Source organism: Paenochrobactrum glaciei (assembly GCF_039522165.1).
In the GTDB taxonomy this organism is placed as follows: domain Bacteria; phylum Pseudomonadota; class Alphaproteobacteria; order Rhizobiales; family Rhizobiaceae; genus Paenochrobactrum; species Paenochrobactrum glaciei.
Genome location: NZ_BAAADE010000001.1, coordinates 1,266,738 through 1,323,303, shown reverse-complemented (window position 1 = coordinate 1,323,303; position 56,566 = coordinate 1,266,738). Strand labels below are relative to the sequence as shown.

General features: G+C 50.6%; 59 protein-coding genes and 1 tRNA gene (2 of these 60 only partly in view). 33 read left to right on the top strand and 27 right to left on the bottom strand.

Annotation, left to right across the window (positions count from 1 at the left end; all coding sequences use genetic code 11):
- The 7 genes from ABDZ76_RS06225 to ABDZ76_RS06195 form a co-directional block, all read left to right on the top strand.
- A protein-coding gene (locus ABDZ76_RS06225; RefSeq protein WP_343802786.1) for an ABC transporter substrate-binding protein crosses the window boundary here: on the top strand, positions 1-997 show its 3' portion. 482 nt of this gene lie to the left of the window's left edge; the window shows 997 of its 1,479 coding nt (coding positions 483-1,479); its start codon lies off the left edge, out of view; the stop codon is at positions 995-997.
- Positions 998-1,133: 136 nt separating this feature from the next.
- A complete protein-coding gene (locus tag ABDZ76_RS06220; protein ID WP_343802783.1) occupies positions 1,134-2,084 on the top strand; it encodes an ABC transporter permease in 951 nt (316 codons plus the stop codon).
- Positions 2,084-2,950: an ABC transporter permease gene (locus ABDZ76_RS06215; RefSeq protein WP_343802780.1), complete on the top strand. Its 867-nt coding sequence runs from the start codon at positions 2,084-2,086 to the stop codon at positions 2,948-2,950. Before ABDZ76_RS06220 ends, ABDZ76_RS06215 begins: the two co-directional genes overlap by 1 nt.
- Positions 2,947-3,969, top strand: a complete 1,023-nt coding sequence (locus ABDZ76_RS06210; protein WP_343802777.1) for an ABC transporter ATP-binding protein — start codon at positions 2,947-2,949, stop codon at positions 3,967-3,969. Before ABDZ76_RS06215 ends, ABDZ76_RS06210 begins: the two co-directional genes overlap by 4 nt.
- Positions 3,966-4,940: an ABC transporter ATP-binding protein gene (locus ABDZ76_RS06205; protein WP_343802774.1), complete on the top strand. Its 975-nt coding sequence runs from the start codon at positions 3,966-3,968 to the stop codon at positions 4,938-4,940. Before ABDZ76_RS06210 ends, ABDZ76_RS06205 begins: the two co-directional genes overlap by 4 nt.
- Before the next feature lie 30 nt (positions 4,941-4,970).
- On the top strand, positions 4,971-6,359 hold the full coding sequence (locus ABDZ76_RS06200) for an amidase (RefSeq protein ID WP_343802771.1): 1,389 nt from the start codon (positions 4,971-4,973) through the stop codon (positions 6,357-6,359).
- Positions 6,360-6,376: 17 nt separating this feature from the next.
- Positions 6,377-7,201, top strand: a complete 825-nt coding sequence (locus ABDZ76_RS06195; protein WP_343802769.1) for a creatininase family protein — start codon at positions 6,377-6,379, stop codon at positions 7,199-7,201.
- A 132-nt stretch (positions 7,202-7,333) separates the two neighbouring features.
- Here the strand turns inward: ABDZ76_RS06195 and ABDZ76_RS06190 are convergent.
- From ABDZ76_RS06190 to secA, 4 genes are all read right to left on the bottom strand, one after another.
- A tRNA-Leu gene (locus ABDZ76_RS06190) sits at positions 7,334-7,418 on the bottom strand.
- Between the two features lie 264 nt (positions 7,419-7,682).
- Positions 7,683-9,296 carry a phosphoethanolamine transferase gene (locus ABDZ76_RS06185; RefSeq protein ID WP_343802766.1) on the bottom strand — a complete coding sequence of 538 codons (1,614 nt, stop codon included), beginning with the start codon at positions 9,294-9,296 and terminating at the stop codon, positions 7,683-7,685.
- A gap of 93 nt (positions 9,297-9,389) precedes the next feature.
- On the bottom strand, positions 9,390-10,673 hold the full coding sequence (locus tag ABDZ76_RS06180; RefSeq protein ID WP_343802763.1) for a GNAT family N-acetyltransferase: 1,284 nt from the start codon (positions 10,671-10,673) through the stop codon (positions 9,390-9,392).
- A gap of 210 nt (positions 10,674-10,883) precedes the next feature.
- Positions 10,884-13,610: a preprotein translocase subunit SecA gene (secA, locus tag ABDZ76_RS06175; protein WP_343802760.1), complete on the bottom strand. Its 2,727-nt coding sequence runs from the start codon at positions 13,608-13,610 to the stop codon at positions 10,884-10,886.
- A gap of 300 nt (positions 13,611-13,910) precedes the next feature.
- Here secA and ABDZ76_RS06170 point away from each other — a divergent pair, with 300 nt between their 5' ends.
- From ABDZ76_RS06170 to ABDZ76_RS06150, 5 genes are all read left to right on the top strand, one after another.
- The gene (locus ABDZ76_RS06170) at positions 13,911-14,834 is read left to right on the top strand and encodes a peptidylprolyl isomerase (RefSeq protein WP_374844598.1); all 924 of its coding nucleotides are present in this window, start codon (positions 13,911-13,913) and stop codon (positions 14,832-14,834) included.
- Positions 14,835-15,049: 215 nt separating this feature from the next.
- Complete coding sequence (gene argJ / locus ABDZ76_RS06165; RefSeq protein WP_343802757.1) at positions 15,050-16,291, top strand: bifunctional glutamate N-acetyltransferase/amino-acid acetyltransferase ArgJ; 1,242 nt, start codon at positions 15,050-15,052, stop codon at positions 16,289-16,291.
- A gap of 61 nt (positions 16,292-16,352) precedes the next feature.
- The gene (locus ABDZ76_RS06160; protein WP_343802754.1) at positions 16,353-17,138 is read left to right on the top strand and encodes a GNAT family N-acetyltransferase; all 786 of its coding nucleotides are present in this window, start codon (positions 16,353-16,355) and stop codon (positions 17,136-17,138) included.
- A 51-nt stretch (positions 17,139-17,189) separates the two neighbouring features.
- Positions 17,190-17,606 carry an 8-oxo-dGTP diphosphatase MutT gene (gene mutT / locus ABDZ76_RS06155; RefSeq protein ID WP_343802751.1) on the top strand — a complete coding sequence of 139 codons (417 nt, stop codon included), beginning with the start codon at positions 17,190-17,192 and terminating at the stop codon, positions 17,604-17,606.
- Between the two features lie 108 nt (positions 17,607-17,714).
- Positions 17,715-17,945, top strand: a complete 231-nt coding sequence (locus ABDZ76_RS06150) for a hypothetical protein (protein WP_343802748.1) — start codon at positions 17,715-17,717, stop codon at positions 17,943-17,945.
- 104 nt (positions 17,946-18,049) lie between these two features.
- On the opposite strand, the gene ABDZ76_RS06145 is transcribed toward ABDZ76_RS06150, so the two are convergent.
- Positions 18,050-18,955, bottom strand: a complete 906-nt coding sequence (locus tag ABDZ76_RS06145; RefSeq protein ID WP_343802745.1) for a class I SAM-dependent methyltransferase — start codon at positions 18,953-18,955, stop codon at positions 18,050-18,052.
- Between the two features lie 81 nt (positions 18,956-19,036).
- Here ABDZ76_RS06145 and ABDZ76_RS06140 point away from each other — a divergent pair, with 81 nt between their 5' ends.
- From ABDZ76_RS06140 to cysK, 5 genes are all read left to right on the top strand, one after another.
- Complete coding sequence (locus tag ABDZ76_RS06140) at positions 19,037-19,843, top strand: ComF family protein (protein ID WP_343802742.1); 807 nt, start codon at positions 19,037-19,039, stop codon at positions 19,841-19,843.
- 75 nt (positions 19,844-19,918) lie between these two features.
- Complete coding sequence (gene grxC, locus ABDZ76_RS06135) at positions 19,919-20,182, top strand: glutaredoxin 3 (RefSeq protein ID WP_343802738.1); 264 nt, start codon at positions 19,919-19,921, stop codon at positions 20,180-20,182.
- A gap of 11 nt (positions 20,183-20,193) precedes the next feature.
- A complete protein-coding gene (locus ABDZ76_RS06130) occupies positions 20,194-21,030 on the top strand; it encodes a carbon-nitrogen hydrolase family protein (RefSeq protein ID WP_343802735.1) in 837 nt (278 codons plus the stop codon).
- An 18-nt stretch (positions 21,031-21,048) separates the two neighbouring features.
- Positions 21,049-21,474, top strand: coding sequence for a DUF1178 family protein (locus tag ABDZ76_RS06125; RefSeq protein ID WP_184221739.1), 426 nt, complete (start codon positions 21,049-21,051; stop codon positions 21,472-21,474).
- A gap of 236 nt (positions 21,475-21,710) precedes the next feature.
- Positions 21,711-22,709, top strand: coding sequence for a cysteine synthase A (gene cysK, locus ABDZ76_RS06120; RefSeq protein WP_343802730.1), 999 nt, complete (start codon positions 21,711-21,713; stop codon positions 22,707-22,709).
- Between the two features lie 84 nt (positions 22,710-22,793).
- On the opposite strand, the gene ABDZ76_RS06115 is transcribed toward cysK, so the two are convergent.
- The 7 genes from ABDZ76_RS06115 to ABDZ76_RS06085 form a co-directional block, all read right to left on the bottom strand.
- Positions 22,794-22,922 carry a hypothetical protein gene (locus tag ABDZ76_RS06115; protein ID WP_343802727.1) on the bottom strand — a complete coding sequence of 43 codons (129 nt, stop codon included), beginning with the start codon at positions 22,920-22,922 and terminating at the stop codon, positions 22,794-22,796.
- A gap of 238 nt (positions 22,923-23,160) precedes the next feature.
- On the bottom strand, positions 23,161-24,036 hold the full coding sequence (locus ABDZ76_RS06110; protein ID WP_343802724.1) for a 3-hydroxybutyryl-CoA dehydrogenase: 876 nt from the start codon (positions 24,034-24,036) through the stop codon (positions 23,161-23,163).
- Positions 24,037-24,130: 94 nt separating this feature from the next.
- A complete protein-coding gene (locus ABDZ76_RS06105) occupies positions 24,131-25,060 on the bottom strand; it encodes an electron transfer flavoprotein subunit alpha/FixB family protein (RefSeq protein ID WP_343802721.1) in 930 nt (309 codons plus the stop codon).
- A gap of 24 nt (positions 25,061-25,084) precedes the next feature.
- Positions 25,085-25,834 (bottom strand): electron transfer flavoprotein subunit beta/FixA family protein, encoded by a 750-nt coding sequence (locus tag ABDZ76_RS06100; RefSeq protein ID WP_343802718.1) that lies wholly within the window; start codon positions 25,832-25,834, stop codon positions 25,085-25,087.
- 235 nt (positions 25,835-26,069) lie between these two features.
- Positions 26,070-26,648, bottom strand: coding sequence for a cob(I)yrinic acid a,c-diamide adenosyltransferase (locus ABDZ76_RS06095; RefSeq protein WP_184221730.1), 579 nt, complete (start codon positions 26,646-26,648; stop codon positions 26,070-26,072).
- Positions 26,649-26,651: 3 nt separating this feature from the next.
- Positions 26,652-26,849: a twin transmembrane helix small protein gene (locus ABDZ76_RS06090; RefSeq protein WP_184221728.1), complete on the bottom strand. Its 198-nt coding sequence runs from the start codon at positions 26,847-26,849 to the stop codon at positions 26,652-26,654.
- 33 nt (positions 26,850-26,882) lie between these two features.
- Positions 26,883-27,722, bottom strand: coding sequence for an SDR family oxidoreductase (locus ABDZ76_RS06085; RefSeq protein ID WP_343803163.1), 840 nt, complete (start codon positions 27,720-27,722; stop codon positions 26,883-26,885).
- 158 nt (positions 27,723-27,880) lie between these two features.
- On the opposite strand from ABDZ76_RS06085, the gene ABDZ76_RS06080 reads away from it, so the two are divergent.
- Positions 27,881-28,744: a YihY/virulence factor BrkB family protein gene (locus tag ABDZ76_RS06080; protein WP_343802709.1), complete on the top strand. Its 864-nt coding sequence runs from the start codon at positions 27,881-27,883 to the stop codon at positions 28,742-28,744.
- A 35-nt stretch (positions 28,745-28,779) separates the two neighbouring features.
- On the opposite strand, the gene ABDZ76_RS06075 is transcribed toward ABDZ76_RS06080, so the two are convergent.
- Positions 28,780-29,646, bottom strand: coding sequence for a DMT family transporter (locus ABDZ76_RS06075; protein ID WP_343802706.1), 867 nt, complete (start codon positions 29,644-29,646; stop codon positions 28,780-28,782).
- Positions 29,647-29,787: 141 nt separating this feature from the next.
- Here ABDZ76_RS06075 and ABDZ76_RS06070 point away from each other — a divergent pair, with 141 nt between their 5' ends.
- On the top strand, positions 29,788-30,270 hold the full coding sequence (locus tag ABDZ76_RS06070; RefSeq protein WP_343802703.1) for a YaiI/YqxD family protein: 483 nt from the start codon (positions 29,788-29,790) through the stop codon (positions 30,268-30,270).
- An 11-nt stretch (positions 30,271-30,281) separates the two neighbouring features.
- Here ABDZ76_RS06070 and tlpA read toward each other — a convergent pair whose 3' ends face one another.
- Positions 30,282-30,953 (bottom strand): thiol:disulfide interchange protein TlpA, encoded by a 672-nt coding sequence (gene tlpA, locus ABDZ76_RS06065; RefSeq protein ID WP_343802700.1) that lies wholly within the window; start codon positions 30,951-30,953, stop codon positions 30,282-30,284.
- A gap of 64 nt (positions 30,954-31,017) precedes the next feature.
- Between tlpA and argH the strand changes: the two genes are divergently transcribed.
- From argH to ABDZ76_RS06045, 4 genes are all read left to right on the top strand, one after another.
- Entirely contained in the window at positions 31,018-32,418 is a 1,401-nt protein-coding gene (gene argH / locus ABDZ76_RS06060) for an argininosuccinate lyase (RefSeq protein ID WP_343802697.1), read from the top strand.
- An 80-nt stretch (positions 32,419-32,498) separates the two neighbouring features.
- Positions 32,499-32,690 (top strand): LPS translocon maturation chaperone LptM, encoded by a 192-nt coding sequence (gene lptM, locus ABDZ76_RS06055; protein ID WP_343802694.1) that lies wholly within the window; start codon positions 32,499-32,501, stop codon positions 32,688-32,690.
- A gap of 36 nt (positions 32,691-32,726) precedes the next feature.
- Positions 32,727-33,992: a diaminopimelate decarboxylase gene (gene lysA / locus ABDZ76_RS06050; protein ID WP_343802691.1), complete on the top strand. Its 1,266-nt coding sequence runs from the start codon at positions 32,727-32,729 to the stop codon at positions 33,990-33,992.
- Positions 33,993-34,187: 195 nt separating this feature from the next.
- A complete protein-coding gene (locus ABDZ76_RS06045; RefSeq protein ID WP_343802688.1) occupies positions 34,188-36,743 on the top strand; it encodes a TIGR02302 family protein in 2,556 nt (851 codons plus the stop codon).
- A 189-nt stretch (positions 36,744-36,932) separates the two neighbouring features.
- Here ABDZ76_RS06045 and hpt read toward each other — a convergent pair whose 3' ends face one another.
- Positions 36,933-37,472, bottom strand: a complete 540-nt coding sequence (gene hpt, locus ABDZ76_RS06040; protein ID WP_343802685.1) for a hypoxanthine phosphoribosyltransferase — start codon at positions 37,470-37,472, stop codon at positions 36,933-36,935.
- Between the two features lie 364 nt (positions 37,473-37,836).
- Here hpt and ftsE point away from each other — a divergent pair, with 364 nt between their 5' ends.
- The 5 genes from ftsE (at position 37,837) to ppa (ending at position 41,863) form a co-directional block, all read left to right on the top strand.
- Positions 37,837-38,496: a cell division ATP-binding protein FtsE gene (ftsE, locus tag ABDZ76_RS06035; protein ID WP_343802682.1), complete on the top strand. Its 660-nt coding sequence runs from the start codon at positions 37,837-37,839 to the stop codon at positions 38,494-38,496.
- Positions 38,489-39,487, top strand: a complete 999-nt coding sequence (locus ABDZ76_RS06030; protein WP_343802679.1) for a cell division protein FtsX — start codon at positions 38,489-38,491, stop codon at positions 39,485-39,487. Before ftsE ends, ABDZ76_RS06030 begins: the two co-directional genes overlap by 8 nt.
- A 136-nt stretch (positions 39,488-39,623) precedes the next feature.
- Positions 39,624-40,226: a YdcF family protein gene (locus tag ABDZ76_RS06025; protein ID WP_374844596.1), complete on the top strand. Its 603-nt coding sequence runs from the start codon at positions 39,624-39,626 to the stop codon at positions 40,224-40,226.
- A 152-nt stretch (positions 40,227-40,378) separates the two neighbouring features.
- The gene (locus ABDZ76_RS06020) at positions 40,379-41,179 is read left to right on the top strand and encodes a lysophospholipid acyltransferase family protein (RefSeq protein ID WP_343802676.1); all 801 of its coding nucleotides are present in this window, start codon (positions 40,379-40,381) and stop codon (positions 41,177-41,179) included.
- Positions 41,180-41,332: 153 nt separating this feature from the next.
- On the top strand, positions 41,333-41,863 hold the full coding sequence (gene ppa / locus ABDZ76_RS06015; RefSeq protein WP_343802673.1) for an inorganic diphosphatase: 531 nt from the start codon (positions 41,333-41,335) through the stop codon (positions 41,861-41,863).
- Positions 41,864-41,937: 74 nt separating this feature from the next.
- On the opposite strand, the gene ABDZ76_RS06010 is transcribed toward ppa, so the two are convergent.
- The 3 genes from ABDZ76_RS06010 to ABDZ76_RS06000 form a co-directional block, all read right to left on the bottom strand.
- The gene (locus tag ABDZ76_RS06010) at positions 41,938-42,276 is read right to left on the bottom strand and encodes an ACR/YggU family protein (RefSeq protein WP_343802670.1); all 339 of its coding nucleotides are present in this window, start codon (positions 42,274-42,276) and stop codon (positions 41,938-41,940) included.
- Positions 42,246-42,536 carry a YggT family protein gene (locus tag ABDZ76_RS06005; protein WP_343802667.1) on the bottom strand — a complete coding sequence of 97 codons (291 nt, stop codon included), beginning with the start codon at positions 42,534-42,536 and terminating at the stop codon, positions 42,246-42,248. Before ABDZ76_RS06005 ends, ABDZ76_RS06010 begins: the two co-directional genes overlap by 31 nt.
- A gap of 130 nt (positions 42,537-42,666) precedes the next feature.
- Positions 42,667-43,197 carry a gamma-glutamylcyclotransferase gene (locus ABDZ76_RS06000; protein WP_343802664.1) on the bottom strand — a complete coding sequence of 177 codons (531 nt, stop codon included), beginning with the start codon at positions 43,195-43,197 and terminating at the stop codon, positions 42,667-42,669.
- 130 nt (positions 43,198-43,327) lie between these two features.
- Between ABDZ76_RS06000 and ABDZ76_RS05995 the strand changes: the two genes are divergently transcribed.
- Positions 43,328-44,350 carry a DUF2125 domain-containing protein gene (locus ABDZ76_RS05995; RefSeq protein WP_374844600.1) on the top strand — a complete coding sequence of 341 codons (1,023 nt, stop codon included), beginning with the start codon at positions 43,328-43,330 and terminating at the stop codon, positions 44,348-44,350.
- 74 nt (positions 44,351-44,424) lie between these two features.
- Here the strand turns inward: ABDZ76_RS05995 and ABDZ76_RS05990 are convergent, their stop codons facing one another.
- From ABDZ76_RS05990 to tsaD, 9 genes are all read right to left on the bottom strand, one after another.
- Positions 44,425-45,363 carry a prephenate/arogenate dehydrogenase family protein gene (locus ABDZ76_RS05990; RefSeq protein ID WP_343802658.1) on the bottom strand — a complete coding sequence of 313 codons (939 nt, stop codon included), beginning with the start codon at positions 45,361-45,363 and terminating at the stop codon, positions 44,425-44,427.
- A 1-nt stretch (position 45,364) separates the two neighbouring features.
- A complete protein-coding gene (gene hisC, locus ABDZ76_RS05985; RefSeq protein WP_343803160.1) occupies positions 45,365-46,474 on the bottom strand; it encodes a histidinol-phosphate transaminase in 1,110 nt (369 codons plus the stop codon).
- 209 nt (positions 46,475-46,683) lie between these two features.
- On the bottom strand, positions 46,684-47,139 hold the full coding sequence (locus ABDZ76_RS05980; RefSeq protein ID WP_343802655.1) for a Crp/Fnr family transcriptional regulator: 456 nt from the start codon (positions 47,137-47,139) through the stop codon (positions 46,684-46,686).
- A gap of 34 nt (positions 47,140-47,173) precedes the next feature.
- A complete protein-coding gene (locus tag ABDZ76_RS05975) occupies positions 47,174-47,857 on the bottom strand; it encodes a response regulator transcription factor (RefSeq protein WP_343802652.1) in 684 nt (227 codons plus the stop codon).
- A gap of 281 nt (positions 47,858-48,138) precedes the next feature.
- Entirely contained in the window at positions 48,139-48,834 is a 696-nt protein-coding gene (locus tag ABDZ76_RS05970) for a class I SAM-dependent methyltransferase (RefSeq protein ID WP_343802649.1), read from the bottom strand.
- A gap of 3 nt (positions 48,835-48,837) precedes the next feature.
- On the bottom strand, positions 48,838-49,269 hold the full coding sequence (locus tag ABDZ76_RS05965; protein WP_343802646.1) for an EVE domain-containing protein: 432 nt from the start codon (positions 49,267-49,269) through the stop codon (positions 48,838-48,840).
- A gap of 36 nt (positions 49,270-49,305) precedes the next feature.
- The gene (locus ABDZ76_RS05960; protein ID WP_343802643.1) at positions 49,306-49,596 is read right to left on the bottom strand and encodes a YciI-like protein; all 291 of its coding nucleotides are present in this window, start codon (positions 49,594-49,596) and stop codon (positions 49,306-49,308) included.
- 15 nt (positions 49,597-49,611) lie between these two features.
- On the bottom strand, positions 49,612-50,598 hold the full coding sequence (locus ABDZ76_RS05955; protein ID WP_343802640.1) for an NAD(P)H-dependent glycerol-3-phosphate dehydrogenase: 987 nt from the start codon (positions 50,596-50,598) through the stop codon (positions 49,612-49,614).
- A complete protein-coding gene (gene tsaD, locus ABDZ76_RS05950) occupies positions 50,595-51,689 on the bottom strand; it encodes a tRNA (adenosine(37)-N6)-threonylcarbamoyltransferase complex transferase subunit TsaD (RefSeq protein ID WP_343802637.1) in 1,095 nt (364 codons plus the stop codon). The genes ABDZ76_RS05955 and tsaD overlap by 4 nt, the downstream gene beginning before the upstream one ends.
- 108 nt (positions 51,690-51,797) lie before the next feature.
- On the opposite strand from tsaD, the gene hemC reads away from it, so the two are divergent.
- The 4 genes from hemC to ABDZ76_RS05930 form a co-directional block, all read left to right on the top strand.
- Entirely contained in the window at positions 51,798-52,724 is a 927-nt protein-coding gene (gene hemC, locus ABDZ76_RS05945; RefSeq protein WP_343802634.1) for a hydroxymethylbilane synthase, read from the top strand.
- Between the two features lie 17 nt (positions 52,725-52,741).
- The gene (locus ABDZ76_RS05940) at positions 52,742-53,479 is read left to right on the top strand and encodes a uroporphyrinogen-III synthase (protein WP_343802631.1); all 738 of its coding nucleotides are present in this window, start codon (positions 52,742-52,744) and stop codon (positions 53,477-53,479) included.
- 100 nt (positions 53,480-53,579) lie between these two features.
- Positions 53,580-55,034, top strand: a complete 1,455-nt coding sequence (locus ABDZ76_RS05935; protein WP_343802628.1) for a COG4223 family protein — start codon at positions 53,580-53,582, stop codon at positions 55,032-55,034.
- An 11-nt stretch (positions 55,035-55,045) separates the two neighbouring features.
- Positions 55,046-56,566, top strand: the 5' portion of a protein-coding gene (locus ABDZ76_RS05930) for a heme biosynthesis protein HemY (protein WP_343802625.1). 90 nt of this gene lie beyond the right edge of the window; 1,521 of the gene's 1,611 nt are visible here — the first part of the coding sequence; its start codon is at positions 55,046-55,048; the stop codon falls past the right edge of the window.

The window sequence follows — 56,566 nt, the reverse complement described above, 5'->3', positions numbered from 1 at the left end:
GGTGATGATTGGCAAGCAGTCGGCTGAAAACAACAAGACCACACCGATTGGCACAGGTCCTTTCAAATTCAAGCGCTGGGTACAAGGTGACCGCGTTGAAATTGAAAAAAATGCTGATTACTGGGGCACACCTGCCAAGCTTGAAGGCGTCACCTTCCGCTTCATCAGCGATCCGTCTGCGGCAGCTGCTGCGGTGATGGCTGGCGACATTGATCTCTTTGCAGAATTTCAGGCACCGGAACTGCTCAACCGCTTCAAGAGCGATGAAAATCTGCATGTGGAAGTAGGCAGCACCGCCGGTAAAGTGGTGATGTCACTCAACAATGCCCGCGCGCCTTTTGACAATGTCAAATTCCGTCAGGCATTGGCGCATGCGATTGACCGCACCGCCTTTATCGATGCTGTATCATCGGGTTATGGCACCGCCATTGGTTCCCATTCCACACCGGCCGAACCAGGCTATGTCGATCTGACCGATGTCTATCCATATGATGTCGCCAAGGCAAAAGAACTGCTTAAAGAAGCAGGTGTTCAAGAGGGTACAAGCTTTACCATCACTCTGCCGCCTCCGGCCTATTCCCGCCGCGGTGGCGAAATCATTGCAGCCATGCTCGCCGAAATCGGTTTGCAGGTTAATCTGGTTCCGATGGAATTTGCCCAGTGGCTCGATCAGGTTTTCAAACGTGCCGATTATGAAGCAACCATTATCGGTCACACTGAAGCACGCGACCTGGATATTTACGCCCGCGATACATACTACTTCAACTATAAAAATCCGGAATATAGCGCTCTCTACAAGACCTATACGGAAACAACAGATGAAGCCAAGCAGCTGGAATTATTAGGCCAGTTGCAGCGTAAACTCGCGGAAGACGAGCCAAATGTGTTCCTCTATGCACTGCCGAAAATCGGTGTCTGGAACAAGAAAGTACAAGGCGTCTGGAAAAATCTGCCACTGCCGGCAAATGACCTGACTGCCGCTTACTGGGCTGATTAAAAGCATTTCCAGCAAAAGTGTGAAACGGTTTTGCGTCGGATAATGCGATAAACAAAAACTTAGAGCATAGTAAAAATTACCCCTCCCGCCTTTTAAAATACAAAGGCGGGAGGGATTAAAAAACGGGAGACAAAATTTGCTGAGTTATATTTCTGGACGTTTTGTCTCATTAATACTCACGACCCTTGCTGCCTCAGTGATCGTTTTTTTGCTGATGCAGGTTTTGCCGGGCGATCCGGCAGCCGTTATGCTTGGCATTAATGCGCAGCCTGAAACACTGGCAGCGCTGCAAAAGCAACTCGGCCTCGATGCGCCTTTATGGTCGCGTTACCTCACATGGATTTCCGGTTTTGTTGTCGGCGATTTTGGTGTCAGCTACACTTATTCCGTGCCGATCAGCGAATTATTGGGCCCGCGTGTTCTGGTCACATTACCGCTTGCCGTTCTGGCAATGGGCATTTCTGTGATTCTAGCCATTCCGCTCGGTGTTATCGCCGCCTCCAAACGCGGCAAGGCTTTTGATGTCGCCGGTATGGGCGTTGCACAAGTGGGTGTGGCTATTCCTAATTTCTGGCTCGGCCTGTTGCTGATTTTGCTCTTTGCTTTGCAGCTTGGCTGGTTTCCGGCTTCCGGCTTTGGCGGCTGGGAAGATGGTTTATGGAAGGGGTTACGCTCGCTCATTTTGCCTGCTGTTGCGCTTGCCTTGCCGCTTGCTGCCATTCTGGCGCGCGTCACCCGCTCGGCTGTCATTGAAACCTTGGGCGAAGACTTCATCCGCACGGCACGCGCCAAAGGGCTGACACGCAGTCAAGCGCTTTGGAAACACGCCGTTCCCAATGCGCTGATCCCAGTTGTCACCATCATCGGCTTGCAGTTTTCATTTCTTCTGGCAGGTACCATCATTATCGAAAATGTTTTCAATCTGCCGGGCGTTGGCCGGTTGATTTTCCAATCCATCGCGCAGCGCGATCTCATCACCGTACAGTCTCTGGTCACGCTTTTGGCGGCCAGTGTGATTACCGTCAACTTTCTGGTTGATCTGGCTTACGGCTTCCTTGATCCTCGTCTTTCGACAGGAGGTCACTGATGAGCGACGTGACCGTAAACCAATCCAAAATCAGCAAAGTACTTTCCGGCATTGGCTTAAGCCGCAGCCTGATGATCGGCTGCATCGTCACCGGCCTGCTGATTGCAATGGCACTGATTTCTTATGTCTGGACGCCGTTTTCACCAACCGGCCTCAACATTAAAGACAAGTTGCAAGGGCCAGGCAGTGTCCATTGGTTCGGCACCGATGCCTTTGGCCGCGATGTCTTTTCGATGATTATGGTGGGAGCGCGTAATTCCATCGCTGTTTCCATCATTGCCGTTGCGGTAGGTGCCGGTATCGGAATTCCGCTTGGCTCCTATGCTGCCGCACGCGGCGGCATGATCGATGGTTTCGTTATGCGTTCAACCGATCTGGCCTTTGCGTTTCCGTCTCTGTTAACTGCCGTCATCATCACCGCCATTTTTGGCCCTGGTGCGGTTAATGCGATGATCGCTATCGGTATTTTCAACATTCCGGTTTTTGCGCGTGTCACGCGTGGCGCTTCATTGGGCTTGTGGAAGCGTGAATATGTCATGGCCGCACGCTGTGCAGGGCGCGGCGATATTGCCATTACGCTGGATCACGTTTTGCCCAATATCGGCCATGTACTGATTGTGCAGGCCACCATTCAGTTTGCGCTCGCGATCGTTGCGGAAGCCGGACTTTCTTATGTCGGTCTTGGCACACAGCCGCCAATGCCGAGCTGGGGCAAAATGCTGAATGATGCCCAGACTTATATTTACGATGCGCCGTGGCTTGCAATTTTCCCCGGCCTTGCCATTACATTTGCGGTTCTCGGCCTCAATATGCTTGGTGACGGCCTGCGCGATACGCTTGATCCGCGCGTCAGGAGGCAAAGATGAGCCTGCTCGAAATTAACCAGATGAATGTGAGCCTGCCTATCGGCTCACGTCAGGTCAATATTCTCCACGACATCACCATGACGCTCAATCGCGGCGACCGTTTAGGCATCGTTGGCGAAAGCGGCTCCGGAAAATCCATTACCGCTTTGGCGGTGATGGGCTTGCTGCCCGACCGTATGCAGGTCAACGGCACCTTGCGCTTTGACGGGCAAGACCTCACCACTATGTCGGAAAATGAGCGCTGCACAATGCGTGGTCGCCGTGCTGCCATGATTTTCCAAGAGCCGATGACCGCCCTTAATCCGGTAAAGTCCATTGGTGCACAAATCACCGAAGGCCGCCGCCTCCATATGGGCGAAAACCGCGCAGACGCAGAAGCTAAAGCGCGCCGGTTGCTTGACCGCGTTGGTTTACCGGCCCCGCGTTTCAGCCTTGATCTTTATCCGCATCAGCTTTCCGGCGGTCAGCGCCAACGCGTAATGATTGCGATGGCGATTGCCTGTGAACCGGATTTGTTGATTGCAGACGAGCCGACAACTGCGCTGGATGTGACCGTACAGGCACAAATTCTTGATCTGCTTGATGATCTGGTTGATGAAACCGGCACTGCCTTGATGCTGATTACCCATGATCTGGGTGTGGTGTCTGAAATGACCGACAAGCTCGCCGTGATGTATGCCGGACGGATTGTCGAAACCGGCGACACGCAAGAAGTTTTCAAGCGTATGGCGCATCCTTATGCACGCGGTCTTTTTGCTGCCTCGCCACATGGGGCAGCTTTAACCACCAAAGATGGCACACGCAGCCGTCAGCGTCTGGCCGCCATTCCCGGTGTCGTACCTGATCCATTACACCGCAAACAAAACTGCACTTTTGCCGATCGCTGCTCATTTGTTGAAGCGAAATGCCGCGAAACCCTGCCGCCTTTGCTTGCCTTTAACGGCTCTAATGAAGCAACATCTTCTGTTGCCCATAAAGTTGCATGTTTTTTCCCACGTAAAGATGAGGTCGTGGCATGAGTAAACCACTGCTTCAGGTCAAAGATGTCGTGCGCGAATATCCGATGCCGCGCCATTCGATCTTTTCAGCACCCAAACATTTACGCGTTTTGCACGGTGTCAGCATTGAGCTCAATGAGCGCGAAAGCTTAGGCATCGTCGGTGAAAGCGGCTCCGGCAAATCCACTCTTGCCCGTGCTGTGATGGGGTTGGAACCACCACAATCAGGTCAGGTAATCATTCAGGATCAGGATATTTATGCGCTTGACCGCACTGCCATGCGCCAAGCACGCAAACAGTTTCAGGCGATCTTCCAAGATCCTTATGGTTCGCTTGATCCGCGCCACACCGTACAGCGCATTATTTCAGAACCGATCAATTCGCTGGAAGGCAATATCTCGGCGGCTGAGCGCAAAGCGCGAGTGCAAGAGGTTCTGGAAGCCGTTGGCCTGCCTCCTGCATCAGCGGACAAATATCCGCATGAGTTTTCCGGTGGTCAGCGCCAGCGTATCGCGATTGCGCGTGCGCTCATTACCCGCCCTGCCCTGATCGTGGCCGATGAGCCGGTTTCCGCGCTCGACGTTTCCATTCAGGCGCAAGTGCTCAATCTGATGATGGATTTGCAGGATAAATTCGGCCTGTCTTATCTCTTCATCAGCCATGATCTGGGCGTTGTACGGGTGATTACCGACCGCGTCGCCGTGATGCATCTGGGGCGTATCGTCGAAGAAGGCCCAACCAATACGGTCTTTGACAATCCGCGCCATCCTTATACACAAGCGCTTGTTAATGCGGTGCCGAAACCATTTTCGGGTCGGCGCAAAAGATCGAAGCCAGCAGGTGAGCATGTGGTTGCTGTCCACACGGAATCCACCGGTCAGGGATGCGCTTATGCACCCGCCTGCCCGATGGCTCAGGCGATCTGCCTGCAACAAGCCCCGACACAAAAATCAATCCAGCAAGGCTGGTATGCCCGTTGCCATTTTGCCTGACATTTACATCCATGTTTTTGAGGAGAAACCATGACAAATCTTGCTGATCTGTCCGCTGTTGAACTTGTTACGGCCTATAAATCCAAAGACCTTTCTCCTGTCGATGTTACAGAAGCGGTTATCACCCGTATTGAGGCTTATGAGCCGTCTTTGCACGCGATGTGGGCATTTGACCCGTCAGCTGCGCGTGAAGCAGCCAAACAGTCTGAAGCCCGCTGGATGCAAGGTGCACCTGCCGGTGCCATTGACGGTGTACCGCTGACGATCAAAGAAAATATCGCCACCCAAGGCACCGCCGTACCGCTTGGTTGTGCTGCTTCTGATATGACACCAGCCGCCAAAGATGCACCTGCTGCTGCCCGCACCCGCGAAGCCGGTGGTGTTATTTTGGGTAAAACCACCATGCCGGATTTAGGCATGTTGTCTTCCGGCCTTTCCAGCTTCCATGAGCTCGCCCGCAACCCTTGGAACCTTGATACCAATCCGGGTGGCTCCAGTGCCGGTGCCGGTTCTGCTGCTGCTGCCGGTTATGGCCCATTGCATATCGGCACAGATATTGGCGGCTCCATCCGTCTTCCTGCCGGCTGGTGCGGTGTGGTTGGCTTGAAGCCGTCTTTTGGCCGCATCCCGATTGATCCAGCTTTCTTAGGCCGTGTTGCAGGCCCAATGACCCGCACCGTGGCTGACAATGCGCTTTATATGTCTGTGCTATCTTTGCCAGACCGTCGTGACGGTATGAGCCTGCCTTATCAGGATCTGCCTTGGATGGATCTGAACATCGATCTTAGGGCCAAAAAAATCGGCCTTTGGCTGGATGCAGGTTTTGGTGAGCCGGTACAGCCGCAGGTTAAAGCAGCTGTTGAAGCGGCAGCCAAGCTTTTTGCCGATGCAGGTGCCATTGTCGAACCGATTGAGCCGTTTCTCAATCGCACCATGATTGATGGTCTTGACCGTTTCTGGCGCGCACGCTCTTGGAATGATGTTTCGAAAATGAGCCGCGAAAATCAGGAAAAAATTCTGCCCTATATTTTCGCATGGACAGAAACCGCCAAAAATCTGGACGGTATGGATGTCTATACCGGCTTTGCGCAGATGGATGCGATGCGTCATGCCTGCCTGAAAGCTTCAGAGCATTTCGATTTCATCATCTCGCCAACCGCACCGATGCCAACCTATCCGGCACATTGGGCATCCCCTGTTAATGATCCGCAAAAACCGTTCGAGCATATTGCTTTCACAGTGGCGATGAACATGTCGGAGCAGCCAGCGATTTCGGTCAATTGTGGCTACACCACTGATGGCCTGCCAATCGGCTTGCAAATTTTCGGACAGCGCTTTGATGATCTGGGCGTACTTCGCATGGCGAAAGCCTATGAAGATATGCGTCCGTCACAAAAACCTTGGCCAACAATCGCCTAAACATGGGGAACATAAACATGTCGATTGAAGTTGAATGGGCGCGGATGACCGCCCCTGATCTGCGCAGCATCGCCGAGCGCGGCAATGCGCTGGCTATTCTGCCGGTGGGCTCGCTGGAACAGCACGGGCCCCATCTGCCGGTGATTACCGATACAGCCAGTGCCAGTGCCGCCTCTATCCGTGCCGCCAAACTGGTGGCAGAAGATGTGCCGGTTGCAGTATTGCCCGGCCTCTGGCTTGGTATGAGCGAGCATCACCTGCCTTTTGGCGGCACCATCACCGTTGATTATCAGGCTTATGAAGCCATGTTGCGCGGTATCGTCAAATCACTGAAAGCCTTGGGCTTTGCACGCCTGTTGATTGTTAACGGTCATGGCGGCAATGTCGATCCGCTGGCCGTGGCGGTGCGTGAATTGGCTGTTACTTATGATCTGCCGATTGTTGCCACCACGCCGTGGTTTCTGGCACCGCAAGAAACCGCTGCCATTTTTGAATCCGACACAGCACCAAAACATGCCTGTGAAGGTGAAACATCTGTAATGATGGCGATTGCCGGTGATTGCGTGAAGGCTGACAAGCTGGATGAAGCCATGCAGCAGGCACCGGAGCCTGTGCATGCGCCGGACGGTTTCTCGCGCTTTTATTCTTTCTCGGAACGTGCGCCGATCACTGGCACATGGGGTGACCCGCGTCTGGCAAGTGCTGAAAAAGGCGAACGCTTCCTGCGCGTGCAAGCAAAAGCACTGGCTGATGCGATTAAAAATTCTGCTCTGTGGTCACGTCCAGATCCTGTCTGGCGCGCCAATCGCGGGCTGGAAACTACAGCTGGCAAAGCTGACTAAATATCTTGAAAGGCGGCTCAATAGGCCGCCTTTTTCATATAGCCGACTTGCTGATAAAATTTTGCAGGCAGCACAAAGCACGACACAAAACAGCGTGTTTAATATATAAGGTAATTTGCTTTGAAAGAGAAATGGTGCGGGTGGTCGGAATCGAACCGACACTCCTTTCGGAACTGGATTTTGAATCCAGCGCGTCTACCAGTTCCACCACACCCGCACATTTATAAACTACCGAGGGTACGTCCTGTAACCAGAACGGGGAACTAATGTTCGGTAGCGGTTCGGGATATAACGGCTTCGTCTCTTAAGGTCAATCACAACTGACAAAACTTCATGCACTAAAATGATTTTTTTCAAGATTTATGAGCGCTTAAACCTTTCACACCCTGTTTGCTTTTGAAAAACACTCCATTGATGCAGCAACAGAGCGGTAAATTCGTCAAAAGAATCATAAACCGCTCCGTATGTTCTAGTCTTTTGTCTATTTCCGGCAGGCTGCGAAACGATCAAGTGAGCGGTCATAGACCGATGTTTTCACATTCATCATGCCCAGCACTGTATGGAAAAGATTATCATGCGATGACTCCTCAGCGGTGCTGGCACGCAAACATGACAAATCCGTACCCGTCACAGCCTGATAATCAGGCGAGAACCACGTGATGAACGGAATATGCGTCTGCGTATCAGGTGCGATAAAATAAGGAGCCGCATGCAGATAAAGACCGCTCTCGCCCAATGATTCGCCATGGTCGGACATATAAATCATTGAAGAAACAAAATTGTCCTCATTGGCTTTGAGAATATCAATGATCTGCGACAAAATCTTATCCGTATAGAGAATGGTATTGTCGTAAGCATTGACGATCTGGCTATCTTCACATTCTGAGAATTCCGCGGTGCGGCACTCCGGTTTGAACCGCGCCATTTCCGGCGGATAGCGCATATAATAAGCAGGGCCATGACTGCCTGTCATATGCAGAACCAGCGTTGTGTTGCCATCAAAATCTTTCAGATGATCCCGCAGATAATCTGATAAAATCTGATCAAGACATTCACCGCCGTCACAATATTTCGGATCATTCGAATTTTGCAGATCAATCAGTTTCGAGCGATCAGCAACACCTTTATCACCGGTATTATTTTCCCACCACTCCACCTTCACACCGGCATATTGCAAAACGTCAAGCAGGTTTTCCGAGCCCTTAAATTTAGCGCTGGAATAATCTGTGCGCGGAAAAGGCGAGAACATGCAAGGCACCGAAACAGAGGTTTCAGTGCCGCAGCTGGTCGTATTGGTAAAGGCAATCACATCGCGCTTTTTCAGCTCAGGGTTGGTTTCACGATTATAACCATTAAGACTGAAATTTTGCGCGCGTGCCGTTTCCCCCACCACCACAACAGTCAGCAGTTTTTTGCCCTCAGGCAGCGCTACGGTTTCTTGAGCAGCGTCCTGCCCCAATGGCTGCATAACAATCTGGCGCTCGGTATAATGCCGGACGAAATAATCAACCGTACTTGCAACCGGCTTATAAGGCACCAGACGCGCCACAATATCATTGCGATGCATACGATACATTGACGAATAAGCACCGAAATCCGAACCGATCAGAATGAGAAAACCAACCACACAGCCGATAATGACCACAGTATTGACCATGATTTTTTTCAAAATCGGCCGATGGATAACCCGCACCCACGCAATCAGGAGAGAAGGCACCACACCGTAAATCAGCATATGGGTGATAAAGCCCGTCGTCAGAAGATTGCGCGATTCACCAGCCGTGGTGGTTAAGGTCGCCTCGACCACATTGCGGGTGATGATAGTGCCAAATGTTTCACCGAAATAAGAACCACCCGCCGCAATCATCACCATCAAGATGAGAAAGGGCTTGATGACATAATGCGCAGAAAACAGAACCAGAATGGCGATATGCAGCAGCAATAAAGCCACCGCCATCACAGCCACCTTCATCAGCTGACCGTCAAAATACTGTAAAATAAGCGTCCAAAAGCTCTTGTTGGTGCAAAAAAGCAGGTAGAGAGCGGTCAACACACACAGCAGGCCGCTGGAAATCGAAGGGCGGGCTAAACGCATAAATTGTGCTTTCTGAATATAAGCAATATTCAGATTTTCTGGCCTGAATTTAAGCTTTTTTTATGTCCGGCCGATCCAGCGGCGATAGCAGCATTATTCAGATTTAAAACGGCGGGTCAACTGACGTATAATTTGCTTTAAAGCGCTGCTTTGATTGCGAAACCTGACCTTAGTCGTTGCCATTTCAACTAAACGCTGCGCATCTTTGTGCAAGCCGATGATCAATGTTTCTTGCGACTCCAGCACATTAAACATCGCTTCAACCAAGGGCTGCTCAGCCTGCGTACAGGCATCCAGCCGCTTAATATTCCCATCCGCCAGAACATGTCTGATCACCTGCCCCAGCAACAAACTGTCCGGTGTAAATGAGCGCAAGCCCTCAGCAAAGGCAGTCTTCCACAGCCACGCATCACCGTTTTCGATGAATATAATCGCAGCCGCAATGGTTTTATCATTGAGTTCCAGCGAGTGAAGCTGCACCGCACCGCGCTCTGCCAGATTGTTGACCGCTTCACGGGCAAAAGCCTCGCGGTAACGGTCACCGACAATTTTCGTCTTTTGCTTGGTGCGCTCGGTACGGTTTTCCAGCAGAATAAAGCGCTCAAATTTAAGCCGGATATCATCAATACCGGTGCTGACGGTATATTGCACATCGCCAAGTTCAGACAGGCTTTCCAGCAAAGCCTGCATCTGCATAGTCTGACCGCCGGTGGTATGTTTTTGGAAATAGTCCTCGCCTGTCAGATCACTGATCAAAAATGGGCGCGGTGCATTTTCCAGCACCTGCATGGGCAACTGGCGTTGACGGGCAACCTCACGGATTGTTTTCGTTGTCGCGCCATTGCTGCGCATATGCGGAAAAACCATTACCTGCGGCAATTGCAAATGTTTGCGGCTTAAGATGTCAAACAGATCATCAACAACGCCTGACGGGTCATCCTGATCGATTAAAGGTGTGCCCTGCGGGGAAAACCTTGTTGTCCATGCGCGCAGCATGGTCTGGCCACTGCCCCAGCCTAAACGCTCCATCGTATAGGGCATGACAAAGCGCAAGCGGCTGCGCTCTTCATTCTCGTCACGCATCACCATGAAACGAATGGTGCGGTCTTCCAGCCGCGGCATGGCAGGCGCCAGAAAACGGGCATTGTAAAAAATATTCGGCTCAATCGTGCGCTTGCTTAAAAAGTCGAGTTCATTGCGCAATTCATAACCGGCCGAGGCCGCATAAATATCAAGTTTACGCGGAATATCACTTTGTGCGCCATAACCTTCGCTTGTTTCTGATCGGGCAACAGGTCGTTTTGACGTGTTAGGCTCATCAGCCGACACGCCCTCTGCTCCTTGCGCCTTCTCCTCAAGCAATGGATGCACAACCATCTGAATCCCCTTTAAATTACGCAATAGAGCAGTAAAAACCCGCCATAAAGGTAAGTATTTTTAAGCATCTATAGGGGAAACCCTTTAAAATAAAGACAAAACAGAAGCTTAATAAAAAGCAAACAAAAAGCCGCCGACCGATCATCATCGGCGCAGCGGCTTTCAGTCAAAGGCTTGAGGCTGGTTAACCAGCGCCAAACTTAATCAATATTAGTCAAATGCACCGTGGCAATGCTTGTATTTCTTACCAGAACCGCAAGGGCAGCTCTCATTGCGGCTGACACGACCCCATGTGCGCGGGTCGCTGGCATCACGAAGAGACGGATCAATAACGCGCTCATCTGCCTGATGTTCTGCCCAGGCATCCGGATCAAAATCATTCATGCCGGTTGAACCATCAATGTGGCTACCGCTCATGACTGGCAGTTCCGGCGCTGGCTCTTCGGCTGCTTCACGCACCAGTTCCACACGCATCAGCTGCGATGTCACCACTTCACGCAAGTTGCCGAGCATGGCCTGAAACAGTTCAAAAGATTCCGTCTTATATTCACTCAGCGGATCGCGCTGCGCATAACCACGGAAACCAACAACCGAGCGCAAATGATCCAGATTAACCAGATGTTCGCGCCACAGATTATCAAGCGACTGCAGGATCACAGATTTTTCCACATAGGTCATAATCTGTTCACCGAAACGCTCGGCACGGTCAGCAGCAGCTTTATCAGCCGCTTCCATGATGCGGTTGAGGAATTCTTCCTCAGCAATACCTTCTTCCTTCGCCCATTCTTCAACAGGCAAATCAAGGTTCAAGGTTTTTGCAACATCTTCTTTAAGACCGGCAATATCCCATTTTTCCGCATAAGCGTTTTCAGGAATACGGGCTGCCACCATGTCTTCAATGACTTCATGGCGCATTTCGGTCACAGCATCGGTCAGATGCTCGCTATCCATCATTTCAAGACGCTGTTCAAAGATCACCTTACGCTGATCATTCATAACGTCGTCATATTTAAGCAGGTTTTTGCGCATTTCAAAGTTACGCGCTTCAACCTTCTTCTGTGCTTTTTCCAGCGCTTTATTGATCCACGGATGAACGATAGCTTCGTCCTCCTTCAGACCCAGCTTCTGGAGCATGCCGTCCATACGGTCGGAGCCGAAAATACGCATCAGATCATCCTGCAAGGACAGGAAGAATTTCGAGCGACCCGGATCACCCTGACGGCCGGAACGACCACGCAGCTGGTTATCAATACGGCGGCTTTCATGACGCTCGGTCGCCAGAACATAAAGACCGCCGGCAGCCAGCGCTTTTTCTTTCAAACGGGCGATGTCAGCTTTAATCTCTTCGATCTTCTGGTCGCGTTCAGCACCTTCCGGCATATCAGCCAGTTCCTGCTGCACGCGCATTTCCAGATTGCCACCGAGCTGAATATCCGTACCACGACCGGCCATATTAGTAGCAATAGTGATCGAACCCGGTACACCGGCCTGCGCGATAATGAATGCTTCCTGCTCGTGATAGCGGGCGTTCAAAACCTGAAAATCTTTTACGCCGTCTTTGCGCAAACGTTCGGCCAGCAATTCCGATTTATCAATCGAAGTCGTACCAACCAAAACGGGCTGTGATTTTGCATGGGCTTCAAGAATATCACGCACGATTGCTTTGTATTTTTCTTCAACCGTACGATAAACCTCATCATGGTCATCAATACGGGCAACCGGCAGGTTGGTTGGAATTTCTACAACTTCCAGACCGTAAATATTGCCGAATTCTTCTGCTTCCGTTGCTGCTGTACCGGTCATACCGGCAAGCTTGGTATACATACGGAAATAATTCTGGAAGGTAATCGAAGCAAGCGTCTGGTTTTCCGGCTGAATTTTAACCGCTTCCTTGGCTTCCAGAGCCTGATGCAGACCTTCGGAATAACGACGACCCGGCATCATACGGCCAGTAAATTCGTCAATGATGACAATCTCGTCATTGTTGACGATGTAATCTTTATCGCGCTGGAACAAGGTGTGCGCACGCAACGCATTGTTGAGATGGTGCACGATGGCGACATTCTCAATGTCGTAAAGACCTTCCCCCTTCAAGTGTCCGGCTTCAGCCAAAAGCTGTTCCATGCGTTCAGTACCGACCTCGGTAAAGATTGCCGTTTTGGCTTTCTCATCAACTTCAAAATCTTCCGCAGACAATTGCGGAATAAAATTATTAATGAGGTTATAAAAATCGGTGCGATCTTCCAGCGGGCCAGAAATAATCAAAGGCGTACGGGCTTCATCGATCAAAATCGAATCAACTTCGTCGACAATCGCGTAATGATGCGGGCGCTGCACCATCTGGGCGCGCTCATATTTCATGTTGTCGCGCAGATAATCGAAGCCAAGTTCGTTATTAGTCGCATAGGTGATGTCGCAACCATAAGAAGCGCGGCGCTGATCATCATCCATACCATGGCCGATCACACCAACGGTGAGGCCGAGGAAATTATAAAGCTTCGCCATTGTCTGGGCGTCACGACCGGCAAGATAATCGTTAACCGTTACGACGTGAACGCCTTTGCCTTCAAGAGCGTTGAGGTAAACCGGCAAGGTTGCCATCAAGGTTTTACCTTCACCGGTACGCATTTCAGCAATACCGCGCTCATGCAGCACCATACCACCAATCAGCTGCACATCGAAGGGACGCATACCAAGCACACGTTTTGCGGCTTCTCTGGCAGTGGCAAACGCATCTGGAAGCAAATCATCAACAGTTTTACCATTGGCCAAAGCGGCACGGAATTCCGCGGTTTTCGCCTGCAACTGTTCGTTTGTGAGAGCCTCATAATTTTTCTCGAGCGCAGTAATTTCTTGAACGCGCTGACGCATGCTTTTGACACGGCGGTCATTAGATGAGCCGAAAATCTTACGGGCGAGACCGCCAAAGCTGACCATTCCTGGTCCTTTCCTGTCCGTTCAGCCAGCTAACTACCGGCATTAAAATGCTTTTATTTACGTCAATCTAAGCACTTGCATCAAAATGCACAACATTCGCGCGCAACCAAACGGCGCAATTTTCGAACCTTCGTGCAAACCCAAGCAAGCTTACTGGACGCAAAGCCGTTGGAGAGATAAGAGTGGGATTGCGTGATGTCAACGTAGTAGCGCGTTATCATCTATGATAACAGATGCTTTTTAAGGCCAAATTATGCCGTATTTATCAGGTCGGTAGACGGTTCCAATGGAGAATTTTTAATGACACTTTACCGTAAAAGCCTTGTCCTTCTCGCTGCAACTGCATTTTTGGGCGGCGTAATGGGCACAGCTATCGCACAGGAAACAGCCGCTCCGGCTCCTGCTGCGACCGAATCCGAAAAAGATGAACCGGGCAAAGTTCTGGCCACTGTTAACGGCGTCGCCATCACGCAGGGCGAAGTTGATCAGGCTGCAACCGATCTGGATCCGCAATTTGGCCGTCTGCCGGTTGAGCAGCGCCGTTTGGCTGCTTTGGCTGCTCTCATCGACATCAAAGCTCTTGCTGCTGAAGGCGAGAAAAACAAACTTGACCAGTCAGAAGACTTCAAGCGCCGTATGGGTTTCTTAAAAGACCGCGCGCTGCATAATGAAGTTTTCAAAGCTGAAATCGTCGACAAAATCTCCGACGAAGATGCACGCGCCCGTTATGACAAAGAAATTGCAGCTCTGCCTGCACAAAACGAAGTTCGTGCCCGTCACATTCTCGTAAAAGAGAAAAAAGACGCCGAAGAAATCATCAAGAAGCTGGATGGCGGTGCCAAATTTGAAGATTTGGCCAAAGAAAACTCCACTGACGGCTCTGCCGCACAGGGTGGCGATCTTGGCTATTTCGGCGAAGGCATGATGGTGCCTGAGTTTGAAAAAGCAGCTTTTGCGCTGGAACCGGGCAGCTACACCAAAGAGCCAGTCGAATCACAGTTTGGTTTCCACATCATCAAGCTGGAAGACAAGCGCACCAAACAGCCACCGGCATTTGATCAGGTTAAAGACGAAATCCGCTCGATGATTATGCGTGAGCGTTATGTCACCATGATCAAAGACCTGCGCAACGCCATGAAGATCACTTATGATGATCCGGCTGTTGAGAAAGCCATGAAGGAAGCAGCAGCCGAACAGGATGCTGAAGAAGCTCCAAAACAATAAGTTTTGTTTCGGCATCAGGCCTAAAATAACGGCCTGAAAAGACAAAAATACAACGGGTGCTTTTAATTGATTTTAAAAGTGCCCGTTTTTTTGCGTCTCACACAAGGTATCTCTATGCAAAGGCTTGGAAAAGCCGCATAAGAGATGCAGAAGTTGATTGCTTTAAAAGCAGAAAAATTCACAATCACATTACATGACCAGTATTTGAGGCTATCATGTCGGCACCTATTTCTCCGCTTGCTCCAAAACATTATCCGGCGATGCCCGCGATTAAAGGAGCGCGTATTGCCACCGCAGAAGCGGGTATTAAATATAAAGGCCGAACAGACGTTATGATGCTGATCTTTGATCAGCCGGCAGAAGCAGCAGGTGTATTTACCCGCTCGAAATGCCCGTCTGCTCCGGTTGATTTCTGCCGCCAGAACCTCGTTCACGGCAAAGCGCGCGCCGTTGTGGTCAATTCCGGCAATGCCAATGCTTTCACCGGCTCCAAAGGCCGCGCCAGCACGCAAGCCACCGCAGAAGCCGCCGCTCAGGCTATCGGCTGCTCGACCACCGAAATTTTCCTCGCTTCCACCGGCGTTATCGGTGAACCATTGGATGCAAGCAAGTTTTCGCATCTGCTGGGCGACATGGCACAAAATGCCGTCGATAATTATTGGACGGAAGCAGCCAAAGCGATCATGACCACGGATACTTATCCGAAGGTTGCAACCGAAACTGTGCTGATCGGCGAAGTGCCTGTTATCATCAATGGTATTGCCAAAGGTGCCGGCATGATTGCACCTGATATGGCGACCATGCTGTCTTTCATTGTCACCGATGCGCCGATCTCTTCGCAAGTGTTGCAGAGCATGCTCTCTAAAGGCGTTGACCCGACCTTCAACTCGATGACCGTTGACAGCGACACCTCCACTTCCGACACTTTGATGCTATTTTCGACCGGCACCGCTGCCGAGCGTGGCGCACCAGCGATCACCGATGTCAAAGACACGCGCCTCAACCAGTTCAAAAAAGCATTAAACCGCCTGTTGAAGTCGCTTGCCATGCAGGTTGCACGCGACGGCGAAGGCGCACGCAAGATGCTTGAAATTGAAGTGACCGGTGCAAAATCCGCCGCTTCCGCCAAGAAAATTGCTCTTTCTATCGCAAATTCACCACTGGTTAAAACCGCAGCCGCCGGTGAAGATGCCAATTGGGGCCGTGTTGTAATGGCCGTTGGGAAAGCCGGTGAACCAGCCGAGCGTGATTTGCTCACCATCTGGTTCGGCGATATCCGCGTGGCACATCAGGGGGAACGCGATCCGGATTATTCAGAAACCGCTGCTTCCGATTATATGAAGGGCGAAGATATTTATATCCGTGTGGATATTGGTCTTGGCCGTGGCAAGGCAACGGTTTGGACATGTGACCTCACCAAGGAATATGTGGCCATCAACGGCGACTACCGCAGTTAAATAACAACGCATCCTGAAAAGTGCTCAGCACGTTTCAGGATGCGCGCAAACAAAGACACAGATGATGACCAGTTCCCCGACATCAGCACCCGATCTAACGATTGTTCGCCAGCTTGAAGCCTTGGGCTTTCGCGCATGGCCTGCAAATCAGGTGCGCTACAGCGGGAGCTGGGCCATCCGTCTGACACCGGATCATCAGTCCAAGCGGCTGAACTCGGTCAATCCGCTTGATCCGGGCGATTTTCATAATCTGGATGAACGTATCGCCTTGATCAAAGCCATGTTCCTTGTGGCCGGTAAACGTCCTGTTTTCCGACTGTCACCGCTTGCTGCACCGGAACTTAACCAATATCTGGATGAGCTGGGCTGGGTGGAAAAAGGGCGCACCATCACCATGGTGCGTGCCATTCAACCGGATTTTGACACTAAACCGGCCGATATCACCATAAGCGATGATATTGCGGCTTATGCCCAAGCTTCGCTGGAAACACATGGCAAAAGCCTTGCAGAGCAAAAAGCGCTACTGCCTGCCCTAACCGATATTTTAAGCCAGATCCGCCCTTCCAAAGCAATGATGATTGCCAACAAAGGCGACCAGTCAGTGGCTGCCGGCCTATGTGTAAAAGATTATGCGTGGGCAGGCCTTTTTGATCTGGCAACCGTGCCCTCGCATCAACGTCAAGGACTGGCAGAAGCACTCATTGCTTGCGGCTTATCATGGGCGCAGCAACAAGGGGCGAAACGCGCATGGCTGCAAATTGAAGAAAGCAACCTTGCAGGATTGGCCCTTTATCGTAAACTGGGCTTTAGTGAGAGCTATCGCTATTCCTACCGCGAAATGCCTTAAGCTGTTGTGCGCTTTGAATGCACCAAACTATCTGAAATGAATGAGACGACCATGAGCAATACCCCACAACGCCGTATTTTATTAGTGGCCGCCTGTGCATTGGTGGACAATGACGGCCGCGTTTTGCTGGCGCAACGCCCTGAAGGCAAACAGCTGGCAGGCTTGTGGGAGTTTCCGGGCGGCAAGGTTGAAGCCGGTGAAACACCGGAAGAAACCCTCATTCGTGAATTACAGGAAGAATTAGGCATTACGACCCAGGCTGCCTGTCTGGCACCGCTGACATTCGCCAGCCATACATATGATGACTTTCACCTGTTGATGCCGCTTTATATCTGCCGCCGCTATGAAGGCATTGCTCGCGGCATGGAAGGCCAAGCGATCAAATGGGTGCGCCCGCGGGACATGCGTGATTATCCGATGCCACCGGCTGACGAGCCGCTCATCCCTATTTTATGCGATTTGTTGTAAAATCTTTTTGTGATTATCTGTGACGAACATCGCTGCATGCGATTTTGTTAATTTATCTTTCACTTCATTACGCGACACTGCGGTTCGTAACACCCGGAGTTTTGAGTAATGGGTAATCGTCAAAAACAGTTCAACGAGATCGACTTCGATCCATCCTATCGTCCGCTTTCCAATGCCAAAAGCAGTGCTCTGCGCATTGCTTTATTGTTCGGCTCGGCAGCTCTTGCCCTTGGTATGATTATCATTCCGTTGATGAATGAACGTGCCAATCGTCAAGATATGCAGGCGCTGTTCCCGCAAGGCATCGACATGACCCAAACAGGCTCAATCCGTAATTAGAGCGTGTCGCACTTTATCATATCCACTGCGCTCGCTCTAATATTTTGTTTTACGCATGTCCATATCCCAAAACCGGTTCCCACTTTTGGGAGACATGCTCTAGTTTACTCTTCATCCGGTTTGACTTGAAACTGCTTCAATGCATCGGCAAGCGATGCTTTGGCAGAACCGGGCTTTAACGGTTTTTGCTGTGATTCATGTGGCTTCCAGCCCGACATCCACAGGGTTGAAAAACTCGCTCTGATGCGCCCGTCCGGATCAGAAAAACGTGTCGAATAAATTTGCGCCGCACGCATGAAAACACTGCGCGTCAGCGGCTTCTTCGAGCGATCAACCAGAATATTCTGCATCCCCATGGCGCGGATATCTTTAAGCAGATCAAACATCGAATTATAGCGCACCGTCACCGTATCGACGTCGGTTACCGGCAATGCAAAACCAGCACGCTGCAACAAAGCACCCGCATCTCTGATATCGGCAAAAGGCGCAATGCGCGCGGCTGCACCACCGCTTAATTCAATCTCGGCCTGCATCAGGCTTTCACGCAATTCGCCCAAAGTGCCGGTGCCGGGAAAAGCCGCCAGAAACAAACCATCAGGCCGCAATGCACGGGCAATCTGGATCAGCATACCGGGCAGATCATTGATGAGATGTAAAGACATCAAGGAGACAATCAGATCAGCGCTTTGCGGCTCCAAGGGCAGAATTTCACCTGGCTCAACCACGCCATGTTCAAAAGCAGCATCACTTGACTGAAAATAGAAGTCACCCTGCTCAATGCGGATAGTCTTTTCCACTTTGCCGGATTGTTGCAAGCCGCGTGCCAAAGCATCAGTATAGCCCATCAGCGCCACGCCGGTGCTGAACTGTTTTTCCACGGCACTTAAACGATCAAGCACATCTTCAACGCTGCGTTCGAGCAAAAAGTCAGCCCCCGCAACAGGCTTTGCCAATGCACGCTTTTGAAACTGCAACATCAATTGGCGGTCAAAAATTCCGCTACCCGACATTTATAATCCGCCTTTTACAATCTGCATTTCTTCTGGCATGGTGACTTGAGTGTTACATGCGTTCGATCGGGAGCGAATGCAATGACAAACCATGCCGACTTACAAAATAATGATAATGATGAAGAGCCTAAAAAGCTGAATTTCAACTTTTCCGCCCATGCGGCAAAAGCCTTAAAAGCGGCCGCCGATATTTTATTTCCGCCCACCTGCATCGGTTGCAAACGTCATGTTTCGCATCCCGGCTCCTTGTGCCCTGCCTGCTGGGGCGAAATCCGCTTTATCGAACAGCCCTATTGTCCGGTGCTTGGCACACCTTTCGCCCATGATTTCGGCTCGCATTTTTTATGCGCCGAAGCCATCGCCAATCCACCTCCTTTCAAACGTCTGCGCTCTGCCGTTTTGCATAAGGGAGCGGCGCAACGCATGGCTGTGTCACTCAAATTTTATGACCGCACCGATTTAGCGCCATGGATGGCGCAATGGTTATCGCGTGCAGGGCATGAACTGCTTGATGATTGCGATGTGATTATTCCGGTGCCGCTGCATCGCTGGCGCTTTTGGCAACGCCGCTACAACCAATCGGCGGAACTGGCGCGCAGCCTTGCCAGATCTGCACGCAAACCTTTTTGCGCGGAGGCTTTAATCCGCACCCGCAACACGGTGCAGCAAACCGGCTTGGGCAGTAAAGAGCGCCAGCGCAATGTCGATGGTGCGTTTAAAGTACCGGACAAAGGCGATATTCACATTCGTGGGCGACGGGTTTTGCTCATTGATGATGTTTATACAACCGGCGCCACCGTACGCTCTGCCACCCGCACTTTACTGCGCCACGGCGCGCAATCTGTAGACGTTTTAACCTTCAGCCGTGTCTTGCCAGAACAAATCTAAGGTTTAAGCAATAGCAACAAGGGCTTTCGGTTGAAGCAATTTAAGCATATATGAGCATCAACAATGGAGTTAATCATGGTTGATGTTACAATTTACACCCGTCCGGGCTGCCCTTATTGCACCAGAGCAAAAGCTTTGCTGACCCAAAAGGGCGTTGCATTTCACGAAATCAATGCCGGTGCCACACCGGAACTACGTGCAGAAATGCAACAAAAATCCGGCCGCAACACATTTCCGCAAATTTTTGTCGGTGAATATCATGTTGGCGGCTGTGATGAGTTGCATGCGCTGGAAGCGCAAGGCAAACTGGACGGACTTTTGGAGAGTGGAACACTATAAGGGATAAAGCCATGAGCACTTTTCGCGCAGCCGCTATTCAGATGCGTGTTGGTAGTGATATCAACGCCAATGTTGAAACGCTGAAGCAACTTGTTGCTGAGGCTGCGCGCCAAGGTGCCCGCTATGTGCAAACCCCTGAAGCAACCGGCGGCTTTCAGCGCGATAAAAACGTGCTGCTCGCCACCATCCGCAACGAAGCCGATGATCCGGTATTCTTAGCCGCAGCAACGCTTGCCAAACAACATGGCATTTACCTGCATATTGGTTCCACCGCCATTCGTGCGGCAGACCAGAAGGCTGCCAATCGCGGCGTGATCTTTGCACCCGCAGGTGAGAAAATCATCACCTATGATAAGATCCATATGTTTGATGTGGATTTGGACAATGGTGAAAGCTGGCGTGAATCTGCCACTTACGAGCCGGGCGACAAAGCTATTGTTGTTGAAACCCCACTTGCCAATATCGGCATGGGCATTTGCTACGACATCCGTTTTCCGCAGCTTTTTCAGGCACAGGCTTTACGCGGTGCCAATCTGCTGACAGCACCGGCCGCCTTTACCCGTCAGACCGGCGAAGCACACTGGCATATTTTGCAACGCGCCCGTGCCATTGAAAATGGTGCTTTTTTGATCTCTGCCGCTCAAGGCGGTTTTCATGAAGACGGGCGCGGCACCTATGGCCACTCCATCATTGTTTCCCCATGGGGCACGATTTTGGCCGAAGCCGACCATGACGAGCCATGCGTGATTGTGGCCGATATTGATGTGAATGAATCTGTGCTTGCGCGCAAAAAAATTCCTAACCTTGCCAATGCACGTCAGTTCACCACCCAAATTGTCAAAGCATAAGGGACTAAAACAAAAGAAATGATCCGCTTTTCGCTTAATTGTGCCAGTAACCATCATTTTGAAGCCTGGTTTCGAAACAATGATGATTTTGACCAGCAGCTGAAAAGCGGTTTTGTAACTTGTCCGCAATGCGGCTCGCAGAGTGTACAAAAAGCACTGATGGCACCGTCTGTCTCAACGGGTCGCAAGAAAGAGCAAATCGCGGTCAGCATGGATGAAGCGCAGAAAAAAATTCTGAACGACATTCAGGATCTCGCGCGCAAAGTGCGGGAAAATGCTGATTATGTCGGCGATAAATTTGCCGAGGAAGCACGCAAAATCCATTATGGCGAAACGGAACAGCGCGGCATTTATGGCGAAGCCACAGCCGATGATGTGACATCGCTTGTTGACGAAGGTATTGAAATTATGCCGCTTCCGGCTTTGCCTGAAGACAAGAACTGATCAATCAAATCTAAGCTATTCAACAACAGCAATCAGGAATAAGATATTTTCCTGACGGCTTCGTCTGACCTGCATTTTCGGGAAATATTTTTCTAATAAACTTTAATATTGGAATTATATGCCCCATATATAGATTTATACGCAAGGCGAAAACTTGAGTTTGCAAGCCGCTCGATTAAAATCAGCGGCAATAGAAAACAAGATTTTATCACGGGTCTAACGTAAAGGATCTAACAATGTCGAAATCAGAGAACCAAACCTCAAACCAAAAAAACGGTCAGCAGATCGGCCGTGGTCACGTTTACGACTCGATCCTTGATACGATCGGCAACACACCTTTGGTGCGCATTGATAAATTCGCGCGTGAACATGGCGTCGTCGCCAATCTTCTCGTTAAGCTTGAATTCTTCAACCCGCTGGCAAGCGTCAAAGACCGTATCGGTCTGGCGCTCATTGAAGCGCTGGAAGCCTCAGGCAAAGCCGTGCCAGGCCAAACCACACTGATTGAGCCAACCTCCGGCAATACCGGTATTGCGCTGGCTTTTGCAGCCGCAGCCAAAGGTTATCGTCTGATTTTGACCATGCCGGAAACCATGTCGGTTGAACGCCGTAAACTGCTTAAATTCCTTGGTGCCGAACTGGTGCTGACGGAAGGCGCAAAAGGCATGAAGGGTGCGATTGCCAAGGCCGAAGAACTGGCTGAAAACACACCACATGCCATTATTCCGCAGCAGTTTGAAAATCAGGCTAATCCTGAAATTCACCGTAAAACGACAGCTGAAGAAATTTGGAACGACACCAATGGCGAAGCCGATATTCTGATTTCCGGTATTGGCACCGGCGGCACCATCACCGGTGTGGGACAGGTTTTGAAAGCCCGTAAGCCAGAGTTTAAAGTGGTTGCGGTTGAACCTAAAGATTCACCCGTTCTTTCCGGTGGCGCACCAGGCCCGCATAAAATCCAAGGCATTGGTGCAGGTTTTGCGCCAAAAACTTTGGACACCGATGTTTACGATGAAATTATTCAGGTTTCCAATGAAGACGCTTTCGCCAAATCCCGCGAACTGGCACGCGTTGAAGGTATTCCGGTTGGCATTTCATCAGGTGCAGCACTGACCGCTGCCATCGAAGTTGGCAAACGCCCTGAAAACAAAGGCAAGAACATCGTCATCATCATTCCTTCCTTTGCCGAGCGTTATCTCTCCACCGCTCTGTTTGAAGGTCTGGACGACTAATCAATGCCTCCCAAGCACGCATAAAGAAAAAGCCCGGTTCGTCATCGAAACCGGGCTTTTATTTTAAACAGTCTGTTGTTTTCCTCATCGTGCAAAACGCGCTGCGCAAGCAGGTCCCGGACCACGCATATAATGACGTTCCGGACGATAGCTCGGCACCACGAATTCACGAATGACGTTTACGCTTTCGCGCAAGTGAACAATAATGCTCATCGTCTTCATCCTTAATATAATCAATCATTTACAACCGATAATAGGCAATGATGGGTTAATTTTTAACGCCCTCATTAATCAAATATTTAGCATTTAAAGATGAATACACACTGAACAGTGACGGTTAATGAAATCTTAAGCCGAATTTCATCGATTGTTATCCACAATAAGAAAATAAAAAATGGCGCCGGATGCATAAGCACCAGCGCCATTAAAATTTCTAATATTAGAGCCTGACTTAACGTGTCGGCACCGGTTCATCACCGCGATAATCATAGAAACCGCGACCGGCTTTGCGTCCCAACCAGCCAGCTTCAACATATTTAACCAGCAACGGGCACGGGCGGTATTTACTGTCTGACAACCCGTCATAAAGCACCTGCATGATCGACAGACATGTATCAAGACCGATAAAATCTGCCAGTTGCAAAGGCCCCATCGGATGATTGGCACCAAGACGCATGGCGGTATCAATGGAATCCACCGAACCGACACCTTCATAAAGCGTATAAATCGCCTCATTGATCATCGGCAGCAGGATACGGTTGACGATAAAGGCCGGAAAGTCTTCCGCAACAGTGATGGTTTTATCCAGTGACTGTACGAAAGCCTGCGCTTCCTTGAAGGTTACTTCTTCCGTTGCAATACCGCGCACCAATTCAACCAGTTTCATCAGCGGCACAGGATTCATAAAATGAATACCCATAAAACGCTCCGGCCGGTCAGTGGTTGCTGCCAGTCGGGTGATGGAGATGGATGAGGTATTGGTTGCTAAAATCGCCTCCGGATTAAGAATCGGGCAAAGAGAAGCAAAGATTTTACGCTTAATATCTTCGTCTTCAGTGGCCGCTTCAATCGCCAGATCAACGCCAGCCAGATCTTCCATGGCTTTGGCAGGCACGATTTTTTTCATCGCTTCACTGCGCTGCGTATCTTCCAGCTTACCGGAAGCCACCTGACGCGCCATATTGCCATTGATGGTGGCAATACCTTTTTCCAGACGCTCGGCATCTGCATCATGCAGCAGCACAGTATATCCGGCGAGCGCACAGACATGCGCAATTCCGCCGCCCATTTGTCCGGCACCGATAATTCCCACTGTCTTAATCGCCACCGTAACATCCTCCAAATAAGCGCCCTGCTGTCACTCAGTCAGGGCTAAAGCCGTTGATAAAATTTGTCAGAACCAAGCTGGTTCTGACAAAAAATTAAAGCGCCTTTTCCAGTTCCGGCAGGATCGTAAAGAGATCGCCCACCAGACCATAATCAGCCACCTGAAAAATCGGAGCTTCTTCGTCTTTGTTGATTGCAACAATGACTTTAGAATCCTTCATCCCCGCCAGATGCTGAATGGCACCGGAAATACCGGCAGCAATATAAAGTTCAGGCGCAACCACTTTACCGGTCTGGCCCACCTGCCAGTCGTTGGGTGCATAGCCCGCATCCACAGCTGCACGCGATGCGCCAACAGCTGCACCAAGCTTATCTGCCAATGGCAGGATCACTTCGTTGAACTTATCTTCCGAACCCAATGCGCGGCCCCCGGACACAATGATCTTGGCAGAGGTCAGTTCAGGACGTTCACCACCCGACAGATCTGCGCCAACATAAGAAGACAAAGCCGGATCAGCTGCCGCTGCAACTGTTTCAACGCTGGCAGAACCGCCGGCACCTACGCCAGAGAAAGAAGCCGTACGCACAGTGATAACCTTTTTAGCATCGGTTGACTGCACGGTCTGGATCGCATTACCGGCATAGATCGGACGCTTGAAAGTATCAGCCGAAACCACTTCCATGATTTCAGAAATCTGCGCCACATCCAGAAGAGCTGCAACGCGCGGCAAGATGTTTTTAGCATTCGTGGTCGCAGGAGCAATCACCGTATCATAACCATCGCTAAGCGAAACGATCAGCGCTGCCACCGGCTCTGCCAGACGGTTTTCCAACACATCAGCCTGCGCCAACAGAACTTTACGCACACCTTGAAGTTTTGCCGCCTGATCAGCAACGCCTTGCGCATTTTGACCGGCAACCAGAATGTCCACATCGCCACCAATCGCCTGCGCGGCGCTCAATGCTTTTGCAGTTTGATCGGACAAGGTTGCATTATCATGTTCAGCAAACAGAAGAATAGCCATCAGTATAAATCCTTGATCCTTAACTTACAAAACGCCGGCTTCGTTTTTGAGCTTTTCAACCAGCTCGGCAACGGATGCCACCTTGACGCCAGCCTTGCGGCCACCTGGTTCTTCTGTTTTCAAAACCTTCAGGCGCGGGGCAATGTCGGCGCCAAAATCAGCCGGTGATTTCTCATCCAGCGGCTTTTTCTTCGCCTTCATAATATTCGGCAAGGACGCATAACGCGGTTCGTTCAAACGCAGATCAACAGTGACGATTGCAGGAATTTTAACATTGATGGTCTGCAAACCGCCATCAACTTCACGGGTAACAGTTGCCTGATCTGCACCAAGCTCAAGCTTGGAAGCAAATGTAGCCTGCGCCCAGTTGAGAAGCGCTGCCAGCATCTGGCCGGTCTGATTGCTGTCATCATCAATGGCCTGTTTGCCCAAAAATACCATTTGCGGTTGTTCGGCTTCAACAACACCTTTAAGCACTTTGGCAACACCCAAAGGCTCAACCTGATCATCGGTTTTAACCAGAATAGCACGGTCTGCGCCCATCGCCAAAGCGGTGCGCAATGTTTCTTGTGCCTGAGCAGGACCGATTGAAACAACGACGATTTCAGAAACTTTACCTGCTTCTTTCAAACGGATTGCTTCTTCAACCGCAATCTCATCAAACGGATTCATCGACATTTTTACATTGTTCAGTTCAACGCCGGTTCCGTCTGGCTTCACACGGATATTTACGTTGTAATCGACGACACGTTTGACTGCGACGAGGACTTTCATCCACATTACCTTTCATTTCATCAATGCAGCAAAATGATAATTGTCACTTCGCTTAAACATCCTGCTGGCATCTTCATCAGATTTCACCACCATCAGAAGCCTGTTCACACAACCGATGAATTTGGCAGAAACGTAATGACGCTTCTGCTATCCGTCAATCAGATAACGCCAAAAGTGGCATTAAAGATAACGGTTCTTTGCTCACGCCGATTTTCATCAGCGTTTTTAGCTTCACTTAACGGTTTTGGCCGGGCACCCACAAAACATCAAGCGCGCCATTTTCATTCACCGCACGCGATGCGACAAAGAAAAAATCCGACAAACGATTGATATATTGCAACGCTTCACGGGATACGACTTCGCCGTCAACATCGCTTAAAGCCACCATCAAGCGCTCGGCACGTCGCGAGACGGTACGCGCCAGATGCAGCATGGCGGACGCCGCCGAGCCACCCGGCAAAATGAAAGAGCGAAGCGGTGAGAGATGCGCATTCAGCGCATCAATATCTGCCTCCACACGTTCCACCTGAGAGGCCACAATGCGCAAAGGCTCATATGGCAGCACCGTGCCATCGTCAGGCGCGGAAAGATCTGCGCCTAAATCAAACAAATCATTTTGAATGCGCGACAGCATCGCATCAATTTCCGGATAGGCTTCCAGATGCAAACGCGCCATGCCGACACAGGCATTGGTCTCATCCACCGTGCCATAGGCTTCGACGCGCAAATCGCTTTTCTTGCGGCGCGCGCCAGTGGTCAGCCCTGTTGTGCCATCATCACCGGTGCGCGTATAAATTTTATTGAGCTTGACCATGGATTAACCTGCCTGACGACTGAAATAAATTGTTGCAACAATCAGCACCAGCGCGACAAACTGCAAGAAAATGCGCAATTGCATCATCTTATTAGAATAGTTGCCGTCACCGCCCCGCATCAAATTGCGCAAACCTAAAAACAATACGAAGGCAACCGCGGCCATCGCAATCATCGCGCCATATCTTAACAGACTATCCATCATCCACCCATTTTGTTTGTCACTGCAAGACGTCTAAGACTGGCCCGACAGCATTTTATAAAACCAGCGCAGCGGTAAAAAGCGCTGTGCGATGACGCCAAGCTTCGCCGGACGTGTCACCAGATAATGTGGCCGTGGCTTAGCTGCATCCAATGCATGCAGCAATACATCAAAAACAGCTTCGGGACCAAGCTTGTCTTTTGATTGTGTGCCACCGGATTTCAATTTCTGCATCTGGCGCAAATACAGATCATGATGAACTGATGCCGCCATATCAATATGTTTTTCTGCCTGTTTTGCCGCATTATAGGTAAATTGCGTGGCAATCGGCCCCGGCTCAATCAGTGACACCTCAATGCCGGTGCCCTGCAACTCCATCCGCTGCACCAGCATCAAACCTTCAAGCGCATATTTGGAGGCAACATAAGCACCGCGCCATTTCATCGGCACACGTCCCAAAATTGATGAGCAATGCACAATACGGCCATGCCCCTGACGGCGCATCACCGGCACAATTTTACGCGTCAAACTATGCCAGCCAAAAAAGTTGGCCTCAAACAATTCCCGCAAAGCATCAAGCGGCAAATCTTCAACAGCACCGGGCAAAGCATAAGCGCCATTATTATAAAGCGCATCTAATGTGCCGCCGGTTTTCTCCAAGACCACCTTCACCAGTGCTTCGATTGAAGCTTCATCCCTGTAGTCCAGATAAAAAGCTTCCAGCCCGTCTTGTTCCAGTGCTTCAATGTCATGGCTGTTACGGGCAGTGGCAAACACCCGCCAGCCACGCGCCTTCAGCTGGCGCGCTACATAAGCGCCGATCCCTGATGAACATCCGGTGATAATAATTGTTTTTTGCGGCATGGACGGCATCAAAATTTCTTATCCCTCATTTGCCAAAGCTTGGCGAAACTATCAGCAAAGTGATTAAACGATTCGATTAGGACTTTCTTTCTTACAATAGTCATGCCAGACCTGCGCTTAAGATTTATGCAATAACGATGCCGAACCTTAAGGATAAATTTGGCGCTATGCGAAAAGTAAAAACTTTCCTCACCAAAGTTATTTTTGATGCTGTCGGCCATTTCAACTCAGATGATGGCTGGGCTTTTGCCAGTCATATTGCATTATCCGGCCTGATGGCGCTGTTCCCGTTTTTGATCTTTGCCACAACTCTGGCTTCATTTTTAGGTGCTCAAGCTTTTGCCGATACCGCCATGCATATCGTTTTTGATATCTGGCCATCCGCTATCGCGGGCCCGATTGCCAATGAAGTGAAAAATGTTCTGACCGTGCAGCGCAGCGGACTTCTGACCCTCAGTGTGATTGCCGCCGCTTACTTTGCATCCAATGGTGTGGAAGCTTTGCGCATAGCGCTCAACCGCGCCTATCGCGTCACAGACACACGCTCAATCATCTTCTGCCGCTTGCAAAGTCTGGGCTTTGTTCTGCTTGGCACTTTGGCACTGATGGTGATCAGTTTCCTGCTGATTTTGGCGCCGCTCGCCTTCCGTATTGCCGTGCAATGGTTTCCCGATATTGACCTATTTGCAGGCACAATCAGCTTCTGGCGCTATTTCATTGCCGTCACAGTGCTGATTTTAGCGCTCTTTATCGTGCATATCTGGCTACCGGCAGGCAAACGCACTTTAGGCGATATTATTCCCGGTATCGTGCTGACATTAATCGCATGGCTGGCAGGAGCCATGGCCTTTGCAAAATATCTGGAAACATTTGCCAATTACGTCACCACCTATGCCGGTCTTGCCTCGATCATGGTGGCGATTGTGTTTCTCTATATGGTTTCCGCAATTTTCATTTTGGGTGCGGAAATCAACACAGCTATTATGAATTATCGCAAACGTGAGCAGCAACCGGAATTATCCGGCAATTAATCAATCACTGCTCACGCTTTAGATATTATGAAAAATCAGGTTTTGCGCTTCATGCTGGTCAGCGCCACACCAATCGTGGTCACCAGCATGCCTGCAATCTGTGTCATGTTAAGTGTTTCATCAAACAAGACATAAGCCATCAAAGCTGCTGCCGCAGGCACCAGATAAAACAGCGACGAGACTTTCGACAAAGCGCCTTCGCGGATCATCACCATCAAAGCCAGCACAGCCCCGACAGAAATAACAATCGTTAGCCAGACAAGCGCGATGATGAGTTCTGATGTAAGCTGGAACTGGCCGGTTTCAACCAACGCCGCACAGATAAGCGTAAACAATCCGGCAGCCAGATATTGAATGGCTGTGCCAGCCTTCAAATCCATTGCGCTGCCAAAGCGCTTTTGCCAGACCGTGCCGGAACTGATCGCCAAAACACCGATTAAAGCTGCAATCAGCGTCACCGGATTAATACCATCAGAACCCAATGAGAATTTCGGCGAAACCACCATCGCAACACCGATGAAGCCTGCAACCAATCCCAATAATTGCTGTTTCTTGATGCGCTCGCCTAAGAAAATGCCAGCAAGCAAAGTGGTTACCATTGGCTGAAGACCTGCAATCAAACCCGACATACCGGCAGGCAAACCATTATGCACCGCCCAAAAAAGTGCCGACAAATAAATGCCATGCACCAGCAAGCCGGTAACACAGGCCTGCGCAAAACTTTTTCCCTTTGGCCAGACAACACCTGTTGCCAAAGCCCAGATGCCGAAGATCAAGCCGGCAAAAATAAAGCGAACCGTCATGAAGCTGAAAGGTTCGGCATAAGGCATGGAAAGCCCAGCACCGATAAAACCTGTCGCCCACAAAAACACAAAAAACACCGGAAACAAGCGGACTAACATGATTTTACCTTGAACTTTTAATAACAAACCTCGTCATTAATCACGCGTAAGAAACTGAACCAAGTTATTTTTCGTCACTTTGTGCTTCTGACCAAGCAGTGTGACCTTGCAGCCATAGTCATTAACTGGCATTGCTGCGCCATGAGCGAAGATAATAATCAAATCATATTGTTTGTTGATGCCGATGCTTGTCCGGTAAAGGCCGAAATATATAAAGTAACTGAACGTCATGGCGTCAAAGTGCTGCTTGTCGCCAATAGTTACATGATGATCCCGCGTGATATTACTCATGTTGAGCGCATTGTTGTGCCAAGCGGCCTTGATGTCGCTGATGACTGGATTGCTGAACGCGCCCGCCCCGGCTCAATTGTCATCACCGCCGACATCCCGCTGGCAAGCCGCTCGGTCAATGCAGGTGCCATCACCATTGCACCTAACGGCAAATTGCATACAGCCAATAATATCGGCAATACGCTGGCCACCCGCAATCTGATGGATAGTCTGCGCTCTTCCGGTCAGGTCACCGGCGGCCCTGCCCCGTTTGCACCGCGTGACCGCTCCAGCTTTTTATCAAGCCTCGAAGAGGCAATCACACGGCTTAAAAGAGAAGGTTTCAAACCTTAAAACGGCTTCTTTCAAAGAGATTGCGCAGCCTCGATCAATTTGATTGCTTCGGGGCTGTCCCATTCGGCCGGTCCGTTCATGGATGAAATCTGGCAGCCGTCTTTATCAACCACCAATGTTACCGGCAGGCCAAAGGCCAGACTTTTACGCTTCAGATCATTAAAGCTTTTTAAGCTCGCATCACGATAAAGCGCCAGATGTTCAATGCCGATTTCATTTAAGAACCCAACCGGCTTGGTATTGTCGCCGGTGTCAATATTAACGGCAACCACCTCAAAATCATCGCCGCCTTTCATCTCTTGCAACTTATCAAGTGCAGGCATTTCTTCACGGCAAGGGGCGCACCATGTCGCCCATAAATTGACGAGCAGGGTTTTGCCTTTGAAATCTCCGAGTGTCATTTTTTTGCCGTCGCGATCTGAAAATTCCAGATGCGCCAGCGAAATCGGGTTGTCGGCAGCGCGCATGGCAGCCACAGTTCCGCCAGCCGCAAGGTCCAGATTTTGCAGTGTGCCGGCTTTTGCCGCACAAAACTTGTCCTGATCACTATTTCCTGTGGCAAGGTTTGCGCTAATATCATTGCCAGAAGGGCGTTCCATCACGTATACCGCCCCTACACCGGCTAGTACACCTGCGACGGCTGCCAGTATGATGATTCTCGGTTGTTTCAGAATATTGGTCATCTGTCGCTGTTTCCTGCCATTTCGTCTTATATTAGTTTTACCGTTAAGCCTGAGGCATACGAGCATGAGCGAACAAAAATCAAGCAACCAGATGTGGGGTGGCCGTTTTGCCTCAGGACCCGATGCGATTATGGAAGAGATTAACGCATCTATCGGTTTTGACCAAAAACTCTATGGTCAGGATATTCGCGGCTCCATTGCGCATGCCAATATGTTGGTTAAATCCGGCATTATTGCGAGTGAAGATCACGTAAAAATCGTTGATGGCCTGAAGGCTGTTCTGGCTGAGATCGAAAGCGGTAAATTCACTTTCTCCCGCAAGCTTGAAGACATTCACATGAATGTTGAAGCGCGCCTTGCCGAACTGATTGGCGCCTCTGCCGGTCGTTTGCATACTGCACGCTCGCGTAATGATCAGGTAGCGCTGGACTTCCGCCTCTGGGTTAAAGAAGAGCTGGAAAAAACTGCATCCGCATTGAAAAACCTCATCGAAGCTTTTCTGGAACGCGCCGAAGAACATGCCGCCACCGTCATGCCGGGCTTTACCCATCTGCAAACAGCACAGCCTGTCACATTTGGCCATCATTGCATGGCCTATGTGGAAATGTTTGGCCGTGATCTGACACGCGTACGTGATGCCATTGAACGCATGAACGAATCACCGCTTGGCGCGGCGGCACTAGCCGGAACCGGTTTTCCGATTGACCGTCATATGACCGCAGAAGCGCTTGGCTTCCGTGAACCAACCCGCAACTCCATCGACAGCGTGTCTGATCGTGACTACGCGCTGGAGTTCCTCTCTGTTGCTGCGATCTGCGCCACCCATCTTTCGCGTCTGGCTGAAGAAATCGTTATCTGGTCAACACCACAGTTTAATTTCGTGCGTCTGTCCGATGCTTTCTCGACCGGCTCTTCCATCATGCCGCAAAAGAAAAATCCGGATGCCGCCGAATTGGTGCGCGCTAAAACCGGCCGTATCACCGGTTCGCTCGTCGGCCTTCTGACTGTCATGAAAGGTCTGCCGCTCGCCTATTCCAAAGATATGCAGGAAGACAAAGAAGCCGTCTTTGATGCCGCAGAAACCTTGGAACTCAGCATTGCTGCCATGAGCGGCATGGTGCGTGACATCACCATCAACACCGCTTCCATGAAAAAGGCTGCGGGCTCCGGTTATTCCACTGCAACCGATCTGGCCGACTGGCTGGTACGTGAACTGGGCATGCCTTTCCGCGAGGCGCACCATGTTACCGGTCGTGCTGTTGCAGCGGCTGAAGCCAAAAAAGTTGATCTGTCGAAGCTCAGCCTTGCCGAGTTACAGGAAATCCATTCCGGCATCACCGATGCTGTGTTTGATTTCCTCACCGTAGACAAATCGGTTAAAAGCCGTCAGTCTTTCGGCGGAACTGCCCCGCAAGAAGTGCGCCGTCAGATCCGTTACTGGAAAAAGCGGATTGTTAAAGCCTGATCTTCAGGCTTTACTTTACCCCAAGCGGGCTGCTTCGAAATACGTTTTAAGGGTTAAACCCAAGCTTTAAAGGTCAAACAATGTCGAGCCGGAAAGTTATTTTCTCTGCACTGGTTACACTGCTTATCGCAGGCACACTTTCTGCTTGTGGCCGTAAAGGTCCGCCGGAGTTGCCACCTGCCGCGATTGTAACCGATGAATACGGGCGCACCCAACCGGCTCCCAAACCTGCCAAGGATGAACCGTTCATCCTCGACAAGCTGATCCCGTAAGACGTTTAACCCTTTTAATTTTGAGGACTAAAGTCCGTGAACCATTTTGAATATCAAGACGGCGTTCTCCATGCTGAAAATGTGAAGATCTCCGACATTGCCGATGCCGTCGGCACGCCTTTTTATTGCTATTCCCGCGCAACGATCGAGCGCCACTTCCGCGTATTCTCGGAAGCTTTCGCCGATATGCAGCCATTGATCGCTTATGCGCTGAAAGCCAATTCCAACCAGGCAGTGCTCAAAACACTGGCTAAAATGGGCGCAGGTGCGGATACTGTTTCAGAAGGCGAAATGCGTCGCGCACTTGCTGCCGGTATTCCTGCCGAAAAAATCGTTTATTCAGGCGTTGGCAAATCTGCGCGTGAAATGGATTTCGCTCTCAATGCAGGCATTTATTGCTTCAATGTGGAATCCGAACCGGAACTGGAACTCTTGTCGGAACGCGCGGTGCGTTTGGGCAAAGTAGCCCCGGTTTCTTTGCGCATTAATCCGGATGTAGATGCCAAGACACACGCCAAAATCTCCACCGGTAAATCCGAAAACAAATTCGGCATTCCGCGTGTGCGTGCGCGTGAAGCCTATAAGCGCGCCGCCGAACTGCCGGGCATTAAAGTAACCGGTATCGATATGCATATCGGCAGCCAGATCATTGATCTGCAACCGTTTGATGATGCTTTTGCATTAATGGCAGACTTGGTACGTGAATTGCAGGCTGACGGCCACCAGATCGATCATGTCGATATGGGTGGTGGTCTGGGTATTCCTTACCACGACGACAATAATCCGCCGCCATTGCCAGATGCTTACGCCGAAATCGTGCGTAAACATATCCGGCCATTGGGTTTGAAAACGGTTTTTGAACCAGGTCGTCTGATTGTCGGTAATGCCGGTATTATGATCACTGAAGTGATCTACGTCAAAGATGGTGATGCCAAAAACTTCGTCATTGTTGATGCGGCGATGAATGATCTTATCCGCCCGACATTGTATGAGGCCTATCACGGTATCCGCCCGGTGGTGAAAGCTGACGATAATGCGCCGCGCATTCACGCCGATTTTGTCGGCCCTGTTTGCGAAACCGGCGATTATCTGGGTGTGGACCGTGAAGTAGCACGTCCAAATCCGGGTGATCTCATCGCTGTTTGCACTGCCGGTGCTTATGGTGCTGTTCTTTCAAGCACTTACAACACCCGTCTTCTTATTCCCGAAGTGCTGGTCGATGGTGATCGCTTCCATGTGGTGCGCCCGCGCACCGGCTATGAAGAGCTGATCGCGCAGGATAGCATTCCTGATTGGCTGTAAGCGGCATTGATAAATTAAAACCTGTCTGGCAAATATTGCCGGACAGCTTGCTTTTGCCATTCTCATGCAAGTTTTATGTGTTTTTTTAAGGCCAAGCCTCGTCTTTGCCATGATGCATGTTATTGTTGCGCAAACGAGAAGGCCAAGGCGTAGCCGGAAAAATGAGCCGAAGAGATATGAACCGGAAAGATGAGAATGGCTTTGCCTGACCACAAGCCAAAGGACGAACTTCGGAAAATACGCCTGCGTGTATTTTTCACGATGTTGTTCGAGCGTATGTGGCCGCTTTTACTGCCGCTTCTCATCACACTGGCACTGCTGGCATCGTTAAGCTGGTTCGGCCTGTTCAACCGCATGCCCTATTGGCTGCATCTGACAGCCCTTAGCCTGCTGTTTGTCATTGCGCTTGTCACTGTTTTTCTGCCTGCCCGTGTCCGCATTCCTTCTGAAAAAGAAGTCAATCAGCGCATTGAAACGATCAACGCGCTGTCGCATCAGCCGCTGACAACACAAACTGACAAAATTGCGACCGGTGATGATCCTTTGGCGCAGGCTCTCTGGCACGAACATCAGCGCCGCATGGCGCGCCAATTAAAAAACCTGCAAACCGGCCTGCCTGACACACGCATTGCCGAGCGTGATCCGCTTGGTATCCGCGCTTTGGTTTTATTGTTGTTGGTCACTGCTTTTGCCTTTTCTTACGGGTCAAAAGGTGGCCGCCTTATCGATATGGTGCATTTGCCGGAAGCCAAAGAACAAGTGGCAGCACGCATTGATGCGTGGGTGACGCCTCCGCGCTACACAAGCAAAGCACCTGTCTTCCTCAATGCAAATACGGATGAGCAAGCAACCATTACCGTGCCGCAAGGCAGTATTTTTTCACTGCGTATTTCCGGCAGCGCGCGTGAATATTTAACCGCTGAAGATGCAAACGGCAAAAGCGAGACAATTCAACCGGAACTGACCGAAGACGAAGCGGAACAAGGCAAAACCAAGCCAACGGCAGATACACGCAACTTCCAATATGAATTGCATGACAGCCAGACGCTGAAGCTCACCGTCAACCACCGCAGCCAGTCATGGCAATTTGCCGTAACACCCGACAAAGCCCCGCAAATCAGCTTTACCAAAGAGCCGGATCAGGCGCATAATGGCACCTTGCAGCTGCATTATAAAATCACTGATGATTATCCGGTTGCCTCTGCCTATGCCGAGATCACGCCTCTTGGTGCAGACGACCATGAAACGCTGATGCTTTATGAAGCGCCGGAACTGGCGCTGTCCCTGCCCCGCAAAGGCACCGAAGAGGCAAGCACCGTCAAAGATCTGACCAGCCATCCATGGGCTGGCAGTGAAGTGGAATTGACCCTTGTGGTCAATGATCAGGCCGGACAGGTCGGCTATAGCGAAACCCGTACCATCACACTGCCTGAACGCGCTTTCACCAATCCACTTGCAAAAGCTGTCATTGAGCAACGCCGCATTCTGGCAATGGATGCCATGCAAAACGAGCATGTTTTGGATATGCTTGATGCCGTCATGCTGCGCCCTGCCGATACAATTAAAAATGCCGGACATTTCTTAGGGCTTCGCACCATCCGCACCCGCTTAAGCATCGCGCATTCCGAAGATGATCTGCGCAATGTCGTTGATTATATGTGGGAAGTAGCACGCGGCATCGAAGACGGTGATTTGTCAGCGGCTGAAAAGCGCCTTCGCCTCGCACAAGAAGCCTTGCGCAATGCGATTGAAAACGGTGCCTCGCAGGAAGAGATTGCCAAACTCTCCAATGAGCTGCGCGAGGCAATGGCCGCCTTCTTGAAAGAATTTGCCCAGCGCCAGCAAAACAATAAAAACCCTGCTTTGCCACCCAATGCCAATGTGCGGACTTTATCCGACAAAGACCTGCAAAAGATGATGGATCAAATTGAAAATCTGGCACGTCAGGGCTCGCGTGATGAAGCGCAGGAATTATTGTCGCAACTCGAAAACCTGATGAACAATCTGCAAATGGGACAAGGTCAGGCACAAGGACAAAATGGCCAGCAAGGCCAAGGCGGCCAGAGCCAGCAAAGCCAGATGCAAAATCAGATGAACAAGCTTGGCGAACTGATGCGCCGCCAGCAGCAGATGATGAATGAGACCTTCTCGCTCGACCAGCGCATGCAGCAGCAATTCGGCGATAATGATGAAGATTTCTTCTCGGAAAACGAAGATGCCGAGACCACACAGCCACCTGTTTCGCCCGATATTGAAGAGGCGCTGAAAAACCTGCAACGCCAGCAGAAACAGCTGCAATCGGAGTTGAAGAAACTATCCGAAGACCTGAAAGCTTTAGGCATTGATCCGTCGAAAGAGTTTAAGGACGCAGAAAAATCTATGGGCAATGCGGGTGATGCTTTGGGGCGCAATGAAAGTGCGCAGGCCAATGATGATCAGGCTTCCGCCCTTGATGCTTTGCGTCGCGGCAGCCGTGACATGATGAAAAAAATGCAGGAAGCGATGGGCCAAGGTGAAGGTCAGGGTCAGGGCGAAAATGGCCAGTCAGGCGAAGGTCAGGCCGGCAAAGATCCGCTTGGCCGCAACCAAGGCCAAACCGGGCCTGATTTTGGCGACAGCACCAAAATACCGGGTGAGATTGACATTCAGCGTGCACGGGAAATTCTGGATGAAATCCGCCGACGCCTTGGCGATGCCCTCAGCCCGCAGATGGAAAAAGATTATCTGGAGCGCCTGCTGAAATTTGATTAGAGCATAATTCCTTAAATTGGGATCAGTTTAAGGTAAAATTATGCACTAATTTTAAAGTGTTAGAACGACCTTTGTGTGCCAAGTCTGGCACACGGCGCTCTAAAGCGCACTCTGAAAAACTTCAACCAATAAAAAAGCCGCTGTGATCATCATCACAGCGGCTTTAATCTGTCAAAGACAGGCTAAATCTTATTCGCCCATCACGCGGCCGACATAAGGCAGCTGGCGGAACGCATGCGCCACATCCATGCCATAGCCGACAACGAAATAATCAGGGCATTCGAAAGCCACAAAATCAGCTTCGATATCCATTTTACGGCGTACCGGCTTATCCAGCAGCACTGCAATGCTGACACTGCGTGCGCCGCGTTCCAGCATCAGATCGCGTACAAAAGTAAGCGTTTTGCCGGATTCAAGAATGTCATCAATCAGCAGAACGTCGCGATCTTTCACATCACTGTCGATGTCACGCAACAAGCGTACTTCACCGCTGACTTTACCTGTTCCGTAAGAGGAAACCGTGATGAATTCCACATCCGGCTCCACATCGGCATCATGCATTGCGCGGATCAGGTCAGCGGCAAAAATGAATGAGCCTTTGAGAATAGATATTGTCAAAAGATTATGAAAATTGCGGTCTGCGATATCGCGCGCAATTTCAACATTGCGAGCCGCAATCTGTTCGGCACTGAACAGTACTTCAAGTGTCTTGCCGCCGACTTCTGGCATCGTGCCGGTTCTCCGTAAGTTAAAAAAATAAAGGGCTGCGAAAGCATTCACAGCCACAATCTCACCGCGTATATAGCATAATTTTAGGAAAAAGCACCTGTTCTCGTCATATTAGCTGTGTTTTTTGCATAGTCTTTCGCTTCATCCATACGATAAGCGGTTTACGCAAAATAAGAATGCAGACAATGGATGATAAAATCTGCTTTTGCTGAGCCATTGCAGGTGATGATTTTTAGCTGGCACCGTCAAAAAATTGCACGTTTTTAAACAGCAAAAACAAGCAAAATTAACGGAAGGTTAACCATCAGGCGCAATGGTCATAAGCTAGTCAATCGAATGAGAAAAACCTCAAGGAAAACATGCGGTGATTCGCTTTGAAAAAGTAGGTTTGCGTTATGGTATGGGGCCTGAAGTCCTGCGGGACGTCAGCTTTCATATCCCTGCGCGCTCATTCCAGTTTTTAACCGGTCCTTCGGGTGCCGGTAAAACATCGCTTTTGCGCTTGTTATTCATGGCGATGAAACCAACGCGCGGCCTTATCAATATTTTCGGCAAAGATATTAGCGGCCTTGAGCGCAAAGAAATTCCACTGCTGCGCCGTCGTATCGGTATCGTGTTTCAGGATTTCCGCCTGCTCGACCATATGACCACCTATGAAAATGTGGCGCTGCCATTGCGAGTGCGCGGCAAAGAAGAAGCAACCTATCGCGCAGAGGTGGAAGAGCTTTTACACTGGGTTGGCCTTGGCGACCGTATGCATGTGCTGCCACCGATTTTATCGGGTGGTGAAAAGCAGCGTGTTGCCATTGCGCGCGCACTGATTGATCAGCCGGAACTGCTGCTCGCCGATGAGCCGACCGGTAACGTTGACCCGCCGCTTGCCAAACGCTTGTTGCGCCTCTTTGCAGAGTTAAACCGCTCAGGAACTGCCGTTATCATTGCAACGCATGATCTCACTTTGATGGATCAGGTGGATGCCCGACGTATGATTCTGGATCAGGGCAGGCTTGATATTTATGAATAGACGAACAAAATTGAGCCACCAGCTAGCCGACATTAAAGAGCTGCTTTTTGTAGCCGTCGGCAAACGCAAGCGCAAACAAGGCCCGACCCCGATTGTGCCAGACGGCAGTGTCACCGGCACGGCTTTGGTGATTGTCATTGCCATCATGACCTTTCTGGCCTGCCTCACCCTTGGCGGCGTAACATTGGTGCGTGATTCCGCTACCACATGGCAAAGCCAGATCGCGCGCGAAGCAACCATTCAAATCCGCCCGCTTGACGGACAGGACATTGAAAAATCTCTTGTGGATGCAAGCCAGATTGCGCAAAATTTTGCCGGCGTGCTCAGCACCCGCATTATCGACCGTGCGGCCACTGCACGCTTGCTTGAGCCATGGCTTGGCACGGGTCTTGATCTGGACGAGCTGCCGGTTCCGCGCCTTGTTGTTGTAACCATTGATGAAAACGCGCCGCCGGACTTTGCCGCTATGCGCGCAGAACTGGTCAAACAAATCCCCGGCGCCAGCTTTGACGATCACCGCACATGGATTGATCGTCTTGCCTCCATGGCACATACAACCGTCTTCATCGGTATTTGCGTTCTCACACTCGTGATGTCGGCAACGATCCTGACCGTCATTTTTGCCACCCGCGGCGCGATGTCCGGCAATGGTCATATTATCGAAGTGCTGCATTTTATCGGTGCAGAATCTAAAACCGTTGCACGGGAATTTGAATGGCATTTCTTCCGCACAGCACTAAAAGGTGCTTTGTGTGGCGGCGCATTTGCCATGGCAATTTTCTTCATTGTTTCGTGGTGGTCAAACAATCGTATGGCCACACCGGAGGGCGATCAGGCAGCTGCAATGTTTGGTAATTTTGTGATCGGCCGCGAGGGATATATTGGCGCAGCCATTATTATTTTCATGGTCAGCCTGCTCACCATGCTGACAAGCCGCATTACCGTCATCCGTCAATTATCACAGATGGACGGACCAGGAACTTCGGTTTAATCTGGCTGTAACCAACATGATGACAACCATATTTTTCGCAACCAGAACCGCGCAGTGATTATGCTTTATATGCCTTCTTCATCTGACTGCCGCGTAAAAAGGGACTGAAGTGATGCTGTCCCTTATCAGGCGTATTATGCGACGGTTCCGGCCTATATCGGTTATTCTCTTATCCTGCATTGTCGTGCTGACAGTGGGATTTTTCATTTTTAGCGAAAAAGTCGGCAATATGTTTCCGCCCGATGATTTAGAACCGGCTGACGGCATTATCGTGCTGACCGGCGGCAAAGCGCGCCTTGATGTGGCGATTGAGCTTCTGCAAAATAAAAAAGGACAACGCCTGCTCATCAGCGGCGTGCATCCGACCACCAACAAAAAAGCGCTGCAACGGGTGACCATTGCCAATGAAGCTTTGCTCAATTGCTGCATTGATCTCGACAGATCAGCCCTCAACACCATCGGCAATGCCACTGAAAGTGCGCAATGGATCCGCTCCCATAATTATAAGCGGGTGATTGTGGTCACCAATAATTACCATATTCCGCGCTCTATTTTGGAGCTTTCCCGCCTTATGGATGATGTGGAATTCATTCCCTATCCGGTGGTCAACAGCGATCTGCGTCATACGAACTGGGTTATTCAGGGCGATGTGTTGCGCGTGCTTGTCACCGAATATATCAAATATCTCGGCGCACTTTTTCACCTGACCGAGCTTTCCGTCTTTGGCGGGCCCGCATAAAAGCCGCAACAAACACAAGATTAAAACTGCCCTGCCTTATCTGCACAGATGCTATGCCAACATAAATCTGGCATTTTGCTGATAATATCTGTAGGAGTTTTTGCTGTTCGGATATTTACACCATCAGCACTCAGGAGACTGACTGAATAATTATGCTTACTGCGATCAGGTCACTTCTGTTTAACTTCTTTTTCTACCTCAGCATGATCCTCCAGATGATCCTGTGGACGCCGATTTACTTTCTGATGCCACGTAAAAAAGCATGGTTCGTGCCAAAATTCTGGGCACGCAGCAGTCTTTGGTTGCAAAAGAGAATTGCCGGCACCGATTTTATCATTGAAGGTTTGGAAAATATTCCGGCAGGCGCTTATATCGTTGCCCCCAAACACCAGTCCTTCTGGGATGTGTTTGCCTTTTTGCCTTATCTTGATGATCCGGTGATGATCCTGAAGCGCGAGCTGATGCGCATTCCTGTTTTCGGCTGGTATGTCGGCAAAATGGAAATGATCCCTGTTGATCGCGGCTCACGTGTCAAAGCGCTCAAATCCATCACGACAGGTGCTGAAAAAGCCATTGCAGAAGGCCGTCAGGTGCTGATCTATCCGGAAGGCACACGCCGGGCTCCGGGTGCCGAGCCGCAATATAAATATGGCGTTGCGCATCTTTATGCCGAACTTAATCTGCCCGTGCTGCCGATTGCGCATAATGCCGGACTTTACTGGCCGCGCCGTTCCATTTTCCGCTATCCCGGCGCTATTCGCGCCCGCGTCCTTCCGGTTATTCCGGCAGGCCTTGATAAGCATGAATTTCTGGAGCGCTTAACACGCGACACAGAGACCGGTTGCGATGAATTGCTGATTGCTGCCGCTCAAGACAAAAACCCGCCACCGATGCCGCCAACAGCGGTTTCCCGCCTGAAAGAACTCGGTTTTCCGGTGAAAACGGACAAATAATCACCCATCTTCACACTCACTTAATACAGGCATCTGATACCAGCACACACCGCTTCATGCACATAACGACAATTCGTCGCTTTTTGCATTATTCGTTTTTGTTGCGTGACGCTGTGAAACCCGATATCAGAACGCCAAACGAAAGGATACGTCATGAATATTGATGCCATTTCCATCGGCTCCAATCCTCCCGAAGACGTTAACGTCATTATTGAAGTTCCGGTCGGCGGACATCCCATTAAATATGAGATGGACAAAGATGCAGGTGCACTGATCGTTGACCGCTTCCTCTATACGCCGATGACCTATCCGGGTAACTACGGCTTTGTTCCGCACACCCTGTCAGACGACGGCGATCCAATCGACGTTCTGATCTGCAACACCCGTCCGCTGATTCCTGGCTGCGTGATCAATGTTCGCCCGATCGGCGTTCTGGTCATGGAAGACAATGCCGGTAAGGACGAAAAGATCATTGCTGTGCCATCACCGCACCTGACCCGTCGTTATGAAAAAATTCACGACTATTCAGACCTGCCGGAAATCACCTTGCAGCAGATCGCGCATTTCTTCGAACATTACAAAGATCTGGAACCTGGCAAATGGGTTAAGATCGGCGAATGGGGCGATGAAGATTACGCACGCAAGCTGATCGTAGAAGCAATTGAGCGCGCTAAAGGCGCTTAAATCTCTCAAAAGCTTTTAAGATAGAATACAAAAAAACTGCCGGTCAAAACCGGCAGTTTTTTTATGCGTTTCATTCAGGAAAACTGATCAAGACGGCGCGCTATTTCAGCTGGATCACCACTGATGAAAATCTGTTTAACCCGTGAAGTGGCACCTGCATCCACCGAGACTGTACTTGCCGGTACTTGCAGCGTTTTTGCCATCAGCTTTTCCAGCGCTTTATTGGCAAGCCCTTTTTCGGGCACTGCCCTCACCCTTGCACTTAAGTAACAGCGCTCATCAGCGCTTTTAACAACGGCTTCCACCGCATCTTTAGCGGCTTTAGGGGTGAGGCGCACAAAGAGCGTCACCCCCTCTTTTTCAAGCCGATAGAAACTGATGCTCACAGCACCATCGGCAGCAATGTTGTCCACATGAAGCGGCGGATGAAGAAAATGATAAAGAGCAAGATCACCGGCGAAATATCAATGCCGCTGAGCTGTGGCAGAATATTGCGGATTGGTCGCAAAACCGGCTCGGTCACTTTATACAAAAACTCGCCAAGCGAAGCGACAAAACGATTGCTCGAATTGATCACGTTGAAAGCATAGAGCCACGAAAAAACCGCGCTGGCGATAATAATCCATGTGTAAAGATTGAGCGCCATATCGATTGTTTCAAATAATGCGATCATGCGTATCTCCTGAAGCGGTATGACTTAAGGTCAAGAATATTTTTATAAAGCGCAACCTGACAATGATCGCCCTGCGTTTTGATTATTTAGCTGCTGGCTGATGGCAGAACAAGGGTTAAAACCTGTAAATTCACTTTGACCAATGCGTGTTCACAAAATGCCAAACGCGCTCTAAGCCTTCATCACGCACACCCATCTGTTGCAGATGCTCTAATGTGGCGCTGACATATTCATGGTTAGGCCCGGCAATGCCTGAGGCAGCTGCCACGATCTGTGCTGCCGCCTCTATGCTCAAAGCGCTGGCATATTGTGCATGGGTACAATCCGCCACATAAACGATTGCCTGTGCGCTTGAGCCATCCTCCAGTTCTACTGTTTGCATTTTCTCCAGATAGACATTGTTGACCTGCTCACGCTCGCGCAAATAGTCCACAACCTTTTGGGTGGCATCTTCTGTCACTTTAAATGCCATGCCGTCACAAAAGCCGCCCGCGTCCAAGCCCAGCACCAGCCCCGGTTTTTCGGCTGTGCCGCGATAAACATGCGAATAAATGCAAAGGCTGCGATGAAATCCATGCAACCGAGCCCGTTTGCTTTCCACAAAATCAAAACCCGGCCGCCACATCAGCGAGCCATAACCGAATACCCAGAAATCTTTCATAGTATTTTATCAATCATTAGTCTGGTCTCATTGCGAAGCGCTGTTATGTTACGCTACAAACATCCGTCAGATATGTTTTCAAATCAATCTGTAACATCGCTATTGAGCACAAGGCCGTTTTATAATGTCAATGACACCCACTGCGACAACACCTGTGACACCTTCAGGCAGGAAGCTAAAGCTGCTTTATATTTTGCTTGCTCTCGTCGCAGTTCTTTATACGGCAGGTTGGTTCTATCTGGCAAACAAAGTGGAAGCACGCGCCGCCAGCGACCTTAAAGGGCTGACAGCCAAAGGCGTTAATGTTCAATGTGAAAACTTGAAAACCAGCGGCTATCCGCTCAAGCTTGATGTGGTTTGCGAAAGCATTTCATGGCAGCAAAAATCTGAAGGCATTTCCTTCATGGCTGGCCGCTTTAGTTCCGGCTCTGCGATCTATGCGCCATTGTCGCTCAATAACCAGCTGACAGGCCCTGCCTTCATCAATTTACCCGGCCTTGAACCACTGGAAATTGACTGGAGCAGCTTCACCTCCAATGCGCGGTTGGCACAACCTTTCCCGACCGAAATTTCGCTCAAAAGCTTTGATCTGAATATATCGCTGCGCAGTGAACCAACCGCCAGCGAACTTTTATCCAAATTGGAGGAGCTGGAAATCAAGCTCTCCAATAAGGATAATAATTTCAATCTGGATGGCCGTTTTGCCGGTTTGGAATTTGCACCACAACTCATCAGCCGCAATAAAATGCCGGAAATCGACGGGCTGGTGGATATTACTTTATTTGATTCAGAAAACCTGCTCGCCCATCGCGACCTGCCATTTCCGGAAAATTTGCGCGGCCAGTCCGGTGAAATCAAACAAGTGATGGTTTCCTTGTCCAATGGCGCGGTTATTTCCTTCCGCGGTCCGTTTTCCGTCAGTTATGATGGCGAGATCAACGGTCAGATCAAAATCGCGCTGACCAACCCGCCAGCACTGGCACAGGCCGCTCAGGCGCTGTTCCCGCAGGAAAGCAACAATATCGCAACATTGCTTTTTGCAATTGCTGCCATGCCTAAGGATGAAAACGGCAATCCGACACTGGATGTCACCATCAAAGACGGGAAAGCCAATGCCGGCTTTATCCCGCTTGGTCGTTTGCCAACCCTTTAAAAAATTCACTACAATTAAAAAAGCCGTCTCTCTGATATCCAGAGAGACGGCTTTTTTGAATGAAATGACAGCGATCAGCTTTTGGCCGGTTCTTTTACCGCGGCCTGTCGGCCAAAGTCCGGCGCATCCACTTCCTGACCTGCATCAATAATACCGCGACGCACATCACGCGTACGGCTGAAGAGATCATAAAGCGCATCGCCATCACCCCAGCGAATGGAGCGTTGCAGCGATGCCAGATCTTCCGAGAAACGACCCAGCATTTCCAGAATGGCATCTTTATTATGCAGGCACACATCGCGCCACATGGTCGGGTCAGAGGCGGCAAGACGGGTGAAATCGCGGAAACCGGAAGCGGAATATTTAATCACTTCCGATTTGGTCACGCGTTCCAGATCGCTGGCTGTGCCAACAATATTGTAAGCAATCAAATGTGGCAGATGCGAAACAATCGCCAGCACCAGATCGTGATGCTGCGGCTCCATATGATCAAGGCGCGAACCGCAGGCTTCCCAGAAGGCTGACAATTTGTCGAGTGCGGCTTTATCCGTATCCGGCAGCGGCGTCAGAATGCACCAGCGATTGATAAAGAGATCGGCAAAACCGGCATCAGGGCCTGAATATTCAGTTCCGGCAATCGGATGGCCGGGAATGAAATGCACAGTGTCCGGCAATTCCGGCTGCATCTGCTCGATCACAGAAGCCTTGGTAGAGCCAACATCGGTGACAATAGCACCGATTTTAAGCGATCCGGCAATCTGGCGCGCAACCGCACCGGAAGAGCCGACCGGCACAGAGATAATCACCAGATCAGCATCACGCACCGCTTCGGCGCTATCTGTCGTGTAAGCATGCCCCAATTGCAGTTCTTCTGCACGTTTAAGCGTTTCCGCACTGCGGGTGGCAATAGTTACATGGTTGGCCAAGCCCTCACGCTGAATAACGCGCGCCAAGGAAGACCCGATCAGGCCGATGCCGATAAGTGTAATTTTGTTAAATTGTGGTTCAGACATTTTACTGCTTCATAAAGTCGTTGAGTGCGGCGATTACGCCGCGATTGGCTTCTTCCGGGCCGATAGTCAGGCGCAACGCATTAGGGAACCCGTATCCCCCAACACGGCGCAAAATATAGCCATAAGAAGAGAGCCACTCATCTGCCTTTACAGCCGATTTGGCTGCATCGTCAGGGAAGTGGATCAGCAGAAAATTCGTAACAGATGGTGTGACTTGTAAACCCATTTTGGTCAGTTCTTCGGTCAGCCATTCAGCCCATTTGCTGTTATAAGCAATGGAAGTTTCGACATGGTTGCGGTCGCGGATTGCAGCCGCACCGGCAGCCAAAGCAGCCGAATTCATGTTGAATGGCCCGCGAATACGTCCCATCGCATCAATCATGTGCGCAGGCGCATAAGCCCAGCCCACACGCAGCGCTGAAAGACCGTGGATTTTAGAGAAAGTGCGGGTCATCACCACATTTTCATTGGCAGAAACCAGCTCGACACCAGCCTCATAATCATTGCGGCGCACATATTCCGAATAAGCGGCATCCAGCACCAGAATGACGTTTTTCGGCAAACCGGCATGCAGACGCTTGACCTCTTCAAACGGCAGATAAGTGCCGGTCGGATTGGCAGGGTTGGCAATGAAAACAATTTTGGTGCGTGGTGTCACGGCTGCCAGAATGGCATCGACATCAACGCGCAAATCTTTTTCCTGCACGGTGATTGGCTTGGCGCCCGATGCTTTGGTCTGGATTTCATAAATCGCAAAACCATGCTGCGTGATGATGGTTTCATCACCTTCAGACAAATAAGCATGGCAGATCAGCCCCAGCAATTCATCCGAACCATTGCCGCAAATAATATTATCCATGTTCAGGCCGTGGGTCTGGGCAATGGCCTGACGCAGCACGGTCGCCTGACCATCCGGATAAATAGCAAGCCGTTCGGCGGCGTGTCGATAGGCCTCCAGCGCATGCGGGCTCGGCCCTAACGGGGTTTCATTGGCAGAGAGCTTATAGACCTTAGCAACACCTTCAACAGTTTCCTTACCTGGCACATAGGCAGCGATATCCATGACACCGGCTTTAGGAGTAGGGCGATTGAGGTTTTGATCGTTGGTCATCATTCTGTTCCGTCAAATGAAACTACAGTGATTAAGGAAAAATCTTCATTCTCAGTCTGCATGCATAGCAAATGCATCATAGCGGCATAAACTGCCACTACAGACAAGTCGAGCAAAACCTTAAACCAAACGAGAGAACAGCGCCGGAAATGGCATTTTTACCGCATCCGGCACGATTTTACCGGCTGCATGAACTGAAAAAATCAGTCTCATACGTTAAAGTGATGGGCGATCTGTTCGATATCCGCCACCATCTTGTTCAAATCTTCACTGATGCGCTGATGAAGATTGGCGGCAAGCTCAGGATATTCTTCCAATATGCGACGAAAAACCGTGCGGCTGAGACGGATAACTTCCGTTTCTTCTTCTGCCAAAGCACCGGTTAAACGGTCGGTCTGGGCGATCAACGCCATTTCACCAATAATAGAGCCGACATGCACAGAGCGCACCGGAATGCGCTCATGCTTCAAACGATGAAACAAAACTATATGGCCGGAGACGATAATATAAGCGCAATCCGCACTTTGCCCTTCATGAAACAATTCACGTCCGGGACGCAGAACCAAGCGCTCCGCACCAAAGGCAAGCAGGCGCAACTGCTCGCCATTAAAGGTTTCGAACAGCCCAACTTTGCCTAAGATGCGAATATCATCATCAAGTGCCATATAGTTCTTTTACACTTTCGACAGACTTATTCCATCATGGCACAAGTTTGTATCCCCCGCTTTCTGTCACCAGAAGCGAAACATTTGACGGATCTTTCTCGATTTTCTGGCGAAGACGATAAACATGGGTTTCCAGCGTGTGCGTTGTCACACCGGAATTATAACCCCAAACCTCTTCCAGAAGCTCGTCGCGCCCGACAACTTGCGTGCCCGAACGATAGAGATATTTGATAATCGCTGCTTCTTTTTCGGTGAGGCGGATTTTTGTCCCCTTCTCGTCGAGCAATAATTTTTGCCCGGGTTTAAAGGTGTAAGGCCCAACCACAAAGGTCGCATCTTCGCTCTGCTCATATTGGCGCAACTGAGCGCGAATACGTGCCAGAAGGACAGCAAAGCGGAAAGGCTTGGTGACATAATCATTAGCGCCTGATTCCAGCCCCAAGATCGTGTCAGCTTCGGTGTCATGACCGGTCAGCATGATAACAGGTGCCTTGAAGCCGCTGAGACGCAATTGCTTCACCGCTTCACGACCATCCATATCAGGCAAGCCGACATCCATAATCAACAGATCAATGATATTACCTTTGATCGCTTCCATGGCTTTGGCTGCGGTTGCTTCCTGCCGGATTTGAAATTCTTTGGCGAGCTCTAACTGCTCAACCAGAATGGCGCGCAAATCTTCATCATCATCAACAATGAGAATAGTGCGGTTCGTCATACCTGTCCTCTTTCTTCAGCCGGATAGCGATCAGCCTGAATATGCTTCAGCTAGCGTTTGTCTATTTATGACACTGATTATCAACGAGTTGAAGCCGTGAATGACAAAAAACAATTCTACTTACAGAAGATATCTTCTTAAGCTCGAAAAACTTCCACTTGTCAAAACAGCCTGTTTAAAAAATCAGCACCAGCATCGGTTTAGATGCATCCTACATTTATATAGGTATTTCATTATGATAGTGTCTATTTGATGAAATCACATATAGTTGATGGCAAACATCATTCTTGTACCGCATCCGCGAAACACCAGACACGCGTATCTTTCACATCTGCATCTTCCAAAGCGCGGGTGACAGGCACCTGATACAATGCCAGCTCAGCTAAATCATCTTTTGGCAGATAAGCACGCCCCGGATCGCCCATCAGCACCAATGCACCGCGATTTGCCAGTTGGAGAAACCAAGGCATCAGCACATCGGCAAAGGGCTTGTCATAAAAAACATCGCCCGCCAGCACAACATCCCAGCCGTGATCCTGCCCGATCAGATTGTCAGATATGCCCGATAGTTCAACGCCGTTGGCTGCCGCATTAAGCGCCATTGCCGGCGTGGCAAAAACATCAATATCCGCACAAATCACCGATTGCGCGCCTGCTTTCATCGCAGCCAGACCAACCAACCCCGAACCGGATGCAAAATCCAAAACAGTTTTACCACGCACCAATTCAGGATGATCAAGAATATAACGGGCAACGCCCTGCCCGCCAGCCCAGGCAAAGGCCCAAAACGGTGGTGGCAGGCCAATAGTTGCAAGCTCTTCTTCGGTTCTATGCCAAAGGTCATGCGCTTCATCGGCCAAATAAAGCTGCAATTCCGGTACAAAATCTAAATATTGAAGGCTGGTATTTTCTAAAATAAACGATGTGATGCGCGCACCCTCTGGCTGCAAAGTGGCATCGCGCGCATCCCGTTTCATCGTTTAAATGCTTTTCGGGTCAAGGCCGCCCATACGGCAAACTTCATCCCATTCGTCTTGCAAGACAGGCTGCACAGACAAACGCATCGAGGTCACAAGTGCCATTTTTTCCAAAGCCGGATTGGCTTTTACGTCTTTCAAGGTCACCGGCTTTGGCATGTCGCACACAGCACGAATATGGACGCAATCCCAGCGCGGATCATCGGTAGTGCTGTCAGGTGCCGAAAGCTCGTTGACCTCGACAATGCCTACGACTTCCAAACCTTCATTGGAGTGATAGAAAAAAGCTTTATCGCCAATTTTCATCGCACGCATATTATTGCGTGCCTGATAATTGCGCACGCCGTCCCATTCTTCACCGACCGCACCTTTGGCTTTTTGCATTTCCCAAGACCATTTGAATGGTTCCGATTTAAAAAGCCAATAATTAGCCATAACAAAGTCCTTTCGGAGAAATCAAACAGCGTAATTTTATACAGAAGCAGGATTATTAAAAACCCAGTTCCACGGGCGGATTGTGACCGATTCAAACAATCCTGCAACCGCATAAGGATCACTGGCTGCAATTTTTTCGGCCTCTGCCTGACTTTCAGCTTCAATCACAACAAGGCTGCCATTCGGCTTGTTGTTGCCATCCAAGAAAGGACCGGCAAATTTCAACTTGTCGCCCAGACCGTTCAAAAATTCCACATGGGTCGGACGTGTGTCCATACGCAATTGCAGATGATCGGCTTTATCGTTGCAAAGAATTGCAAAAAGCATTGTTCACTCCCGTTTTTAATCTTCTATTTTCAGTGGCCGGTTGATCAAAGCGGTCACTGCATCATCAATAGTGATCTCGCCAGCCAAAAGCGCAGCCGTTGCATCAATGATAGGTGCGGCTATCTGATATTTCAGACAAAGCTCCGCTGCAATAGGGGCTGTGGCCACACCTTCTGCCAATGGACGGCGCGACAGGTCTTCATCAGCGCCCAAAGCCATACCGTAAGAGTAATTGCGCGATTGCGGTGATGAGCAGGTCAACATCAAATCACCCAAGCCCGACAAGCCCATAATTGTTTCAGGGCGAGCGCCCATTTTATGACCGATACGGCGCAATTCAACAAAACCGCGGGTCACCAGTGCGGCCTGGGCACTTGCACCAAGACCCCGCCCGATTGCAGCACCAGCCGCCAAGGCCAGCACATTTTTCAATGAACCACCGATTTCCACACCGGTCAGATCATCCGTTGAATAGCAGCGGAATGCAGCCCCAGATAAAGCAACAGAAACCTGATCGGCAATGGCAATATTTTTACTGGCGATAGTCACAGCCGTTGGCAGTCCGCGCGCCACATCCGTGGCAAAGCTTGGGCCCGATAGCGAAGCAAGCTGATGTTCGGGTAAAACTTCGCTCACCACTTCCGACATCAAACGGCCAGTGCTGCGCTCAATGCCTTTAGCGCATAAAACCAGCGGTGCCGATTGCGGAATAAGCTCAGTCATTTGAGCTAAAGCTTCACCCATTACCTGCGCCGGAATAACCGACAAAACAATATCAGCACCGCTCAAAACCTCTGCTGCATCGCTGCTCGCCAACACGCTTGCAGGCAGCACAATATCGCCTAAGTAACGCTGATTTTGATGGTTAAGATTAATATCTTCAACCGTTGCCGCATCGCGGGCATAAAGCATCGTTTGATGGCCATTATTGGCAGCCATCACCGCAAGCGCCGTTCCCCACGCCCCGCCACCAAGGACAGCAACTTTTAAATTTTTCGTCATGCCTTGGCTCCTCTGCGTCCCGTGCCGATTAATGGCGCGGATTTCTGATCCAGCGGCCAGCGCGAACGTGGCGCAATATCAAGCGGATCACCATTTTTGCCAAATGATTCGTCTTGAAAAGCCCGTTCCACACCTGCCCATGCAATCATGGCTGCATTATCGGTGCATAAATTATGCGGCGGCGCGACAAAGCGAAAACCATAGCGATCACAAAGCCCCTGCAAGGCAGCACGTAAAGCTTTGTTGGCAGCAACCCCACCAGCCACCACCAGCTCCGGCATTGGCTTATCGGGATATTCTTGCTTAAAGCGTTTCAAAGAGCGGCTGACACGGTCACTCAATGTGTCAGCAACAGCCAATTGAAAGCCTGCACAAATATCGGCAACATCCTGCTCGCTTAAAGGCGCGATTTCTGTTGCGGTCTGGCGCACTGCGGTTTTCAAACCGGAGAAGGAAAAATCAAGCCGTGCCTCGCCTTTTAACGGACGCGGTAGTGAAAAACGCTTCGGATCGCCTTTTAAAGCTGCCTGTTCAACGGCAGGTCCGCCCGGATATGGCAGCCCCAAAAGCTTGGCAGTTTTGTCAAAAGCTTCGCCCAAAGCATCATCAATCGTGGTGCCAAGGCGGGTATAATCGCCAAGACCACGCACCAGCACCATCTGGGTATGACCACCGGAAACCAGCAACAATAAATAAGGATAGCTCAATCCATCGGTGAGGCGCGCTGTCAGCGCATGGCCTTCCAGATGATTGATCGCATAAAATGGTTTCTTCTCGGCCAAGGCCAGCGCCTTGCCGGTCATCAGGCCAACAATCAGCCCGCCAATGAGGCCGGGGCCTGCGGTTGCAGCAATGGCATCCACATCGCCAAGCTCACAATTTGCTTCGGCAAGGGCCTGTTTCACCAGCCTGTCCAGAGCCTCCACATGCGCACGGGCAGCGATTTCCGGCACGACACCACCATAGGGTTCATGCTCGGCAATCTGGCTCAACACGACATTGGACAGAATTGTCCCATGTCCATTTTCATCCCGTTCGACTATAGCTGCGGCTGTTTCGTCGCAACTCGTCTCTATTCCAAGCACGCGCATTTGCGATTAGACCCTGAATTTGTTGCCCCCGAGGGGATTTTTGGTTAGGCCATAGGCTAAACCACATTATGACAAGTTTATGCAACCCGGTATCATGGACGAAAGAATATGCAAACAGCATCCTTGAAGATCGGCACGCGCGGCAGCAAGCTCGCGCTTGCTCAAGCCTATGAAACGCGCCGCCGCTTACAGGAAGCCCACGGCCTGCCTGAAGAGGCCATTGAAATCGTTCCTATGTCCACCGCCGGTGACCGCATTCAGGATCGCCCTTTAGCAGAAATTGGTGGCAAAGGTTTGTTCACCGAAGAAATTGAGCAAGCACTCCATGCTGGCGAAATTGATGTAGCCGTCCATTCCACCAAAGATATTCCAACTGTGCTACCGGATGGTTTGCATTTATCTGTCTATCTGGAACGTGAAGACCCGCGCGATGCTTTCATCGGCCGCAATGTCAAAAAATTCACTGATTTGCCGCAAGGTGCTGTGGTTGGTTCATCTTCGTTGCGCCGTCAGGCGCTCATTCGCCGTCTGCGCCCTGATCTGAAAATCGTCATGTATCGCGGCAATGTGCAAACCCGTTTGCGTAAACTAGAAGAAGGCGAAGTGGACGGTACATTTTTGGCCGCTGCCGGTTTGCGCCGCCTCGGGCTACAGGATGTCATTACCGACCTGATGGAGCCGGAACATTTTCTGCCAGCTCCCGGCCAAGGTGCAATCGCAATTGAAAGCCGCATTGGTGACGCACGCATTGATGCGCTGCTGGCGCCCCTTGCCCACCGCGAAACGCAAATTGCCCTTGCATGTGAACGTGCATTTTTAGGCCATCTTGATGGCTCATGCCGCACACCGATTGCCGGTCTTGCAATCATCGATCAGGGACAATTACGCTTTAACGGTATGATTCTCACCCCTGATGGCACACAGGCACATCACGTCAGCGGCGAAGGCTCCATCGCGGATGCTGCTGCAATTGGTGAAGATGCCGCCAAGCGCGTACGTGCCATGGCAGGCTCAGACTTTTTCAAAGACTGGTAAGATCGGGATTGGCTGATTTGGAAATTGCATCCTCGGTAAAACTGCCGGAAGGCAAAGGAAGACGCATTTTAGTGACGCGGCCGCAACCAGCGGCAGCGCGCACTGCTCGTCTTTTGCAAGAGGCCGGATTTATCGCGGATGTTTTTCCACTCACACAAACACAAGCGCTATCCCCCAAAGTCGAGATGCTGGATTATGTGGCGGTTACCGCCACCAGCATCAATGCTTTTCGCCATGCTGATCCCGCACTCCTTGAAAGCTTAAAACATCTGCCGCTTTTTGCCGTTGGTGTACGCACCGCCGAAGTGGCGCGTGAATACGGCTTTCAAACGGTCATTGAAGGCGGCGGGGATGCCGTAAGGCTTGCCCAAACAATCGCCGCTCATTTGCCGCCTCAGGCACATATCATCTATCTGGCAGGACGCGTGCGCCAGCCGGTTTTTGAAGAGCGCGTTCACACGACCGGCATCATCATGCAGGTCTATGATATTTACGATACGGTTGCGACAAATGTTCAACCGGATGCGATCATCAATCAGCCATATGCGGCGGTGTTATTATATTCCGGTGTTGCCGCCAGCAGCCTTATCAGCGTGCAGGAAAAGACACCCGCCCCGCTTTTTCAGGCCAGCGTGAAGTTTTTCTGTATCGCCCCGCGTGTCGCTGAACTGCTGCCTGAACACTGGAAAAACAACAGTTTTTCTGCTGATCACCCCGATGAAAACGGAATTTTTAGGCTATTTCAGCATATTTAACCAAAAATGAGGCAACGATTCCTTCATATCAAGGTTATATCTGCTAAGTTGCTGACCATATAGATTGCTAATTGCTGCGTTAATCATGACGAGAGGACCAATGGCAAAATCCGGAACACCGCGACACTCAAAGCCAATACGCAAACCCGTGACGATCGAACATGATCCCGCGCCGCGCCAAGGAGCAGGTGACGCTGTGAACCCGAAGCTGCACACGCATGAAGCGGAGCCGGTCGGCGATTTTACCAAAGCGAAAACCGCCCGCCCAGGCACGGTTAAAACTGAAGCGGCGAAATCACCGGCTGCCAAACCAACCGCCGCCTCAGCGCAGCAAAACACAGCAAAGCCCGATAGATTAAAGGAAACAGGTTCCGTGTCACAATCCCATATGCAGGCCGAACCAAAACCACAATCAAGCACGGCTTCCAGCGCATCTGCCAGTGCATCGGCCAGCGCATCGGCAAAAACCAACGAACCGGCTTCAAAACCGGCCGCAGTGAAAAACACCCGCAATACCGGCTCCAATCTGATGGCGGGCATAGCAGGCGGCGTCATTGCTCTGGCAGGGGCTGCGGCTTTACAATGGGGCAATGTTATTCCTTCGCCTGGTGCGCGCGTTACCGCCGAGCAATTAGCCCATCTGGAACAGGAAGTTTCCGCCCTTAAAATCGCACCAGTTTCGGCCAGACTAGATCAGGCAGGCCAGCAAAAACTTGATCAGGCGGCAGGTCTTGCACAGACAACCGCCACCAAACTGGATGAGCTGGGCAATGCCACAACGGCAAAACTGAACGCCCTGCAAAAACAGATCGACAATCTGCCAACTGCAACCAGCGCCAATGTCGATGCTGACATTGACGGATTGACCGCCAAAATTGCAGCACTTGAAACACAGCTTGCAACAGCGACATCAAAAGCCAATGAAGCCGCTGCCAATGTTTCTACCGATCAAAGCTCGATCACCGCATTGCAAGATCAGTTTTCGGCTTTGCAGGAAAAAATCTCCGAGACAGTCCACCAACCTGACATAGCCACTTTAATTGCCGCCAATGCACTTAAAAACGCCATTGATCGCGGCGGCTCTTTTGTGAATGAGTTGGAAACATTCACCTCTCTGCGCCCTGCTGATCCGGCTATTGAAATGCTTACCCAACATGCAGGTACGGGCATTCCGACCGTTGCGGATTTAAACGCATGGTTTAATCCTGTGGCCGATAAAATCGTTGCAACAGCCAATAAGCCAGCCCCAGATGCAGGCCTGTGGGAGCAGCTGATGGCAAGCGCCAAAGGACTTATCAGCGTGCGCCCTGTCGGTGATGTCAGCGGCACAGGCGTTGGCCCGACCACCGCCCGCATGGAATCGGCACTGCATTCGGCAGATCTGGAACGCGCCATTAATGAATGGGAACAACTTCCGGCCGATGCCAAAGCTGTCAGTCAGGAATTTGCCGGTCAGATGAAATTGCGCCGTGATGCCGATCAGCTGCTTACCCGTCTGATGACTCAGAGCCTGCAACCGAAAGCGGATGCAGACACACCTCAGGCTGCACAATAAGGAGCGCTCGCATGATAAGAATTTTTATCTATGTGCTGATTATTGTCGCCTTAGGCTTAGGCTTTGGTTGGCTGGCTGATCGACCAGGTGATCTGGTGATGATGTTTGGCGGCCAGCGCTACCGCATCAGCCTGATGGTGGCTGCGGCCAGCATTGTCGCCATTGTTGCAGGTTTTATGCTGTGCTGGTGGCTGATTAAAAACATCTATCAATCGCCGCATATTTTGCGCCGTCATTTTCGTGCCCGCAAGCGCGACCGTGGCTATCAATCCTTATCCACCGGCCTGATTGCAGCCGGTGCAGGTGACGCAGAAGCTGCGCACCGTATGACGGCACAGGCTGCAAAACTGATCAGTGCCGATCAGGAACCGCTGATCAAATTACTGGAAGCACAAACCGCCATGCTTGAAGGCCGTGCCGATGATGCACGCAAAGGCTTTGAGGCGATGGTGGAAGACCCTGAAACACGTTTACTGGGTTTGCGTGGTCTTTATATTGAATCGCTGCGTATGGGCGCCTATGACGCTGCCCGCAACTACGCGGCCGAAGCAGTGCGCCATGCGCCACAGCTCGAATGGGCATCATCTGCCGTTCTTGGCCAGCTCTGCGCTCAAGGCAATTGGGATGCAGCACTTAATCTGGTTGAAGCGCGCAAGCAATCACTGCGCCAAAGCAAAGAAGTGGCCAAAAAAGAACGCGCAGCTCTGCTGACCGCCAAAGCTATGGCAAAACTTGAAACCGAGCCGCTTGAAGCACGTAGCATTGCACTGGAAGCGCATAAGCTTAATCCCGATCTTATTCCGGCATCTGTTGTTGCTGCACGCGCTCTTTTTGCCCAAGGCGAAGTGCGCAAAGCATCCAAAATTCTGGAAGCCGCGTGGAAAAAAGAGCCTCATCCTGAAGTTGCCGATGTTTATGTGCATGGCCGCAGTGGCGACACTGCCCATGACCGCTTGAAACGCGCACGCCATCTGGTGTCACTTCGCAGCAATAATGTCGAAAGCAATCTGGCCTTGGCACGCGCTGCCTATGATGCCAATGAATTTAACGTGGCACGCGATCAGGTTGAGCAGGTCTTGAATGCCGCGCCGCGCAAAAGCGCTTATCTGTTGCTTGCCGATATTGAAGAAGCCGATAGCGGCGATCAGGGGTTGGTACGTCAATGGCTGAGCAAAGCGCTTAAAGCACCGCGCGATCCGGTTTGGACAGCCGATGGCTATGTGTCACAAATATGGGCTCCGGTTTCGCCTGTTACCGGCCGCCTCAACAGTTTTGAGTGGAAAGTGCCGGTGGAAGAACTGGCTCCGATGATTGAATCAGAGCCGCAAGAAGTGCTTGGGTCGCAAGATGACGCCGCTGACTGGACAGAAACCGTCCCTGTGCTCGATCTCACAGCGGAAAAGCCAGTCACGCCGCCTAAAAAGCAAAAAGCGCCTCAGCCTCCTGTTGCTGAAACAAAAGAACAGGAATCCGATAGCAGTGAGCCGGAAACCGCCAAACCTGCTGCACCCAAATCTGACAAAAACAAAAAA

Coding starts and splice junctions, on each gene's coding strand:
- ABDZ76_RS06215 (WP_343802780.1), top strand. CDS start 2,084: ATGAGCGACGTGACCGTAAACCAATCCAAAATCAGCAAAGTACTTTCC.
- ABDZ76_RS06210 (WP_343802777.1), top strand. CDS start 2,947: ATGAGCCTGCTCGAAATTAACCAGATGAATGTGAGCCTGCCTATCGGC.
- ABDZ76_RS06205 (WP_343802774.1), top strand. CDS start 3,966: ATGAGTAAACCACTGCTTCAGGTCAAAGATGTCGTGCGCGAATATCCG.
- ABDZ76_RS06200 (WP_343802771.1), top strand. CDS start 4,971: ATGACAAATCTTGCTGATCTGTCCGCTGTTGAACTTGTTACGGCCTAT.
- ABDZ76_RS06195 (WP_343802769.1), top strand. CDS start 6,377: ATGTCGATTGAAGTTGAATGGGCGCGGATGACCGCCCCTGATCTGCGC.
- ABDZ76_RS06185 (WP_343802766.1), bottom strand. CDS start 9,296: ATGCGTTTAGCCCGCCCTTCGATTTCCAGCGGCCTGCTGTGTGTGTTG.
- ABDZ76_RS06180 (WP_343802763.1), bottom strand. CDS start 10,673: ATGGTTGTGCATCCATTGCTTGAGGAGAAGGCGCAAGGAGCAGAGGGC.
- secA (WP_343802760.1), bottom strand. CDS start 13,610: ATGGTCAGCTTTGGCGGTCTCGCCCGTAAGATTTTCGGCTCATCTAAT.
- ABDZ76_RS06170 (WP_374844598.1), top strand. CDS start 13,911: ATGACACTTTACCGTAAAAGCCTTGTCCTTCTCGCTGCAACTGCATTT.
- argJ (WP_343802757.1), top strand. CDS start 15,050: ATGTCGGCACCTATTTCTCCGCTTGCTCCAAAACATTATCCGGCGATG.
- ABDZ76_RS06160 (WP_343802754.1), top strand. CDS start 16,353: ATGATGACCAGTTCCCCGACATCAGCACCCGATCTAACGATTGTTCGC.
- mutT (WP_343802751.1), top strand. CDS start 17,190: ATGAGCAATACCCCACAACGCCGTATTTTATTAGTGGCCGCCTGTGCA.
- ABDZ76_RS06150 (WP_343802748.1), top strand. CDS start 17,715: ATGGGTAATCGTCAAAAACAGTTCAACGAGATCGACTTCGATCCATCC.
- ABDZ76_RS06145 (WP_343802745.1), bottom strand. CDS start 18,955: ATGTCGGGTAGCGGAATTTTTGACCGCCAATTGATGTTGCAGTTTCAA.
- ABDZ76_RS06140 (WP_343802742.1), top strand. CDS start 19,037: ATGACAAACCATGCCGACTTACAAAATAATGATAATGATGAAGAGCCT.
- grxC (WP_343802738.1), top strand. CDS start 19,919: ATGGTTGATGTTACAATTTACACCCGTCCGGGCTGCCCTTATTGCACC.
- ABDZ76_RS06130 (WP_343802735.1), top strand. CDS start 20,194: ATGAGCACTTTTCGCGCAGCCGCTATTCAGATGCGTGTTGGTAGTGAT.
- ABDZ76_RS06125 (WP_184221739.1), top strand. CDS start 21,049: ATGATCCGCTTTTCGCTTAATTGTGCCAGTAACCATCATTTTGAAGCC.
- cysK (WP_343802730.1), top strand. CDS start 21,711: ATGTCGAAATCAGAGAACCAAACCTCAAACCAAAAAAACGGTCAGCAG.
- ABDZ76_RS06115 (WP_343802727.1), bottom strand. CDS start 22,922: ATGAGCATTATTGTTCACTTGCGCGAAAGCGTAAACGTCATTCGTGAA.
- ABDZ76_RS06105 (WP_343802721.1), bottom strand. CDS start 25,060: ATGGCTATTCTTCTGTTTGCTGAACATGATAATGCAACCTTGTCCGAT.
- ABDZ76_RS06100 (WP_343802718.1), bottom strand. CDS start 25,834: ATGAAAGTCCTCGTCGCAGTCAAACGTGTCGTCGATTACAACGTAAAT.
- ABDZ76_RS06095 (WP_184221730.1), bottom strand. CDS start 26,648: ATGGTCAAGCTCAATAAAATTTATACGCGCACCGGTGATGATGGCACA.
- ABDZ76_RS06090 (WP_184221728.1), bottom strand. CDS start 26,849: ATGGATAGTCTGTTAAGATATGGCGCGATGATTGCGATGGCCGCGGTT.
- ABDZ76_RS06085 (WP_343803163.1), bottom strand. CDS start 27,722: ATGCCGTCCATGCCGCAAAAAACAATTATTATCACCGGATGTTCATCA.
- ABDZ76_RS06080 (WP_343802709.1), top strand. CDS start 27,881: ATGCGAAAAGTAAAAACTTTCCTCACCAAAGTTATTTTTGATGCTGTC.
- ABDZ76_RS06075 (WP_343802706.1), bottom strand. CDS start 29,646: ATGTTAGTCCGCTTGTTTCCGGTGTTTTTTGTGTTTTTGTGGGCGACA.
- ABDZ76_RS06070 (WP_343802703.1), top strand. CDS start 29,788: ATGAGCGAAGATAATAATCAAATCATATTGTTTGTTGATGCCGATGCT.
- tlpA (WP_343802700.1), bottom strand. CDS start 30,953: ATGACCAATATTCTGAAACAACCGAGAATCATCATACTGGCAGCCGTC.
- argH (WP_343802697.1), top strand. CDS start 31,018: ATGAGCGAACAAAAATCAAGCAACCAGATGTGGGGTGGCCGTTTTGCC.
- lptM (WP_343802694.1), top strand. CDS start 32,499: ATGTCGAGCCGGAAAGTTATTTTCTCTGCACTGGTTACACTGCTTATC.
- ABDZ76_RS06045 (WP_343802688.1), top strand. CDS start 34,188: ATGGCTTTGCCTGACCACAAGCCAAAGGACGAACTTCGGAAAATACGC.
- hpt (WP_343802685.1), bottom strand. CDS start 37,472: ATGCCAGAAGTCGGCGGCAAGACACTTGAAGTACTGTTCAGTGCCGAA.
- ABDZ76_RS06030 (WP_343802679.1), top strand. CDS start 38,489: ATGAATAGACGAACAAAATTGAGCCACCAGCTAGCCGACATTAAAGAG.
- ABDZ76_RS06025 (WP_374844596.1), top strand. CDS start 39,624: ATGCGACGGTTCCGGCCTATATCGGTTATTCTCTTATCCTGCATTGTC.
- ABDZ76_RS06020 (WP_343802676.1), top strand. CDS start 40,379: ATGCTTACTGCGATCAGGTCACTTCTGTTTAACTTCTTTTTCTACCTC.
- ppa (WP_343802673.1), top strand. CDS start 41,333: ATGAATATTGATGCCATTTCCATCGGCTCCAATCCTCCCGAAGACGTT.
- ABDZ76_RS06005 (WP_343802667.1), bottom strand. CDS start 42,536: ATGATCGCATTATTTGAAACAATCGATATGGCGCTCAATCTTTACACA.
- ABDZ76_RS06000 (WP_343802664.1), bottom strand. CDS start 43,197: ATGAAAGATTTCTGGGTATTCGGTTATGGCTCGCTGATGTGGCGGCCG.
- ABDZ76_RS05995 (WP_374844600.1), top strand. CDS start 43,328: ATGACACCCACTGCGACAACACCTGTGACACCTTCAGGCAGGAAGCTA.
- ABDZ76_RS05990 (WP_343802658.1), bottom strand. CDS start 45,363: ATGTCTGAACCACAATTTAACAAAATTACACTTATCGGCATCGGCCTG.
- hisC (WP_343803160.1), bottom strand. CDS start 46,474: ATGACCAACGATCAAAACCTCAATCGCCCTACTCCTAAAGCCGGTGTC.
- ABDZ76_RS05980 (WP_343802655.1), bottom strand. CDS start 47,139: ATGGCACTTGATGATGATATTCGCATCTTAGGCAAAGTTGGGCTGTTC.
- ABDZ76_RS05975 (WP_343802652.1), bottom strand. CDS start 47,857: ATGACGAACCGCACTATTCTCATTGTTGATGATGATGAAGATTTGCGC.
- ABDZ76_RS05970 (WP_343802649.1), bottom strand. CDS start 48,834: ATGAAACGGGATGCGCGCGATGCCACTTTGCAGCCAGAGGGTGCGCGC.
- ABDZ76_RS05965 (WP_343802646.1), bottom strand. CDS start 49,269: ATGGCTAATTATTGGCTTTTTAAATCGGAACCATTCAAATGGTCTTGG.
- ABDZ76_RS05960 (WP_343802643.1), bottom strand. CDS start 49,596: ATGCTTTTTGCAATTCTTTGCAACGATAAAGCCGATCATCTGCAATTG.
- ABDZ76_RS05955 (WP_343802640.1), bottom strand. CDS start 50,598: ATGACGAAAAATTTAAAAGTTGCTGTCCTTGGTGGCGGGGCGTGGGGA.
- tsaD (WP_343802637.1), bottom strand. CDS start 51,689: ATGCGCGTGCTTGGAATAGAGACGAGTTGCGACGAAACAGCCGCAGCT.
- hemC (WP_343802634.1), top strand. CDS start 51,798: ATGCAAACAGCATCCTTGAAGATCGGCACGCGCGGCAGCAAGCTCGCG.
- ABDZ76_RS05935 (WP_343802628.1), top strand. CDS start 53,580: ATGGCAAAATCCGGAACACCGCGACACTCAAAGCCAATACGCAAACCC.